Genomic DNA, 57,180 nt, shown 5'->3' with positions numbered 1-57,180 from the left:
TTGGGCCGCTGGATATACTAGAATGGACACGACGAAAATGAAGAAGCCAGTGAGGAGAGCGCCATGGAACGAGAGACCACCTGCTGTTTTACGGGCCACCGGCCCGACAAGCTGCCCTGGCGGGACGACGAGTGGGACCCCCGCTGCGTGGCGCTGAAGGAGCGGCTGGCAGCCGCCCTGGAGGACGCCTATAACAAGGGCATGCGCCACTTCATCTGCGGCATGGCCCGGGGGGCGGACTTCTATTTCTGCGAGGCGGTCCTGGCCCTGCGGGAGCGGCGGCCCGGGGTCACCGTGGAGGCCGCCCTGCCCTGCGAGGAGCAGGCCGCCCACTGGAAGGAGCGGGACCGGAACCGGTATTTCAGGCTGGTTGCCCAGTGCGACTATGAGACCATGGTCCAGCACCACTACGACAGGGGCTGCATGCTGCGGCGGGACCGGTACATGGTGGACCGGTCGTCCATGATCATTGCGGTATACGGCGGCGTGCTGGGCGGCACCATGTACACCCTGTCCTACGCCATGAAAAAGGGACTTGAAGTGAATATTCTGGACGTGGAGATATGACAAAGCGGAGCACCGGAGAGAATTCCGGTGCTCCGCTGCGTGTTTTACGCCTTCATGTGGTCCTCCAGCCAGGCGAGCACGTCCTGGTAGACCTGGTCCCGGTTGGTCTCGTTGAGCATCTCGTGGCGTCCGCCGGGGTAGAGCTTCATGGTCACGTCCCGGACGCCTGCGTCCTGGAAGAAGCCGTACACCTTCCGCACGCCCTCGCCCATGGCGCCCACCGGGTCCTGGTCGCCGGAGAAGAGGTAGATGGGGGTTTCCGGGTCCATCCGGGCCAGGTTGTTCTGGTCGGCGATGAACTGGAGGCCCTCCATCATGTCCCGGCTCATGCCGGCCGTGGGCAGGAAGGAGCACAGGGGGTCGGCCACGTAGGCGTCCACTACGTTGTTGTCTCGGGAGATCCAGTCCGCGCCGGTGCGGTTGGGGGCGAACTTCCGGTTGTACATCCCAATGGACAGGTCGTTGAAGAACTTGCAGGGCACGCGGTACCCCCGGATGGCGCCGAACATGGCCAGCACCGCCTTGCCGAAGGACACGGTGGCGGCGGACTCCTGGCCTGTGCCCGAGAGGATGCAGCCGTCCAGGGTGCCGGGCCAGCGGATCAGGTAGGTGCGGGCCACAAAGGAGCCCATGGAGTGGCCCATCAGGAAGTAGGGCAGGCCGCTGTACCGCTCGCCGGTGAGCACCCGCAGCAGGCGCACATCGTCGGTGATGTGGGCCCAGCCGTCCTTTTCCGCCAGGAAACCGTACTCCTCGGGACCGGTGGCGGTGCCGCCGTGGCCCAGGTGGTCGTTGCCCACCACCACAAAGCCGTGGTCGGCCAGAAAACGGGCAAAGCCGTCGTACCGCAGAATATATTCCGAAATACCGTGGACCAGCTGGACCACCGCCCTGGGGCCGCCGTTTTCCGGCGTCCACTCGGCGGCGTGGACCTGGTGGATGCCGTCGCTGGAGGGGTAGGTAAATTCACGCAGATTCGCCATGGAAAATCCACTCCTTTTGTGTTAAAATAAGAACAACCCTGTGTATCCCGCCGGAGGAACGGCGGGCGGGAGAGAAATGTGGTCCTGATACCAGTCTATCCTGAACGGGAACGTTCGTCAATATACAACCCCGGCGCTCTGTCCGGACGGGGCACCTGGATGCAGAAAGGAAGCCTGAAACATGAGTGCAGCAGAACGGTTTCTCCGCTACGTAGCCTATGATACCCAGTCTGATGAGAACAGTACCACCGTACCCTCCACGGAGAAACAGAAAATTCTGGGCGCGGCCCTGGCCGCCGAGCTGTCCCAGATGGGGCTCCAGAACGCCCATATGGACGATTACGGCTATGTGTACGCCTGGCTGCCCGCCAGCCCCGGCTGTGAGGGTGTGCCCTGCGTGGGCCTCATCGCCCACATGGACACCTCGCCCGACGCCTCCGGCGCCGGCGTGAAGCCCCGGATCGTGGCCTATGAGGGGGGCGACCTGGTCCTCAACGAGGAGAAGGGCATCGTCATGCGGGAGGCGGAGTTTGAGAGCCTGGCCCGCTACAGGGGACAGAACCTGATCGTCACCGACGGCACCACCCTGCTGGGCGCCGACGACAAGGCGGGCGTGGCGGAGATCTTTACCGCTGTGGAGTACCTGGCGGCCCACCCTGAGGTGCGGCACGGCCGCATCGCCGTGGGCATCACCCCCGACGAGGAGGTGGGCCATGGGGCCGACCACTTCGACGTGGAGGGCTTCGGCGCCGCCGTGGCCTACACCGTGGACGGCGGCGAGCTGGGCGAGATCGAGTATGAGAACTTCAACGCCGCCAACGCCGGGGTCTATATCCACGGCGTGAACATCCACCCCGGCTCGGCCAAGAACAAGATGAAGAATGCCCTGCTGATGGCCATCGAGTTCATGAACATGATGCCGCCCGCCGAGACCCCGGCCCACACCGAGGGCTACGAGGGCTTCTACCACCTCCACGCCATGAAGGGCGACGAGACCGAGTCCGAGCTCCACTTCATCATCCGGGACCATGACCGGGAGAAGTTCGAGGAGCGGAAGCAGTACCTGGGCCGTGTGGCCGCCTATCTCAACGGCAAGTACGGCGAGGGTACCGTGGAGCTCTATCTGAAGGACTCCTATTACAACATGAAGGAGCAGATCGAGCCCCATATGTACCTCATCCTCCGGGCCCGGGCGGCCATGGAGAAGGCGGGGGTCACGCCCCAGGTGGTGCCCATCCGGGGCGGCACCGACGGCGCCCGGCTGAGCTATATGGGCCTGCCCTGTCCCAACCTGTCCACCGGCGGCGTCAACTTCCACGGCGTCCACGAGTATATCCCCGTGGAGAGCCTGGAGAAGATGGTGGAGGTGCTCATCAACCTGGTGACGGTGGAGGAGTAAGAATACAACAGCGCAAAGATAAAGAGGCCGGACCCCACAGGGGTCCGGCCTCTTGCTTTTTGTCTGGGCATCAGCCCTTGAGGGAGCTGGTGTAGAGAATATCGCCGTTGGCGTCGTAAGCGGTGACCTGGATGATGGTGGCGCTGCGCAGGCCGGGCTCAGTGGGGGAGCCCACATAGCCGGTCAGGTCGGGATCGCCGGGATAGGTGTAATCCTTGACCACATAGCAGGTCTTGCCGTCCAGCTGGGCGATGTCGTTGCCGGCGGCGTCCTTGGTCAGCTCGCCCAGGCCGTCATAGGCGGCGTCCACGAACTGGTAGTTGTAGAGGGCAAGGCTGTCCAGGTCGGCGGCGTCCACGGTCTGGCTGGCGAAGAACTTCCAGGTGCCGCCCTCCGCGCCCTGGGCGGTGTAGAAGTGGGTGTACAGGCCGATGCGCACCTCATAGCTGGCCACCTTCTCGTCCTGAGAGGGAGTCACCACCAGCTTGCCGGTATCCTCCTCGATGGAGATGGCCAGGTTGTCGTCCTTCACGTCCACGTAGAGCTGGCCGCCGGTGACGGTGAAGCCGGCCTTGGCGGCGTCCTCAAACGCGGTCTTGTCGGTCTCGGACACAGCGGTGAAGTACTTGGCCACCAGGGTGCCCCGCACCGTGCCGGTGAGGGTGTTGTCGCCCTTGTACTCATAGGTGCGGGCAGCGGCGTTGGAGCCGTTGGCGGTCACGATGGAGGCGCGGGGGCAGCTCAGCTCGCCGGAGACGGTGCAGCCGTCCAGCACGATCTTGGTGTTGCAGGTCTCGGCGCCGTACTTGGGCAGCTGCCAGCCGATGAAGCAGGCGTTGTAGCCGTCGCCGGACAGGGAGGCGGCCATCTCACAGCCGGTCAGGGTGAGGGTAGAGTTGACCAGGGCCTCGTTCATCACAAAGGGAGCGTTGTTGCTGTCGATGCTGTGGGAGCCCTCGATGCGCACATTGGTGATCTTGATGTCAGCGGAGGTGCCCTCGGCGTTGTAGATCAGGGGCACCAGGTCGGCGGACCAGGGCTTGCTGTCCAGATTGGTGAGATCATAGGTCAGATTCCGGATCTCAGTGGTGCCGCGGACGGTGCGGAACACGCCGTACAGGGCGGTGCCGGCGCTGGAGGAGGAGATCTTGTGGCTGCCGCCGTCGAACACGATGTTCTGCACCAGCTCCACGCCGGAGTCCACGCTGTCCTTCAGGTCCAGGTCGTTGTTCAGAACGTAGTAGACCAGGTGCTGACTGTCGCTGCCGCTGACCAGCTTGCTCAGCTGAGCGGCAGTGGCGACCTGGTAGGGGGCCTCAGCGGTGCCGTAGCCGCCGGCAAAGAGCTGACTCCAGTAGTACTTGCCGCCGTTCTGGACACAGGCGTAGCCCTCGGGGGCGTTGACGGTGACGCCGCCGTTGTCGCTGTAGACCCCGGCGGTCTCGCCGAAGGTGGAGGTGGCGTCAAAGGTGAGCACGGTGGCGTGATCCGGCACGTTCATGTCGATGTTCACGCCGCCCCAGGCGTTGCCGGAGGTGTGCAGGCCGGTGGCGGTGACGGAGGAGCTGTTGACGGTCAGACCGGCGCCAACGCTGCCCTGAAGGGTGACGTTCTCCAGGGTCACGTCCGCCGCGCAGTAGGCCTGCAGGCCGTAGGCCTTGCTGCTGCTGTTCAGAGTCAGGTTCTTGACGGTGACGTCGTCGGACTCGATGCCCAGCAGGTGCTTGTCGCTGTTGGTGGAGCCGGTCCAGCCCTCGGCGGCGGTGATGGTCATGCCGTTGCCGTCAATGGTGACGGGGCGGGAGACGGTGATCTTGCCGGAGGCCTCAAAGGAGGCGCCCAGCTTGATGGTGCTCATACCGCTGGCCAGCATGGCCTTCAGCTCGGCCTCGGTGTTGGCGGTGACCTCCAGGGCCAGGGTCAGGGTGACGGAGGTGTCGTAATTGCCCTTGATGGTCAGCGCGCCGACGGCGCCCTTGCTCTGGAAGTCGCTCACAATGGCGGAGACCAAGGTGTTGCCCTCGCTGTCCTGCCAGTTGGAGCCCTTGAGGGTGCCCTGGGCGTTCCAGGTGTAGGCGGTGCCGTTGTAGACGATGCCGGTGACGGAGGCGCCGTTATCCCGGCGGTACAGGGCGCCCAGGCAGCGGGCAGCGTCGTTCATGGCCACGGTGCCGTCGCCGAACTGGGTCATGGAGAAGATGCCGCTGATGACGGCGGCGTCGCCGTCCAGCTTCACGGAGTAGACGTCGGCGTAAGTATAGCCGTCCTCATACTTGTACTGATAGGCGTTCTGGACGGCGTTCTTCAGGGCCTCCTTGGCCTGAGCGGCGTAGTCCACAGTGCCGCCGGTGGAGCCGCCGCCGGTAGAGCCGCCCGTAGAACCGCCGGTGGAGGGCTTGGTGGTGACGGCGGTGTCGCCGGCCTCCACGGAGCCGTTGCCGGTGGTGACGGACTCGGCGCTGTTGTTCTCCACCTTGGTGCCGGTGGTGGTGACGGTGGTGCCGGTGGCGCCGTTCTGGGCCTCCACATTGCTGACGGTACCGGCGCCCTCCACGGTGGTGTTGGAGCCGGAGGTGATGACGGAGTCGATCTTGGCGCCGCTCTCGGTCTTGATGGCGGTGCCGTCGGCGCTCTCGTCCACGGTCACGGACTCCACCTTGCCGGCCACGGTCAGGGTGGCGTTCTCGGCGGCGGTGGTCACGGTGCTGACGGCGGCGTCCTTGTTCACGGTGACGGTGGCGTCCACGGCGGTCTCGGTGATGCTGACGGTGTCCACCTGGCCGGAGATCTCCACGGCGGCGCCGGCGCCCTCCACGCTGACCGTACCCAGGTCGCCCTCCAGCTTCACGGAGTCGGTGCCCTGGTCCACGATCACCACGGATACTTGGGCGTCGTCCTCCACGGCCACGCGGACCTTGCCCTCCTGGCGGGAGACAATGATCTGGCCGATCTTGGAGTCGCCCTTGATGACGATGGAGTTGGCGCCGCCGCCACGGACCAGCAGGCGGCCGTCCACGGTGACGTTGTTCAGCTCCACGTGGCCCTGGCCCACGCCCTCGGCCACGATCAGGTCGCCGGTGATGTGCATGTCCTTCAGGGTCACGGCGTCGGCGCTGATGACGGCGGAGCCGTCCACATCGCCGGTGTACTCACCGGAGGCGTTGTAGTTGGCGTTGAAGATATTGTCCAGAATGGTGACGACCTCAGCCCGGGTGATGGTGTCGGCGGGGCGGAACAGGCCGTTGCTGCCCTGCATGTAGCCGGCGGCGGCCATGGCGTTGACGGCGCCCACGGCCCAGTCGGGGATGGAGGCCTGGTCCTGGAAGCCGGCGTCGGGGGCGGACTGGGTGTCCAGGTTCAGCACGCGGGCGAACATGACGGCAGTCTCCTGCCGGGTGATGGACGCGCCGGGCTGGACAGTGCCGTCGCCCATGCCCATGATGATGCCGGCGGCGTTGGCGCCCAGGATGGCGTCGGTGTACCAGCTCTGATCCAGGTCGGTGAAGGTGTTCTGAGCCTTGAGCTGGTAGGCCATGACCCGGTCCAGCATCACGGCCATCTCACCGCGGGTGATGCCGCTGTCGGGCATGAGGTTGCCGTTCTGGTCGCCCTTGATAACGCCGTAGTTCTGCCAGGTGTTCAGGGCATCCTGGGCCCAGTGGCCCGCGGTATCGCCGGCGGCAAAGGCGGGAGCGGCCTGAGCCAGCACCAGGGTGCCGGCCAGAAGGGAAGTTGCGAGTTTCTTCTTCAAGTGTAGACAACTCCTTTTTAAAAATGTAGATATTGGCGGGATATGCGGGATATACCGGAAAGCATGGTGTTTCTCTGAAATTCCGTCATCTGGAAAGCTGCTACAGATTATAGCAGGAGAAGGTTACAAGGTCAAGAGGAAAAAACGATATTTATTACTATTTTATTACTATTGCAATAAAAACCGTGTTTCCGTTTGGTATAGCTGTAAAATCCATGAACTGGAAAGGTGTCAAAAAGGTTGCGAGGAGGCGTGGAGCAAGTCTTAACAAAAAGTTCATGGGTATTTCAGTCTGGTTTCAGCTTGGGCTGATATGCTCTGCTCTGCATGAGTACCGTCCCTGTCCGGGACGGCAGAGCAAAGGAGGATATGGCATGATAGAAGTACGCGACCTGGTGAAGCGCTACGGCCGTCACACGGCGGTGGACCACCTCAGCTTCACCGTGGAACAGGGGCAGGTGTACGGGTTCCTGGGTCCCAACGGCGCGGGTAAGTCCACCACCATGAATATCATGACCGGCTATCTGGGCCCCACCGAGGGCGAGGTGCTGGTGGACGGGCACAGCATGACCGATGAGCCGGAAAAGGCCCGGCGTCACATCGGCTATCTGCCCGAGCAGCCGCCCCTGTATGTGGATATGACGGTGACCGAGTACCTGCTCTTTGCCGCCGAGCTGAAAAAAGTCCCCGCCAGAGGCCGGAGCGGCGAGGTAAAGCGGGTCATGGAGCGCACCATGCTCACCGATGTGGCGGGCCGCCTCATCCGCAACCTGTCCAAGGGCTACAAGCAGCGGGTGGGCATCGCCCAGGCTCTGCTGGGCAACCCGGAGATCGTGATCCTGGATGAGCCCACCGTGGGCCTGGACCCCAAGCAGATCATTGAGATCCGGACCCTGATCCGGGACCTGGCCAGGGAGCACACCGTGATCCTCAGCTCCCACATTCTGGCCGAGGTCCAGGCGGTGTGCGACCGGATCCTCATCATCCACCATGGGAAGATGGTGGCCTCGGGCACACCGGAGGAGCTGGAGCGCCAGCTGGCCGGCACCACTGCCCTGGAGGTCACCCTGAAGGCGGACGAGGCCGCGGGCAGGAACCTGCTGCGGGGCGTGTCCGGAGCGGGGGCGGTGTCCTATCGGCCCGGCGCGGCGGAAGGGGAGAGCACCTTCCGGGTGGAGAGCCGCAAGGGAGACCTGCGGGAGAAGATCTTCCAGGCCTGTGCGGCGGAGGGCGTGGCCCTGCTGGGGCTGCGCAGCGCCGGTATGACCCTGGAGGATGTGTTCCTCAAGCTCACCGCCGACGACGGCGTCCCTGCGGAGCCGTCCGCAGCCCGCGGGGAAAAAGAGGAGGATGAGGCGGAATGAAGGCTGTGTACAAACGGGAGCTGCGCTCCTATTTCACCAGCATGACGGGCTATCTCTTTATCGCCGTGGTGGTGTTCTTCATCGGCATCTACTTTATGGCCAACAACCTGTACTACGGCGCCCCCGGCTTTGCCACCACCCTGCTCAACGTGATGGTGGTGCTGCTGGTGGCGGTGCCCGTGCTCACCATGCGCTCCATGGCCGAGGAGCGGCGCAGCCGCACCGACCAGCTGCTGCTCACCGCGCCGGTGTCCGTGACCGGGGTGGTGATGGGCAAGTACCTGGCCATGGTGACCATCCTGGCCATCCCCATGGCCCTCTCCTGCATCTGCCCCCTCATCATCGCCGCCAACGGCACGTCCCAGCTCCTGTCGGACTACGCCTCCATCTTCGCCTTTTTCCTGATGGGGTGCGTGTTCGTGGCGGTGGGCATGTTCATCTCCTCCCTCACCGAGAGCCAGATCATCGCCGCCGTGGGCACCTTCGCCGCCCTGCTGACCCTGTACCTGTGGGACAGCCTGATGCAGTTCCTGCCCGACGCCCTGTCCAATGTGCTGGGGCTGTTCTCCTTCAGCTCCGTGCTGAACAACTTCGCCTATTATAATGTGTTCGACGTGCGGGGCGTGGTGCTCTACCTGACATTGGCCGGGCTCTTTGTCTTTCTGACCGTGCAGGCGCTCCAGAAGCGCCGCTGGAACTGAGGGGGTGACCGCTTTGAAGAAGAACCATCACAAGCTCCGCCAGGGCGGTTACCTGGCGGCTACCACCGCCATCGTGGTGGCCATCGTGATTTTCATCAACCTGATCGTGGGCCAGCTGCCCACCCATCTGCTGGAGTTCGACCTGTCGGACAAACAGCTCTACACCGTCAGTGACACCTCCAAGGAGTTCCTGGCTGGGCTGGACAAGGACGTGGAGATCGTGGTCCTGGCCGAGGAGAGCAGCGTGGATGAGCGCATCTCCAAGTTCCTGGACAACTACGCCGCCCTCTCCGGCCGCATCACCGTCACGGAGGTGGACCCGGTGGCCCACCCCTCCGCCGCCGAGAGCTACAACGCGGCGGTCAACTCCCTGGTGGTCCGCTGCGAGGAGACGGGCAAGGCCAAGGCCATCTCCTTTGACGACATCATCGTCTATGACCAGATGTACTACTTATATGTACGGCCAGAAATATGAGACCGAGTTTGATGCCGAGGGCCAGCTGACCTCCGCCGTGGACTATGTGACCGGCGACAACGACACGGTGATCTACACCATGGAGAACCACGGCGAGACCGCCCTGTCCACCCAGGTCACCGACGCCATCGAGAAGGCCAACCTGACCCTGGACAGCACCAGCCTGCTCCTCACCGGCGCCGTGCCCGAGGACTGCAGCCTGCTCATCAGTTACGGCGCCTCTAAGGACCTGACCGACGACGAGCTGTCCATGATCGAGACCTATCTGGACGGCGGCGGACAGGTGATGTTTGTCCTGGCCCAGACCGAGGAAAAATTGCCCAACTGGGAGGCCCTCATGGCGGAGTACGGCCTGACCCTGGCCGACGGCTACGTGGCCGACACCGCCCGGTACTATCCCCAGCTGGGCAGCGCCTACGCCATCGCGCCGGTGCTCTCCTCCTCCAGCTCCATCACCAGCGGTTTCTCTGACGACGACCTGACCCTGATGCTCAACGTCCGGGGCATGACCGAGCTGGAGACCCTGCCCGACAACGTGACCGTCACCCCCTTCCTGGAGACCTCCTCCTCCGGCGTGGCCGTCACAGAGGACGGCACCCAGACCCAGGGTACCTATCTCCTGGGCGCGGTGAGCGAGAAGACCGACGGGGACGGGAACGCCGCCGGGCGGCTCACCGTCATCTCCTCGGCCTCCCTGGTGGACGAGAGCATCCTGAACACCATCCCCAACGGCGTCAACCTGGACGTGTTCATGAACGCAGTCACCGACGGCTTTGAGGACATCGACAACATCTCCATTGAGCCCAAGAGGCTGGAGACCACCTATAATACCATCCAGAACGCCGGCAGCTGGAGCCTGCTCTTCATCGCCGTCATCCCGGTGATCACCCTGATCGTGGGCCTGGTGTACTGGCTGCGCAGGAGGAAACTGTAATGAACAAGGCGACCAAGCTGATGTATGTGCTGGTGGGCGTGCTGGTGGTGTGCATGGCGGCCTATCTGGGCCTGCGCTGGTGGAACGACACCGCCGAGGACCGGGAGGTGGACGACAGCACCTATCTGGCCCAGCTGGAGGACATCACCGCCCTCACCTGGCAGCGGTCGGGGGAGACCCTGTCCTTTGAGAAGGATGAGGACGGCCAGTGGCACGACGCCTCCGACGCCGACTTCCCCCTGGACCAGAGCTACCTGACCGCCGTGGAGACCACCCTCTCCCAGCTGGCGGCCGTGAAGGTCATCCCGGACCCGGAGGAGGATTCCTCCTACGGGCTGGACGCCCCCGACCTGACCCTCACCGCCGCCACCGCTGACGGGGAGAGCGTGGAGCTCACCGTGGGCAGCGAGGTGGACGGCAACTACTACGCCCGTCCCGCCGGAGACACCCAGGTGTACACCATCGCCGCCGCGCTGATGAACCAGACCGAGTACGGCCTGATGGAGATGATCGATCTGGACACCATCCCCACGGTCACCGAGTCCAGCGTGGAGTCGGTGGAGATCACCTCCGGCGGCGTCACCACCCTGTTTACCAAGGAGACCGTCACCGATACCGATGAGGAGGGCAACGAGACCACCTCCTATGTCTGGAGCCGGGACGGGGAAGCGCTGTACAGTGAGGACAGCAATCTGGAGGACGGCGTGGACGCCCTGGCCGGGCTGTCCTTCACCTCCTGCGCCTACTGGAAGCCCAGCGAGGACACCCTGACCGCCTGCGGCCTGGACGACACCGCCGCCAGGATCACCATAACCTATGAGGGCGGGAGCGTCACCCTGCTGCTGGGCGGCACTGACGAGAACGGCTACTACTACGCCCAGCTGGAGGGCTCCCAGCAGGTGAACCTGATGTACGCCGCCACGCCGGACAGCCTGCTGGGGCTGCTGACCGCCCAGACCCAGGCGGAGGCCGACGCCGCCGCCCAGGCGGGAGCGGCCGAGTCTGAGACGGCGGAGGATACCTCCGGCGAGACGGAGTCTGCGGCTGAGACGACCGACAGCCCTGCGGAGACAGACGGCGGCGCGGAGTGATTTCTATATGATCCCACAGGCGGACGCGATGGTTATCCACTGCGTCCGCCTTTTTGTGGATAATTTCTCCGGGCAGGAGGAAAAAATCCTGGAAAACCGGGGCGAAAAGCGGCGGAAGAGGGCGGCGGGGGTGTTGACAAACGGACAGTTTGTGATACAATATCTAAGCTAAAAGCCATGACGAAGCCAAGCGGGCCACGCCGCGACGAGCGAGAGGGGACGGTGAGAGCCCTCCGCGACACGGACCCGCGCGCCACTTCACCAGCCGCCCGCGACGAGCGGGACGCCTCATCCCCGTTACCGGATGACATGAGATGCTCCGTTTTGGGGCAGATCAGGGTGGTACCGTGGAGTGAATTTGCTCCGCCCCTGACGTGGGGCGGGGCTTTTTTTATGACCGAACAGGGGGTGTATGAATGCTTGACAGCCAGGGATTTGATCTGTGGGCGGACGACTATGACAGGGATGTGGGACTGTCCGACGAATCCGACCGATATCCCTTTGCTGGATATCGGGAGATACTGAACGATATTTACAACCGCATCCTCTCCCGTCGGGGTGACGAGGCCCCCAGAGTGCTGGACCTGGGGTACGGTACAGGGACACTGACTACGCGGCTTTATGGCCGGGGCTGCCGAATCTGGGGACAGGACTTTTCCCCGCACATGATTGCTCAGGCACGGGAAAAGATGCCGGAGGCGGAACTGTATCAGGGCGATCTGAGCAAGGGCCTGGTTGACGCGCTGTCAGCACAGAAATACGACGCGATCGTTGCCACCTACTCCCTACACCATCTGACCGACGGCCAGAAAGCCAATTTCCTGAGAGAACTGCTCCCCCTGCTCAACCCGGGCGGGAGTATCTATATCGGCGATGTGGCCTTTGCCACACAGGAGGAACTGGAGCGGTGCAGGGAGAAGGCCGGAACCGACTGGGACGACGACGAGATCTATTTCGTGGTGGACCGGTTGAAAGAGCAGTTTCCATGGCTCACCTTTACCCGCCATTCCGACTGCGCCGGTCTGATCGAGTTGACACAGATAGATGGCTCGGCGGCCCCACCGCCGCAGAATTGAAAAAATCAGAATTGAAAATAATCAGCAATTCAAATGTGGAGGTAGATTCCCATGAAAAACCCCAAGGCTTACGGCCTTAACGAGCTGCGCGAGATGTTCCTGAAGTTCTTTGAGACAAAGGGCCATCTGCGCCTGCCCAGCTTCTCCCTCATCCCCCAGAACGATGCCAGCCTGCTGCTCATCAACTCCGGCATGGCGCCCATGAAGCCCTTCTTCACCGGCGAGCAGGAGCCCCCCCGCCACCGTGTGACCACCTGCCAGAAGTGCATCCGTACCGGCGACATTGAGAACATCGGCCACACCGCCCGCCACGGCACCTACTTCGAGATGCTGGGCAACTTCTCCTTCGGCGACTACTTCAAAAAGGAGGCCATTCACTGGGCCTGGGAATTCCTGACCAGCCCCGAGTGGGTGGGCCTGGACCCCCAGCGGCTCTATCCCTCCGTGTTCGCCGGCAACGAGACCACCCCCGCCGACGATGAGGCCTTCCGCATCTGGAATGAGGAGATCGGCATCCCCGCCGACCGGATCTTCAAGTTCGGCAAGGAGGACAACTTCTGGGAGCACGGCTCCGGCCCCTGCGGCCCCTGCTCCGAGATCTACTATGACCGCGGTCCCCAGTGGGGCTGTGGCAAGCCCGGCTGCACCGTGGGCTGCGACTGCGACCGGTATATCGAGGTCTGGAACATCGTGTTCTCCCAGTTCAACAACGACGGCGAGGGCCACTATACCGAGCTCAAGCAGAAGAACATCGACACCGGCATGGGCCTGGAGCGTCTGGCCTGCGTGTGCCAGGACGTGGCGTCCCTCTTCGACGTGGACACCGTCATGAACATCACCAACAAAGTCTCCGAGATCACCCACGCCCACTACGGCGAGAGCCAGGCCAAGGACGTGTCCCTGCGCGTCATCACCGACCACATCCGCTCCGCCACCTTCATGATCTGCGACGGCGTGCTGCCCTCCAACGAGGGCCGTGGCTACGTGCTGCGCCGCCTGCTCCGCCGGGCCGCCCGCCACGGCAAGCTGCTGGGCGTCAACGACCCCTTCCTCTATGAGGTGTGCGACACCGTCATCCACGAGAACGAGGGCCACTACCCCGAGCTGCGGGAGCGCCAGGACTATATCACCAAGGTCATCCGTACCGAGGAGGAGAACTTCGCCCGCACCATCGACGGCGGCATGAAGATCTTCAACGACCTGCTCTCCGGCCACAAGGCCAAGGGCGAGACCGTGTTCTCCGGCGCCGACGCCTTCAAGCTGTACGACACCTACGGCTTCCCCATCGACCTGACCATTGAGATGGTCCAGGAGCAGGGCATGACCGTGGACCAGGAGGGCTTCAAGGCCCTCATGGAGGAGCAGAAGGTCCGTGCCCGCAAGGCCCGCGAGGCCCTGGGCGACCTGGGCTGGGCCGGCGTGGAGTTCGGCAAGGACGTGCCCGAGACCCAGTTCGTGGGCTACGATCACACCGCCATCGACGACGCCAAGGTGGTGGCCCTGGTGGTGGAGAATGAGCAGGCCGAGGAGGTCATGCCCGGCGTGGAGGCCATCGTGGTGCTGGACAAGACCCCCTTCTACGCTGAGATGGGCGGCCAGGTGGCCGACCACGGCGTCATCACCGCCGGCTCCGCTGTCTTTACCGTCACCGACGTGCAGAAGAACAAGGGCGGCAAGTATATGCACTACGGCAAGCTGTCCGGCGGCGTCATCAAGCTGGGCGACACCGTGTCCGCCTCCATTGACGTGAAGCGGCGCAAGGCCGTCATGCGGGCCCACACCGCCACCCACCTGCTGGACAAGGCCCTGCGCACCGTGCTGGGCGACCACGTGCAGCAGGCCGGCTCCCTGGTGGAGGAGGACCGGCTCCGCTTTGACTTCACCCACTTCTCCGCCATGACCGCCGAGGAGCTGGGCAAGGTGTCCGCCCTGGTCAATGAGGCCGTGCTGGAGGGCTACAACGTCCACACCGACGTACTGCCCATCGAGGAGGCCAAGAAGAAGGGCGCCATCGCCCTCTTCGGCGAGAAGTACGGCGACACCGTCCGCGTGGTGGACATGGGCGAGGGCTACTCCGTGGAGTTCTGCGGCGGCACCCACCTGGACAACACCGCCAAGGTGGGCGTGTTCCACATTGAGAGCGAGTTCTCCGTGGCCTCCGGCGTGCGCCGCATCGAGGCCACCACCGGCGCCCAGTCCCTGAAGATCATGAACCAGAACCAGGAGAAGCTGTTCGAGGCCGCCGCGGTCCTCAAGACCAAGCCCAGCGAGCTGCGGGAGAAGGCCGAGCAGACCATCGCCGAGCTGCGTGAGCTGCGCCACATGGTGGAGAAGTTCAAGGCCAAGGAGGCCGCCGGCGAGACCGACCGGTTCCTCATGGGCGGCCACGCCGTGGGCGACCTGAAGGTGCTCACCGCCACCCTGCCCAACGCCGACGCGGCCAAGCTGCGCCAGATGGGCGACATGCTCCGGGACAAGCAGCCCAACGTGGTGGCGGTGCTCTCCACCGTCAACGACGGCAAGATCACCTTCCTGGCCGTGTGCGGCAAGGAGGCCGTGAGCAAGGGCGTCAAGGCCGGCGACCTGATCAAGCAGGTGTGCTGCTGCTGCGGCGGCAAGGGCGGCGGCAAGCCGGACAGCGCCATGGGCGGCGGCTCCGACGTGCTGAAGCTGGACGACGCGCTGGCCAAAGTGGACGATTTCGTGGCGGAGAAGCTGGGGCAGTAATCTGACCAGCCAATTGTGCGCGGCGTCGTCCAGCTCCGCCGCAGGTGCGGCGTCTCAAGCGTTTTGACCTGGCGCAGCCGGGACAAAACCTTGATGCCGGGCGGATTCATTCCGCCCGAGCAGATAAAAAGGACGGGGTCCCCGCGCGGCATGGCCGCGTGGGGCGGGACGCCCTGGCCAAGGTGGACGACTTCGTGGCGGAGAAGCTGGGGCAGTAAGCCGCCCGGCGTCTCTGCGCACAGCTCAGTCCGGTGGACCGGAAAGGAGGGGCTGCGTATGCTGCCTCAGGACCCTGTGATTTTGCTCAGCTACCTCAACACCAAGCTGCGGGATGAGTACCCCAGCCTGGAGGCGCTGTGCGACGATCTCCAGGCCGACGCCGGGGAGATCACGGCCAAGCTGGAGGCCATTGGATATACCTATGACCCTCAGCGGAACCAGTTCGTATAAATAAAAAGCGGGGAAGGACCGTCTGCACGCAGATGGTTCTTCCACGTTTTTGTATTTTATGGTACAATATTTTTGGCAGAATAAAGAATCCAAATATTTTAACCGGATATAAGCGCGAGACAACAGGAGGGAAGACATGAAGCGAATCCTGACCATGGTTCTGACACTTGCCATGCTTACCGCCATGGGCGGCTGTACCGGCGACCCGGCCCAGCCTCCGGCGTCTGCGGCGGAGCCCACGGCCTCTGAGCGCGAGCCCGTACCGGCCACGCCCTCCGCCTCTGGGACCGCTGGGCCGGTGGAGTCCCTGCCCGCTGAGAGCGGGCCGCCCGCCTCCACACCGGCCGCTGACCCCATCGCAGAGCAGGTGGCGGCTATGACGCTGGAGGAGAAGGTGGGACAGCTCTTGATCGCCGGATTCTACGGCACGGAAGACGGGGACTATGTGGACAGCCTGATCCAGGACTATCAGGTGGGCGGTCTGATCTTCTTCGGCCGCAACGTGGGCACGGCGGAGGAGCTGGTGGCCCTGGTCAATGACCTGCGGGCCAGAAACGGGGAACACATCCCCCTCTTCTTCTCCCTGGACCAGGAGGGGGGCACCGTGGAGCGCATGCCCGACGAGGTGAGCCCTCTGGAGGACGCCTACACCTACGGCCAGAGCGGCAGCAGCGAAGTGGGCTATTCCCTGGGCCAGGTGCTGGCCCACGAGTGCGCGGCCTTCGGCTTCAACCTGGACTTTGCCCCGTCCCTGGACATCTGGAGCAACCCGGAGAACACGGTCATCGGCACCCGGGCCTTCGGCACCACGGCGGAGGCGGTGGAGGCGGTGGGCCCCTGGGTGGCCTACGGCCTGATGGACGGCGGGGTCATCCCGGTGGTCAAACACTTCCCAGGCCACGGGGACACGGCGGTGGACTCCCACGTGGGCCTGCCCACGGTGTCCAAGACCGTGGACGAGCTGATGGCCTCCGAGCTCATCCCCTTCCGGAGCGCCATTGCGGGCCGGGAAGGGGAGGGGGTGCCCGCCGTTATGGTGGCCCACATCCTCATGGCGGCCATCGACCCGGAGCACCCCGCGTCCCTCTCCCAGGCGGTGGTCACCGGACTGCTGCGGGAGCAGCTGGGCTTTGACGGTGTGGTGTTTACCGACGACCTGACCATGGGTGCCATCACAGAGCACTACGGCCTGGACGAGGCCGCTGTCCTGGCCCTGGAGGCCGGGTGCGATGTGCTGCTGGTGTGCCACAACGAGGGGGATCTGGCCCTGGCCCGGCAGGCGGTACTGGACGCGGTGGCCTCCGGCCGCCTGAGTGAGGAGCGGATCGATCAGAGCGTGTACCGCATCCTCGCCCTGAAGCAGGCCTACGGCCTGACCAACGACCCCGTTGAAATGCCCGATCTCCAGGCCCTCAACCAGGAGATTACCGCTCTGAACCCCTGAGAAAGGCGCGACATTTTCTGCGGAATTTTACCTGTTTTTTACCAGCCCTTGGTTGAGCGGGCCCCAGCCCCTTGATATAATGCAGCACCGTAGGACAAACGAGAGAAAGAAGGAATGTAAGCATGAAAAAGCGTCCCATCCGCATCCTGCCCATGTCTCTGGCGCTGGCAATGTCCCTGTCTCTGGCGGCGCCGGTGTCGGCGGTCTCCCTGACCGACGTGGCGGGCCCCTACGCCCAGAGCATTGAAGCCCTGGCGGAGAAGGGGGTCATCAAGGGCGACGGCACCGGGGCCTACCACCCCGAGGCGCCTCTGACCCGCTCCGCCGCGGCCTCCCTGCTCTATGAGGCCTTCTGTCTGGTGCCCGTGTTCTCCATGGAAGCCGCCGCGCCCGAGGCCAATGAGGACGGCACCATGCCCGAGCCCCTCACCAAGCAGTTCTACTCCACCGAGACTACCGTGGCCACCCTGGACGCGGTGCTCATGCCCGCCGCCCCCGACGCGGTGGGGACCTGGGCTGAGACCGTGGCCAACACCGTACTGGAGGCCCGGCTGATGGACCAGATCGACGGCGAATTCCAGGGTGACAGGACCATGACCCGCTCCGAGTTCGCCCTGGCCGTGATGAAAGCGGTCTACGGCGCGGACAAGGACATGGATTTCCTGGCCCAGGGCAGGGCGGACGGCCTGCTGCCCGAGGGCCTGACCCTGGACGGCACGGTCATCACCCGGGGCGAGGCGGCCCTGCTGCTGGACACCGCCACCCGTGACCTGACCATCATCACCACCATGTCCACCTCCGACATCCACGGCAACATGGTGCCCTACACTCCCTCCGGCTCCAGCATCGAGGTGGGCGGCTCCGCCCGGGCGGCCTGGCTCTTTGACGAGGCCGAGCGCCGCAACCCCAACACCCTGATCCTCGACGGCGGCGACTCCCCCTATAACACCGACCTGGCCAACATCTCCCTGGGCAAGTCCAGCGTGGACGTGATGAACGCCCAGGGCTATGACGCCACCGTGCTGGGCAACCACGACTTTGACTACTCCTTTGACAATCTGCTCTCCCTGGCGGAGCGGGCGGATTACGCCATGCTCTCCGCCAACACCTACTGGAAGGACGGCACCTACCCCGAGCAGTTCGAGCCCTACATCGTCAAGGAGCTGGACGGCGTGAAGGTGGCCATCGTGGGCCTGACCGATGACGGCAGCAAGGCCACCACCCACTACGCCAACACCCAGGACATCGACTTCCACGACCAGTGGGAGGTGGGCAAGGAAGTGGTGGCCAAGGCGGACGCCGAGGCCGACGTGGTCATCCTGCTCTCCCACCTCCACGGCGGCAACAACACCGTACCCACCAGAATTGACGGCATCGACATGGAGATCGGCGGCGGCAACGACATCTTCGGCCGCCCGCTGAACATCGAAGGCACCGTGGTGGTCAACCCCGGCGGCGTGGGCACCTGCGTCAACCAGACCAACCTGAACCTGAAGGACGGTGAGGTCCTGGGCTACACCTTCAACCAGATCATCCTCTCCTCCGATGTGCCCGAGGACGCGGAGGTCAAGGCCATCATCGAGGACTACCAGGCCGACCTGGACGCCCAGATGGAGGTCGTCATTGGCCAGTGCGCCTCTGATATCGCCTGGTCCAGCCCCCTGGTGCGCACCCAGGAGAGCCCCCTGGGCAACCTGGCCGCCGACGCCCTGCGTGACTACTGCGACGCCGACATCGCCATCCAGAACGGCGGCGGCATCCGTGCCGGCCTCACCGCCGGGGACGTGACCGTGGGCGACGTGTTCGCCATGCTGCCCTTTGACAACAAGGTCACCCTGGTGGAAGTCACCGGTCAGACCGTGTGGGACGCCCTGGAGAACGGCGTGGACGGTTATCCCACCACCAACGGCAAGTTCCCCCAGGTCTCCGGCATCAAGTACACCTTTGACGGCTCCAAGCCCGCGGGCGAGCGCATCGTGTCCGTGACGATGGAGGACGGCACCCCCCTGGACCTGGATGCCTGGTACACCCTGGCCTGCAACGACTTCATGTGCGGCGGCGGCGACGGGTACACCATGCTCAACGTGTTCAACCCCGACGACGGCAATGAGCACAACGGCGAGACCGCAGCCCAGGACCTGCCCGGCTGCAAGCTGGTCTACCGCACCAACGACTACTACCGCACCGTGGTCAGCGAGTATATCAAGGCCCAGGGCAATATCGCCCCCGCTCTGGACGGCCGCATCACCATCCTCAACCCCCAGGAGGGCGGCGGCTCTCTGAACTGAGGTAATTTCCAAGTAGAACGAAAAACGGCCCCGGCGGGAGAATTTCTCCCGCCGGGGCCATGTTTATAGAACCATTTCTTGCGGAAAGTGGGATGTTATGGTATCCTGAAGGTGGAGAGAGGTACGCCGTGAACTGGAAAGGAGGCATCCCTATGCCGGAATTTCTGCTCAGCTATGGAACCCTCGGAGGGCCCGCACCTGTGGGACTTGTCCCGGCAGGAGGGAGGTGGCCGGTGTGAGAGGACGCATCTGGAAGGCGGTCCTGGCCCTACTGCTCCTGGGGGCGTGGATTGCCCCCACCGCCGCCGCCAACTCGGCCCAGTCCCACTGGTCGGGCACGGACAGGACAGGAGCCCTGATAGCCGACGAGATATGTCCCCTGGAGGTGCAGGGGGAGAAGCTGACCTTTGAGGTGCAGGAGTTCCCCAGGAACTACTACTCCACCGCGGAGGAATTCCGCTCCTACACCGGCTATGTGACGGCGGAGTACACTTTCTACAACCCGGCGGACTACACCGTCACCGCCACCCTGGTGTTCCCCTTCGGGGCCGTACCCGACTACGGCAATTTCTACGACGACCAGCTGGAGACCTCCAGCTGGGGAGTTGACGTGGACAAATACGACATCACCGTGGACGGCACTGCGGTGGAGAAGCGTCTGCGGCACACCCTGGCGGAGCGGTACGACCAGTTCGACCTGGAGCGGGACATGGCCCTGCTCCACGACGGCTATGCGGACGACCCCTTCTACACGCCGGACCTGACGGTGACGAAATATATCTATCAGGTCTCCGGCGTGGACAGCGAGGCCTACCCCGCCGCCACCGCCGCCTTTCTTTTGAACGCCGACCCGGCCTGCACCCGGGTGCTGCTGATGGAGCAGACCGGGGGCAAGACCCTGGAGGAGGGCGTGCTGGCGGATACCTGGGCGGAAAACGGGGTGAGATATACGGTCTGCTGCTTCGGCGAGCCGGTGGGGGAGCTGGACTGGCGGATGTACGAAAACGGGGCCTGCGAAAAGGAGATTGACGGCGCTGTGGAGCTGGTGGACACCTCCACCATGACCTTCAAGGACCTGGCCCTGGAAAACTGGACCGACGCCTCCGGCGTGCTGGAGCAGGACTGGTACAACGCCTTTGTGGAGGATCTGAATCGGAGTGAGTGGAGCTGCGGCGTCGTCAGCGGCAGCGACATCCACGAGGACCTGTCCCGGGCGCTGATGCGCTGGTACGAGTATGAGATCACTGTGGAGCCGGGGGAGCGGGTGGTCAACACCGTGACCGCGCCCCTCTATCCCTCCATCAACACCAACTACGACCCATCCATCTACACCTACACCTACCTGCTCTCTCCGGCCCGGACCTGGCGGGCCTTCGGGACCCTGGATATCAGGGTGAACACCCCTTATTTCATCACTGAGAGCAGCCTGGAGGGATTTGAGAAGGGGGAGGAAGGCTACACCCTGTCCCTGGACGGCCTGCCGGAGGGAGAGTTAGTCTTTGTGCTCAGCGCGGACGAGCATCCCGCCAAAGCGCTGCCCAACCTGTCCTACCTGGTCTTTTACCTCCCGGTTTTCCTGCTGCTGCTGGCGGTGATCCTGATCCCTGCCGCTGTCATCCTGGTGCGCCGGAGAAGAAGAAGACTGTAAAAGCACAAAAAATCGCCCCGCACCGTAAGTGCGGGGCGATTTTTGCGTCTTACCAGAGGGCAGTGCCCCGGACAAACTTCTTGACCACGTCCCGGTCCTCGGACAGGTAGATGGCCCGCTCCAGCCGGTCCTCCACCGGGAGAGGCAGCACGGGGGCGGTGCGGCTGTCGTCCAGCACCACGGCGTCCAGCTCGTAGCCCGGGTCAAAGGAGCCCACCTTGCCGAAGAAGGCGCCGCCGCCGGCGGTGCCCAGCCAGAAGGCATCAGGGGCGGTGAGGGGGGCCAGGGACTGGTCCTGGAGCCGCCAGCGCAGCTTGGACACCTGGATGGCGTCGGCCATGGCCCGGAAGATGGACAGGGTGGAGCCACCCGCCACGTCGCTGCCCAGGCCCTGGTTGAGGCCCTCGTCCAGGTAGCGGCGCACCGGCGCGATGCCCGAGGCCAGATTGGTGTTGGACTGGGGGCAGTGGGCCACGTACACGCCCCGCTCCTTCATGAGGGCGATCTCCCCGTCGCCGGACAGGACGCAGTGGGCCATGATGCAGTTGTGGTCGCCCCCGAAGAGGCCGAAGCGGTCGTAGGCGTCGCCGTAGAACCTGGACCAGGGGCACAGCTCCTGCACCAGGGCCACCTCGCCCCGATTCTCCGACAGGTGGGACTGTACCGGCACGTCAAATTCCTTCCGCAGCCTGCCCAGCCGCTCCATGAGGCCGTCGGTGCAGGAGGGGGTGAAGCGGGGGGTGATGATGGGACTCACCCGCTCATACCGCCCGGAAGAGGCCTCCAGCCACCGGCGGGTCTCCGCCTCGGCGGCCTCCGGGCTCTCCTCCCGCAGAGTGTCGGGGGAATTGCGGTCCATGTTCACCTTGCCCACCATGGCCACCAGACCGGACGCCTCCAGCAGGTCCATCAGCAGGAGGGTGGCGGGGCCGTGGAGGGTGGCGAAGACACAGGCGCGGGTGTTGGGGCCGTGCTTCATGTCCTCCACAAAGCGGGTATAGGCCTTGCGGGCGTAGTCCAGATCGGCGTACCGGGCCTCCTCAGGGAAGGCGTGCCGGTCCAGCCAGTCCAGCAGCTCCAGGTCCATGCCCAGGCCCCGGAAGGTGTACTGGGGGGCGTGGACGTGGAGGTCCACCAGGCCGGGCACCACCAGGTGGCCGCTCCAGTCCTCCACGGGCAGGTTGGCGTACTCCTCCGGCAGGGTCTCAAACACGCCGGCGGACCGGCCGTCCACACAGACCAGCCATCCGTCCCGGAGGGTATTGAGGTGCTGAGGGTCTCTGCTCCAGCAGAGGTCACCCCTGAGTGCAAAGCTGCGCTGTTTCATATTGTAACCTCCAGTCTGCGCATAGGCGCGCACGAAACGTATAGCCGCCGGGAAGGGCAGAAAAAAGCTGCCGGTCCGCGCGTCTTTCCCGGTATGACCGGGAGACTTATAGCGCGGCTGTTCCGGCAGCCGGTAGAGACGCCCAACCGATTTTGGGCCTATATAAGTGCTCTCTTTAGTTATATCGGGGGGAAACCCCTGAACAAATTCAGTATATGCGCCTTTGCCGCCTTTGTCAAGGGACGGTTGGGGAAAAGGGGCCGGTCAGGAGCAGAAACGGTGCTTGCCGATGACTGTGATGAGGGGCCGGCTCCAGATCCAGGCGCTGGTGGCGGTGTCCGGGTTGAAGTAGTAGATGGCCCCGCCGCTGGGGTCGGCGCCGTTGAGGGCGTCCCGGGCGGCCCGGTAGGCGGAGTCGGCCACCGGCTCGTTGAACTGCCCGTCCACCATGCAGGTGAAGGCGCCCGGCTGGTACACCACCCCGGCGATGGTGTTGGGAAAGGAGGGGTGCTCCACCCGGTTGAGAATGACCGCCCCCACCGCCACCTGGCCGCTGTAGGGCTCGCCCCGTGCCTCCGCCGAGATGACCCGGGCCAGCAGGTCCACGCTGTTGGACTGGCTGGAGGCGGGGGAGTCCCCGCCGGTGGTGGACATGCCCAGGGCCCGGAGGGTGGCCGGACCCACCACCCCGTCCGCGGTGAGGCCGTTCTTCCGCTGGAAGTACTTCACCGCCTCCTCGGTCTTGGGGCCGTAGATGCCGTCGATGGTCCCGGAGAAATAGCCCCAGTTCTTCAGTTTGGTCTGGATGGTGCGCACCGCGTCGCCGGTGGAGCCCTGCCGGTATACGGCGGCCTGGGCCGACTGGAAAAAGGTGATGACCGCGATATTGACCGCAAAGAGCACTGCCAGGGAAAGCACCAGCCTGCGCCGGTTCTGCATGAGAATCCCCCATTTCTTGTTCCGCGTTTGGCTATATTGTACGGCGGAAAAAGACGGGATATGCGGACAGAAGCGGAGGAAATGGTTTCCGAAAAAACGGCGGGAGGGGAATAGTGGAAGAAAAAACGGGCCATACTGGAGATATAAAATTTCAATGTGGAGAGGATGATGGGACATGGTAAAGGGCGTCACCCGCCGGGTGATCGTGGTCAAGTCCCCTGACCGCCGGCTGTTTGAGCAGGCCATCTTTATTGTCAAGGAGGAGGCGTTTGCCGCCCAGGGCGTCACGGCACGGCAGGTGCTGGAGGAGGCCCAGCGGGTGGCGGACGGGTACATCCGCCGCAACACCGGCCCGGGCCGGTGGCTGCGCAGGATTCCCGGCCCGGTCTACGGACTGGCCGGCGCGGCCGCTGCAACACTGGCCTGGGCGCTGGTGCTGTTTTTATAAATTAGAATCGGGGAGGGGCGACACCCCTCCCTTTTTGCTGTCTGAAACGGCGGGAAGGGACAGAGCGTTCAAAAAAATACGCCGTTTTGCTGCCAAATGAAACCAGAGGACGCCTTCGCATAGGGAAAAGAAACCTGCAAATAATAGGGCTGTTTAGAAAAATAAGACCGCAGGAGGAATCCTATTTATGAAGGCCACAGGCATCGTAAGACGCATTGACGACTTGGGCCGGGTCGTGATTCCCAAGGAAATCCGCCGGACCATGCGAATCCGCGAGGGCGACCCCCTGGAGATCTACACCGACAAGGACGGCGGGGTCATCTTTAAGAAATACTCCCTGATGGGCGGGCTGGGGGACTTCGCCGGCCAGATGTGCGAGACGCTGAACAAGACCACCGGCGCCATCGCGGTCATCACCGACCGGGACAGCTGTATCGCCGTGGCGGGCACTCCCCGCCGGGAGCTGGCGGAAAAGCGCATCTCCCAGGACCTGGAGCAGCTGATGGAAGGGCGGCAGATCTACCAGTACCGCCAGGGAGAGACCCCGCTGCTGGTCAGCGAGGAGAACGAGAAATACTTCATCTCCACCGCCGCGCCCATCCTGTCCGAGGGGGACGTGCTGGGCTGCGTGCTCTTCGCCTCCGCCGACCCGGATATGTCCGCCGCCGGAGAGACCGACTACAAACTGGCCCAGACCATCGCCGGCTTCCTGGGACGGCACATGGAGTCCTGAACAGAGTGAAAGGGACATGGAACCCGGAGGGGGCCATGTCCCTTTTTCTGCGGTCTGTACCGGAAAATTTGGTAAAGAAATTGAAAAAAGAATAACCATGCAGAACAGCAAATGCTGACGGGTAAAAAATGAATTCCCTGTTGCAGATATCCGGGAAGTGCGTCTATTCTCATAGAGAGATGTGGAGAGAGGTGTGTCCGATGAGCTGAGCGAGACCCGGAGGGGAACATAGAGGCCCTATCATACACAGGGAGGTTATTGCCATGAGACGATGGATTGCCTGTTTTTTGACTCTGCTGCTCTGCATGGCGGCGCTGCCCGCGTCGGCGGCGGAGGCGTCCGCGCCGTCCCCATGGGCGGAAAATGAAGTGAGTGAGGCCATCTCCGCGGGCCTTGTGCCGGAGGAGCTCCGGACAGACTACCAGCAGGATATCACCCGGGAGGAATTTGCACATCTGGCTGTCCAGCTGTGCATGGTCAAGTTCCGCTATGTGGGCGGCCCGGAGCAGTTTGTGGAGGACTACCGTCTCTATTTCCACGACAGAGAAGGAAACCCCGCCGCCGCCATTTCGGCGGAGTTCTCTGACGCCACGACCTGGGGGACCGCGGCCGCCGCGCTGGGCATTGTCCAGGGGCGGGGAGACGGCACCTTTGACCCGGAGGGGCTCATTACCCGCCAGGAGGCGGCGGCCATGGTGACACGGGCCTATCAGGCCTACTCCGGCCAACCCGAGCTGAATATCATAGGCGGCGGCTCCGCCTATGAGAACGCCCCGGACTGGGCGGCGGAGTCCATCGCCTGGCTGGAGTGGTGGGGATTTATGAAGGGGGACGGCAAGGGGGATTTCATGCTCCAGAGCCACCTGACCCGGGAACAGGCCATTCTGATTTTTAAGCGCCTGTCGGACTGGTATACCCCGACATACGGGCTGGTGCCCTACGAGGAGGAGCTGTCCCGCACCCTGTTCCCCGAGGGGGGCGCCTTCAGCCTGACGGAGATGGTCGAGGAGTCCAACAACGCGGGCGTGCTGGGCATCGAGGCCGACGGCACCCCCTCGTTCTGGATCGTGTACGGAAGCGGCGGCCGGACGCAGCTCTGGCCCATTCTGGAGGAGCTGGTCCCGGGAATGACCGGGGTGGAGGACCTGTCCGTTGTGAACGGAACGGATCTGACGTTCTACGTGAAGGCGGAGGACGGCGCCCGGCTCTTCCGGCTGTCGTTTTCCTGCAAGACCGCCGGGGAGATGCGGGAGGTCCTGACCCCGCAGCCCGCCCTGGACGGCATCGGGGTGACGGGCTTTGACGGGACCCATGTGTTTGCGGCGGCGGAGGACGGCGTGGCCGTCTATGACATGACGGGGCAGAAGATGTTCGACCTTCCGCCGGGGACGATCACCTGGGACGGAGATACCGGCATATTCCGCCATGACAGCGCCGACGGCGTCATGTACTATACGTCGGAGGGACAGCCCTTGGGCCAGACGCCCTGGTTTGCCGCAACCGATTTCCATATCGGCCAGGCCGTGGTTCAGGGGGAGGCGGGCGGATCCGTCTCCGTCATTGACAGCAGCGGAAAGGTTCTCAGCACCCTGGACAGCTTCGGCGGAACCATCGCGGATCCCACCTATGACGGCGGCTACGGCGGAGATTATGTGCTGCTGGATAAGGATGGCCGCCACTACCTGCTCAACACCACCGACGGGAGCCTGTTCGGCGGGGAGTATTTGGATGTGGGGCCTTTTGAAGGAACCTACATACCGGTGAAGACGGAGGAGGGCTGGGGATTTCTCGACCAGTTTTTCCAGATTGCCGTCTCATGCCAGTATCTGAAGGTATATCCGTTCCGCAATATGATGGCGGTGGTGCAGCAGCGCGACGGGACGTTTTCCAGCGTGGATACGCATGGCCGTGACGGGACCCTGGGCTCCAGCTGGACGTTCCTCTCCGGACTCAACGGTCAGGGCCGCACCCTTGGCATCCGTCCCGATGAAGAGGGGATACCCCAGACGATGCTCGTATCGGAATTCCAGCTTCCCGTGCCCTTGCCGGGGGATATCACGGAGTATGTGCTGTACGGCGCGACTGCGGTGCGCACAGCGGACGGAAAAATCACCCTCTTTGGCATGAGCGGAACAGAGACGCTCGCAAGGCTGGACCTGGAGGGCGTCTGGGGCACAGCGGATGGTGACATCGTGCTGCTGAAGTCGGACGGACGGTATTACCTCTACGACCCGTTTGGATAAAAGAAAACAGCGGCTGGATTCCAAAATGGGAATCCAGCCGCTTTGCGCCGCCTTCAGCCTGCCTGGTCTGCCGCGATGAGCTTGTATGCGGCCTTCCGCGCCCGGCTCAATGCCATGCGGACGCTGTCGGGCTTTATGCTGAGCTCTTTCCCGAGTTCGGCCGGGGTCTTTTCCAGAATATAATACCCCTCAAGCAGGTATTTGCTCCGGTCATCCAGGCGATCCCACACGCGGGACAGGGCGGAAAAGTCCGCCTTCTCCAGAATGACGCGCTCCACCTCGTGCACAGCGCCCCAGCTGAGGTCGGAATCCGGAATCTCATCAAAGGAGCTGTCAGGGCCGTGCCGCGCCTGTTTCCGCATGTAATCAAGGGCGGTGTTTCTGGACGCGGTGACCACATAGCTGATGCGCTGGACGTCCGTCCGGCTCTTCAGCAGCGGGATTTTGTCAATCAGCTTTACAAGGGCGGACTGCATGACGTCTTCCGCCGCCCAGTCGTCCCGGACGATGCGCTTGATTGTGCTGTACATAAGCCGCTGATAGCTCATGTACAGGTTCTCCATAAACGCGCGGTCGTCCTCATCTTCGATGGCAAGAATACAAATTGGGATCACGGTATCTCCTTCTTTCTGTGCGGAATCCGGCACCGTATTTTTGAGGAAAAGGCGTGTGCTCTGGGCGGATAAGGCGGGAGGGGCGGTTCTTCTAAAAGACCATAAAGTATGATATGCTGAGCTTGAGGCGGCAAAATGAATGATACAAAGTATCTGCACATCTGTGCGGAGGGAGGGGATGTCCCATGACGCGGCATGAAGCGCTGTATGAGAGATACCAGGACGCTCTGTTTGCGCTCCTGATGGAGGAAGTGTCTGTTGCGGAGGGCAGAAAAGCGCTGGAAGAAAACGAACGATTGAATCAGGACGGGCAGGCGGAAGTTCCGCCTGAAATTTCCGCCCGGTGCATGGACTGCATCAGAAGGGCGCTCAGGAGGAAAAAGGCTGTAACAGCCAGAAGAGCGGCCCTTCGGCTGTCACGGGGGATTGCGGCGGTCCTTCTGGCGGTGATACTCCTCTTTACCGGAGCCTTCGCGTTTTCGGACTCCTTCCGCTCCGCAGCACTGAATCTGTTCATTGAGTATTTTGGAGACAGAATTGATTTTAACTTTAGGCACTCAGAGGGGACTGGGATGCAGATTCAGGTGGGATGGGTGCCGGAGGGATTTGAGTTGACGGAAAAAACGGAGGATTCCACGCAAATATTCTGTATTTACACCGGAGGAGCCGGTCAGAGGCTGATGCTGGTATGTTACCAGATAAAGGGAAGCTCGTTCAGCTTTGACAGCGAAGATGCGGATGAGGTGACGGATATATCCATCAACGGCAGGGAGGCGCTCCTGATTGTAAAGGGAAATTCAATACAGATTATACAGGTTGGCCCTGATAAGTCGATACTGATCCAGGTTGTTGCAGAAAACGTCGGTAAAAGCGATGTCATCAAATTCGCTGAGTCGGTCACCTATTGAAATCTCACCTGCTTCCTGCGCGCGGCGGTCACAGACTTCTTAGGGTCAGCCCCCCGGCATTGCCGGGGGGCTGATTGGTTTATTCGCCTCTGGGGCGGGCCAGGGGCAGCATGACCTTCACAGTAAAAAATCCATCCTCCACGCTGTACCGGAGAATCCCGTTGCACCGCTCCACCGCCTGGGAGACGATCTTCACGCCGAAGCCGTGGGAGCCCTTGTCCTCCTTGGTGGTGCGCAGGTCGGGGTTTTCCGCCAGCACGTCCCGGCTGACCTTGTTGCGTATCACGCACACCAGATACTCCTGCACGCACTTGATGGTGATCTGGAGCAGGGGGTCCTCCTCCTTCCGGCTGGCCTCGATGGCGTTGTCCAGCAGGTTGAGCAGGATGGTGCACAGGGCGTCCTCGCTGACGGCCAGACTGGTGGGCACCACCACCTCGGTACAGGTGCGGATGTGGTGCTGCCGGGCCTCCCCCAGCTTCCGGTTGAGCAGGTAGTCCATCAGGGCGTTGCCCGTCTCAATCTGATTCAGGGCGGCCAGGTCCTCCCCGGTGACCTTGTCCAGATAGGCGCTCAGCTGGTCGTACTTTCCCTGCTTGAGCAGAGCCTGGATGTAGTAATAGTTGTTCTTCAGCTCGTGGCGCTCCTTCTTCAGCCGCTCCTGAAGGGTGAGGGAGAAGCGGAACCGGGTTAGCTGGGCCTGGGTCTGGGTGAGGGCCTGGTCCAGGTTCCGCAGGTCCTCATAGGACCGGATGATGAGGGAGAGGAAGTAGTAGATCACCGGCAGGTTGGTGATGACCACCGCCGAGATGATCTGAAGGGAGTAGTTCAGCAAAGTGGGGCTGTTGGTGACCAGTACGTAGGCAATCAGCAGGCTCACTGGGAAGTAGAGGGCGATAAAGAGCTGGCTGGGGGCGAAGCGGAGGGAGGTGTCCAGGGGAAATTTGCGGAAGAGCAGGATGAGCAGCACCAGCAGCACGCACAAAATCAGCTCACTGCATATGTCCAGCGTGGCGTAGAGCCGGGCGGGGAGGACGGACTCCCGCTCATAGAGGGGCTCACACACCATTTTGAAGAGCTGGACAAAGGAGACGTAGAACACGATGTAGATGAGCTTGAAGAGAAAGGCCTTGCGGAGCAGAAAGTGGGCCAGTACCAGCTGCACCAGAATATTGCACAGGAAATAGTACCAGTAGGGCTGTACGTAGGGGGTGGTGGACGGCGGAGCGTAGACGGGCAGGGAGGGGAGGTTCATCATGGCGAAGTAGACGGCGGTGGACAGCAGCACATAGAGCCAGCCCCTGAGCCAGCGCCGCTTGGCGCCGCAGAGCATGTAGATGGTACAGGAGAGCAGGGCGAAGTTGACGATGCCGTCCAGGGCCACCAGGCGGTAAAAGCGGTAGAAGGTCATAAACAAAGCGGCATCCCTCCTGTCAGTTGGTGCTGTACTGGAGGAACTGCTGCTTGACCTCCTCCAGCTTGCCCCGGCTGATGGGGATCTCCGCCCCGCTGCTCAGCCGCAGGCTGCTCTTGCCGATGTACCGGATGGCCTCGCAGTTGACCAGAAAGCTGCGGTGGGGCTTGAGGAAGGGCCAGGGGGCCAGCTGCTCCTCCAGGTCCATCAGCTTGCAGCGCAGGACGGTCTCCCCCTGGGCGGTGACGATACGGCAGTCCTTCCGCTGGGCCTCCGCGTACAGCAGGTTGTGCACGTCAAAGGAGTAGATGTCCCCCGACAGAGGCTCCCGGATCTGGAGCATGTGCCGCTCCGACTGCCTGAGGCGGGTCAGCAGGGCGTCGGCCAGGGTGTCCAGCTGCCTGTCGTACTGGCTCTTGCGGACAAAGCGGAAGGGCTGGACCTCAAAGGTCTGAAAGACCAGCTCGTCCTTCTGGGAGAGAAAGACCACCAAAGCCTCGGGGGCCTGGGCCCGGATGCGGCGGCAGACCTCAATGCCGTCCAGCCCGGGCATCTCGATGTCCAGAAAGATCATGTCGTAGTGGTAGTGGGACTGGTACATGGCCAGGAACTGGTCCCCGGAGGGGAACAGGTCGAACCCCACCGACACGTTCCGCGCCTGAAAGGCGGCGGCCAGAGTGTCCCGGAAATAGGCCCGGATGACGTCGTCGTCCTCCACGATGGCGGCCTGATACATATGATCCCCTCCTTTTTCTCCAGTATAGCACAGGGAGCGCGGGGACTGTCAACGGCAGGGAAGGGCGTTTGTGCATTTCGTACCCTATTCGGCCATTTCGTACCGATTTTCAAAAACAGAGGAAAAGCGTGCTAAAGTAGGGGACGAAAAGGAGCGTGCCCGTGCCCGGGCGGCTCCCGCAGACATGAAGGAGGAACGGAAATGGAACAGAAAAAGAAGGGCAGAACCGTCGGCGCGGTGCTGCTGGCCATCCTGCTGGTCCTGGCCGTTGTGGTCAACGTGGTCCTCACCGGCCCGCTGTACACGGTCATGAACATGTACTTCGGCAAGGGTGACGCCATCATCGAGGACAGCGAGAGCAGCGCGAACATTGACGGCAATTACTACACGTCCGACTACGCCAGCGCCGAGGAGCTGCTGTCCGCCAGCGAGGAGCTGGCCGAGCGCATCGAGGGCGAGGGCATCGTGCTGCTGAAGAACGACAACAGCGCCCTGCCTCTCTCTGACGGCGAGCGGGCGGTGTCCCTGTTCGGCCGCACCAGCGTGGACCCCATCTACACCGGCGCGGGCAGCGCGGCCACCGAGAGCAGCCCGGTGAACTACAAGACCGCCCTGGAGGAGGCCGGCTTCTCGGTCAACCCCGACCTCTATGACTTCTACGCCAACCACGCCATCTCCACCACGGTCAACAAGGTGACCATGCCCACCGGCATGGGCGACATGCCCGTGGAGTACACCGGCCGCGGCTTCATCTCTTCCATGGGCTCGGCCATGTTCATCAACGATATCATTGCCGAGGTGCCCGTCCAGGACTACCCCGACAGCCTGAAGGACTCCTTCACCTCCTACAACGGCGCGGCCATCGTGTTCATCGGCCGGGTTGGCGGCGAGGGCTGCGACCTGCCCACCGACATGAGCGACTACGCCCCCCGGGAGGAGGACAAGGACAAGACCTACCTGGAGCTGAGCAGCATCGAGGAGGAGATGCTCGCCTACGTCAAGGAGCAGAAGGACGCAGGCGTGTTCAGTAAGATCATCGTGGTGTGCAACACCGCCAACGCCCTGGAGCTGGGCTTCCTGGAGGACGAGGCCTACGGCATCGACGCCGCCCTGTGGGTGGGCTGCATCGGCGACCAGGGCGCCCGCGCCCTGGCCGACGTGCTCACCGGTGAGGTGATCCCCTCCGGCCGGACCGTGGACACCTATGTGTACGACCTGACCAAGGACCCCTCTTTCCAGAACTTCCAGGAGCTCTACTACACCAACGTGGACGGCACCATCGGCGGCTATGAGTCCGGCTCCTTCATCGAGTATGAAGAGGGCATCTACGTGGGCTACCGCTACTACGAGACCGCCGCCGCCGAGGCCCTGGCGGGCAACTACCCCGGCTTTGACTACGCCGCCGCCGTCCAGTACCCCTTCGGCTACGGCCTGTCCTACACAGACTTCACCATGGAGTACGACGGCGCCCCCACCTATGCCGACGACACCTTCACCTTCAACGTGAAGGTGACCAACACCGGCGACACCTACTCCGGCCGCCAGGTGGTGCAGATCTACGCCGAGGCCCCCTACACCTACGGCGGCGTGGAGAAGTCCAAGGTGGTGCTGGTGGCCTTCGGCAAGACCGACGAGCTGGAGCCCGGCGCCTCCCAGACCCTGACCCTCACCGTGCCCGCCGAGGCCCTGGCCTCCTATGACTACAAGGGCGAGGGCTGCTATGTGCTGGACGAGGGCGACTACACCTTCTACCTCAGCGACAACGCCCACAGCTGGGCTGAGCTGACCCAGGGCGACGGCAGCCGCATCTTTACCCAGCGCCTGGAGAAGGTGGTCTACAACCAGGACAACAAGCGCCCCTCCGACCAGGTGGCCGCGGTCAACCAGTTTGACCAGGTGTCCGACGTGTTCACCGACACCCCCGAGGAGGGCGCGCCCCTGAACATGACCCGTGCCGACTTTGCCGGCACCTTCCCCACCTTCCCCACCGCCGCCGACATGGAGGCTGACGAGGCCACCAAGACCGACCTGGAGACCATGTTCGACGAGAAGACCGACCCCACCCTGGGCAATGTGGAGGGCAGCATTGTCTACACCGATGAGATGCCCGCCACCGGCGCCTCCAACGGCCTGACCCTCATCGACCTGCGGGGCAAGGACTATGACGATCCCAGCTGGGACCTGCTGCTGGACGAGCTGAACATGAGCGAGGTGGCCAACATGCTGGCCAACGCCGGCTACAACACCGCCGAGATGCTCTCCATCGGCAAGCCCGCCACCCTGGACTACGACGGCCCCATGGGCTGGTCCACCTGGGTGAGCGCCGCCGGCGGCGACGCCGTGTGCCTGGGCTTCCCCGCTCAGGAGGTGCTGGCCGCCACCTGGAGCCAGGATCTGGCCTATGAGATGGGCAAGATGGTGGGCGAGCAGGGCCTGTACAACGGCTTCAACGGCTGGTACGCCCCCGCCATGAACACCCACCGCTCCGCCTTCGCCGGCCGCAACTACGAGTACTACTCCGAGGACGGCCTCCTGTCCGGCAAGATGGCCGCCAGCGAGGTGTCCGGCGCCATGGAGAAGGGCGTGTACTGCTACCTGAAGCACTTCGCCCTCAACGACAAGGAGGACGGCCGCAACGGCATGGCCACCTTTGCCAACGAGCAGGCCATCCGCGAGATCTACATGAAGCCCTTTGAGCTGTGCGTCAAGGAGGCCTCCGCCACCATCAACTACACCGGCGAGGACGGCCAGATGACCAGCCGGGAGATCAAGGCCGCCACCGCCATCATGAGCGCCTACAACTGCATCGGCACCCAGTGGTCCGGCGGCAACTACGGCATGATGACCCAGGTGCTCCGCAACGAGTGGGGCTTCGAGGGCGCCGTGATCTCCGACTACTACGGCGGCAACGCCTACATGGACCCCGATGAGGGCGTGCGGGCCGGCAACGACCTGATGCTCAACACCTTTGCCGACGGCTCCCTGTCCGACACCTCCTCCGCCACCGGCGTGACCGCCATGCGCAACGCCGCCCACAATGTGCTCTACATGGTGGTCAACAGCAACGCCATGCAGGGCATCACCTCCGGCGTGACCATCCGTTACGCCCTGGCCGGCTGGCAGAAGGCCCTCATCGCCGGCGACGTGGTGGTGGCCGTCATCGTGGTGGCAGGCGCTGCCCTGCTGCTGCGGAAGAAGAAGACCGCAAAGGCCTGATTTCCGACAAAATCCTACCTCCCCATAAAGACGAGAAGGGCACAGCCAACGCTGTGCCCTTCTCGTTTTCTGCTTGGGGAAAGCCTGCGTTTGTTATTTCACATCCGGCAGATAGTCCAGCGGGTCCACATAGGCCCCGTCCTTGAGCATCTCCAGATGCAGATGGGAGGCGGTGAGGCTCTCGGACTTGGCGGTGCTGCCCACCGAGCCGATGATGTCCCCGGTGGTGACCACGTCGCCCACCTCCACGGTGGGCAGCTCGGCCAGGTTGGAGTACACGCTCACCATGCCGTTGCCGTGGTCAATGGTGACCGTTGTGCCCATAAAGTAGTCCTGCTCAATGGCGGTGACCGTGCCGCCTGCGGCGGCCTTCACCTGGATGCCCAGGTCGGCGGCGATGTCCACTCCCTCATGGGTCCGCCAGTCGCCCATGGTGGGGCTGAAGACCTGCTGGTCGGGGGAGAAGGCGTTGAGCACCGCGCCCTTTACCGGCCAGGTGTACACGGAGGAGGTGACCACCTCAGAGGGCTTGGGGCTGGACGAAGGGGCGGCGCTGGCGCTGGGGGCGGGCGTGGCCGAGGGAGTGGGGGTGGACGAGGCGGTGGCCGGAATGGTCGGCTTCACCGCGTCCACGGTGGGAGAGGGGGAGACGCTGGGACTGGGGGTGACGGTGACCTGCGCGGTCCCGCCCACCGGGGCGGCGGGGTCGTCCCCGCCCAGGGTGGAGAAGAGGTAATAGCCCGAGATTCCAATTGCGGCGACGCAGAGGAACAGGACTATGTAAAAGCCCTTCCCCGCCATGAAGTCGCTGAAGCGGTCGGTCCATGGTTTTTTCATTATGACGCTCCTATCCTAAGATTTGAGGGGGCCGGAGCTCCCTTCGCGTCCTATTGTGGACAGGGATGAGGAAAGATATACATGAAAATACAAAAAAAGTAAATGAAGAGTAGTAAGATAGAGCGGGCGGAATGTAAACAAACTTGAAATTTTCCAGGCCCGGAATTGACATATGACAACCTGTCAGGTATCATGACGGAGAGATTACCATGTGCGGAGGGATGAGATGCCGAGCACGACGTTTTTCAACCTGCCGGCGGAGAAGCGGGAGAAGCTGCTCTCCGCCGCCCGGGCGGAATTTGCCCGGGTGCCCTATGCGGAGGCCTCCATCAACAAGATGATCCAGGCCGCGGACATCCCCAGGGGCAGCTTTTACATGTACTTCCGGGACAAGGAGGAGCTGTTCCTCTATCTGGCGGGGGAGTACGGCAAGCGGCTCACCGCCCTGATGGAGGAGCTGCTGGAGAGGCGGCAGGGGGATATTTTTGCCGCCTTCCTGGACCTGTTCGACCGGGTCCAGGCGGAGTACCGGGACCCGGAGAGGAGCGAGGGCTGCCGCCACGTCATCAGCATCGTGCGCAACAACAGCGGCGCACAGCTCTCCTCCCTGCTGGGGATGGAGGGCTGCCTGCCCCCGCCGGGGCGTCTAGTGGAGTGGGTGGACCCCAGGCTGCTGGACCTGCGCAGCGCCGACGACCTGGATAGCATGTTCCACATCCTGATGGGCGTCACCGGCCAGGCGATGCTCCGGGGCATCCAGGCGGAGGACCCGTCGGCGGTGCGGGACGCCTACCGGCGCACGCTGGACATCTTAAAACGAGGCATGGCGCGCAAACCGTCTGAGCCGCAGCATGAGTAAAAGGAGAATCAGCATGGAAAGCACGGAAATCAAGTCAGCGTCCCCAAAGGCCCCGACGGCTCCCGCCAGGCCGGAGTTCAAGATCCCAAAGCCCAAGAAAAAGCGCAGATGGATCAAGGTGCTCATCGTACTGGTGATTCTGGCCGCGCTGGTGTTCTGGTTCCTGGTGCGGCCCATTTTGAGCGCCTCCAGCCAGATCGAGAACATGCTCTACCAGACCGGCACGGCGGAGTACCGGGATCTGACCGTCTCGGTGTCGGGTACCGGCACCGTGGAGCCCGCCGACTCCTACCAGGTCACCGCCCTGGTGAAGGGGGAGATCCTGGACGCCCCCTTTGAGGAGGGCGACCAGGTGGAGAAGGGGGACGTGCTCTATCAGATCGACTCCTCCGACGTGCAGAATTCCATCGAGCGGGCGGAGATCACGGTGGAGCAGGCCCGGCTGAGCTACCAGAACGCCTTGGACAGCAAGGAGGACGCCGCAGAGAACACCGACGTGAAGGCCAGCGACACCGGTGTGATTCAGAAACTGTACTATGGGGCGGGGGATACGGTGACCGCCGGCACGCCCATCGCGGACATTCTGGACCGGGACACCATGAAGCTGACCATCCCCTTCCACTCCGCCGACGCGGCGGCCTTCTACGTGGGCGAGAGCGCCACGGTGTACGTGGACGGCACCGCCGAGACCCTCCAGGGCACGGTGGAGTCCATCTCCCCCGTGGACCAGGCGGGCACGGGGGGCACCCTGGTCCGGGAGATCACCATCACCGTCTCCAACCCGGGGGCCCTGTCCGACCAGAACACCGGCACCGCCTCGGTGGGCGGGGCGGACTGCGCGGGCACCGGCGCCTTTGACTACGCCGCTCAGTCCACCGTCACCGCCAGGACCAGCGGCACTCTGGCGTCCCTCACCGTCTCCGAGGGGGACCGGGTGACCAAGGACCAGATCATCGGCGCCTTTGAGGCCACCGATATGGACAGCCAGATCAAAAACGCGGAACTCAGCCTCCGCTCCGCCGAGCTGAGCCTCCAGAGCACCAAGGACCAGCTGGAGAACTACACCATCACCTCTCCCATCTCGGGCACGGTGATCGAGAAGAACTACAAGGCCGGAGATAACCTGGACACCACCACCGCGGCGGCGGGCTATCTGGCGGTCATCTACGACATGTCCAGCCTCAGCTTCACCATGAATATCGACGAGCTGTATATCGGCCAGATCGAGGTGGGCCAGGAGGTGCGCATCACCGCCGACGCCCTGGAGGACCAGGAGTTCACCGGCCACGTGAGCAAGATCAACATCAACGGCACCACCATGAACGGCGTCACCACCTACCCGGTCACCGTGGCGATCGACGACCCCGGCGACCTGCTGCCCGGCATGAACGTGTCCGCCGAGATTCTGGTGGAGCACGCCGAGCACGTGCTCTGCGTGCCGGTGGAGATGGTGGGCCGGGGCGACGTGGTGCAGGTGCTGCCCGCCGACGCCTATGACAAGGACGGCAACCCGGACTACGCCCGCCTGGTGGAGACCCCGGTGGAGCTGGGCCGCAACGACGACCAGTACATCGAGATCCTCTCCGGCCTGAGCGAGGGGGATACGGTGGTGTACAAGATGGAGCAGACCAACCTGATCGAGCAGCTCATGACGGGCGCGGCCCAGTCCGGCGGAGCTCAGGCCGGTGGGGCGGCCACCTCTGGGACGGAGACCGAGCCATGATCAAATTTACCGATGTCTATAAGATCTACCCCATGGGGGACACGGCGGTCCACGCCCTGGACGGGGTGTCCTTTGAGATCGACGAGGGGGAGTTCGTGGCCATTGTGGGCCAGTCCGGCTCGGGCAAGTCCACGGCCATGAACATCATCGGCTGCCTGGACGTGCCCACCAGCGGCACCTATGAGCTGGCGGGGGTGGACGTGTCCACCATGGACGACGACCAGCAGGCCGTCATCCGCAACAAGATGCTGGGCTTCATCTTCCAGCAGTACAACCTGATCCCCACCCTCGATGTGCTGGAGAACGTGGAGCTGCCCCTGCTCTACGGCGGCATGTCGTCCTCGGAGCGCCGGGAAAGGGCCATGAAGGCCCTGGATATGGTGGGCCTGAGCAGCAAGTACAAGAACCGGCCCAACCAGCTCTCAGGCGGCCAGCAGCAGCGGGTGTCCATCGCCCGGGCCCTGGCGGGCAACCCGGGGGTCATCCTGGCCGACGAGCCCACCGGCGCCCTGGACTCCCGGACGGGCCGGGAGGTGCTCTCCTTCCTCCAGCAGCTCAACGCCGCAGGGCACACCATCGTGCTCATCACCCACGACAACTCCATCGCCATCCGGGCCCAGCGGATCATTCGCCTCCAGGACGGGCGCATCATCTACGACGGGGACGCCCACGACCCCCGGGCCGTGGTCCAGCCCACCGAGAGCGGCGGGGAGGAGCCCGCGGGCTTCGGAGAGGAGGGGGAGGCATGAGCTTTTCCCAGTCCTTCCGTCTGGCGGTCAAGAGCCTGGCCACCAGCAAAATGCGGGCCCTGCTCACCATGCTGGGCATCATCATCGGCGTGGCCGCCGTCATCATCATCATCTCCCTGGGCGACGGCATGAACGACATGATCAACTCGGAGTTTGAGAAGATGGGCACCAACCTGCTCCAGGTCCAGATCATGGGCCGGGGCACCGCACAGAACATTGACGAAGAGGCGATATACGCCCTGGAGGACGAGAACCCGGACTGCATTGCCGCCATGAGCCCCAGCGTCAGCTCCATGGCCACGGTGAAGCAGGGCTCCGACACTCTGAGCACCACCCTCACCGGCGTGGGGGAGGAGTACATCACCGTCAAGAGCCTGGAGCTGAGCCAGGGCCGGTTCATCCAGTACATCGACACTGCGCGGATGCAGGATGTGTGCGTCATCGGCTCCTATGTCAACGAGGAGAGCTTCAACGGCGCCGGCCTGGGGGAGAAGCTGTACATCAACGGCAATGAGTACACCGTGGTGGGCGTGCTGGCCGAGCAGGCGGACAACACCTCCTACGGCGGCGACAACGCCGTCTACATCCCCTACACCAACGCCACCCGGCTCAACGGCAACGCGGTCATCAGCCAGTACCTGTTCACCGCTACCAGCGAGGACACCAACGCCCGGGCCAAGGCGGTGATTGAGAGTAAACTGGAGCAGTTCTACGGCGACGACGACTCCTATATGGTCATCTCCATGAGCGAGATGATGAACATGCTGGGCAACATCCAGGGCACGGTCATGACCGTCCTGGTGGCCATTGCCGCCATCTCCCTGCTGGTGGGCGGCATCGGCATCATGAACATCATGCTGGTGTCGGTGACCGAGCGCACCCGGGAGATCGGCATCCGCAAGTCCCTGGGTGCCAAGGGCAAGGACATCCGCAGGCAGTTCATTATCGAGGCGGGCACCACCTCCATTCTGGGCGGCATCATCGGCATCGTGCTGGGCGTGGTGCTGGCCACAGTGGCGGGCAATATCGTGGGCATCACCGCCAAGGCCTCCCTGTCCGCCATTGTGATCTCCGCCGGCGTGTCCCTGGCGGTGGGCGTGATCTTCGGCTATCTGCCCGCCAACAAGGCCGCCAAGCTCAACCCCATTGACGCCCTGCGCTACGAGTAAAGGAGCATACAAAGATGAAGAAACGGATCATTTGCGCGCTGCTGGCCGCAGTCCTTGTGCTGGGCCTGGCCGCGCCCGCCTTTGCCGCCCAGGCCCAGGTCTCCCTGGAGGAGGCCGCCCAGGTCCTCGCCGCCCTGGACATCATGACCGGAGACGAGAACGGCGACCTCCACCTGGACCAGCCCGTCACCCGGGCGGAATTCACCAAGCTGACTGTGGCTGCGTCCTCCTGGGCGAGCAGCGTGGGCCCCGCCGCCAGCATCTCCCCCTACCCCGACGTGCCAAAGACCAGCTGGGCGGCCCCCTATATCCAGGTGGCCCAGGAGAAGGGCATGGTGCGGGGCTATCTGGACGGCACCTTCCGCCCCGACAGCCAGATCCAGCTGGTGGAGGGGGTGTCCATGGTGCTCTCCCTGCTGGGGTACACCAATGAGGACTTCTCCGGCGCCTGGGGCTCGGGCCAGATGGCTATGTACCAGTCCCTGGAGCTGAACCGTGGGGTCACCGCCGGAAAGAACGACCCCATGACCCGTCAGGACGCCCTGTGGCTGTTCTACAACCTGCTCACCGCCCCCACCAAGACCGGTCAGGTGTACCTGACCACCCTGGGCCACAGCCTGACCGCCTCCGGCGAGATCGACCGGGTGGCTCTGGTCAACTCGGCCATGGAGGGCCCCCTGGTGGCCGAGGGGGACTGGCAGGCGTCCCTGCCCTTTGCCCTGACCACCGCCACGGTGTACCGGGACGGCAAGGCCGCCCAGCCCGCCGACATCCAGACCCTGGACGTGGTGTACTACTCCAAGCCCATGCACACCGTCTGGGCCTGGTCGGGCAAGGCCACCGGCACCATCCAGCAGATCAATACCACATCCAACCCCACCGCCGCGACGGTAAACGGCCAGACCTATGCCGTTGAGACCGCCTCTGCGGCCTACGACCTGTCCGACCTGGGTACCTTCCGGGTGGGGGACAGCGTCACCCTGCTGCTGGGCCGCTCCGGCGGCGTGGCGGCGGTCCGCACGCCCGGTGAGAGCAGCGCCACGGTGTGCGGCGTGGTGACCGCCATCGGCACCGCCTCCTACCAGGACGCCGGCGGCCACACCTACACCGCCGACACCATCACCCTCACCGCCACCGACGGCGGCACCTACCGCTACCGGTACGACAACGCGGACAAGACCTTTGACCCCGGCGACCTGGTCCAGGTCACCGGCGGTACCCAGGTCAGCAAGCTGTCCTCCGCCTCCCTCACTGGCAAGGTGAGCGCCGACGGGAATTCCATCGGCAGCTGCGCTCTGGCGGCCGACGCGGAGATCCTGGACACCTACGGCGACACCCAGACCCTGCGGGTCTACCCCAGCCGCCTGGCCGGGGTGGAACTGAGCGGCAATATGGTGCGCTGGTACTCCACCAACGCCCAGGGCCAGATCGACCGGCTGATCCTCAACGACGTCACCGGCGACCTCCACCAATACGGCGTCCTCACCGACGTGACCGAGCAGTCCATGGGCATGCTCATCATGAGTAGCTATGTCTACGATATCGCCGGGGTACCCGGGGTGTATACCAGCCAGACCGCCATCTGGAACCTGGAGAAGGGGCCCTGCCAGGTGCGGACCGACGGCAAGACGGTGGAGCGGATCTACAACCTGACCGGCGTGGCGCTGACGGCAGTGGACGGCAGGACCGCCATGGCGGGCACCCGGACCTGGACCATCTCGGACAGCGTGGCGGTCTACGAGTACCGGGACGAGAACTACTACCGCTCCGATCTGGGCCGGGTCACCGGCGGGGGCTACGACCTGACGGGCTGGTACGACAAGGACCAGACCCAGGGCGGATGTATCCGGGTCATTATCGCGGAGGCGGAATAACACGGAGATAACAGCAGAGCAGGAGCCCTGGACCGAGCGGTCCAGGGCTCCTGTTTTGGTTGGGGCTGGAATGGAAGGTGACGCCGCACCCGAAAGGCGCACAAAAATGTCCCGCTCCATTGGGCGTTCTGACAAATCGAAAGGGCAGGCGGGAAGGTGCGTTGTCCTTTGGGGCGAGATGTGCTATACTAATCCAGTTATGTGTTCTCAACAGAAATGACACGTTTGATTTTAGATGTAACAGAGAGGATGGGAGGGCGCGGCGCAGCGGCGCGCCGGGCCGGGACGATGAAGAAGATCGGATTTGACAACAAGAAGTACCTGGAAATGCAGTCCGCCCACATCCGGGAGCGGATCAGCAAGTTCGGCAACAAGCTGTACCTGGAGTTCGGCGGCAAGCTCTTTGACGACTATCACGCCTCCCGGGTGCTGCCCGGCTTTGCGCCGGACAGCAAGATCCGGATGCTCAAGGAGCTGCGGGACTCCGCCGAGATCGTCATCGCCATCTGCGCCAACGACATCGAGAAGAACAAGGTCCGGGGCGATCTGGGCATCACCTACGATGTGGACGTGCTCCGCCTCATCGACGCCTTCCGGGGCGAGGGGCTGATGGTGGGCAGCGTGGTGGTCACCCAGTACGCCGGCCAGGCCGCCGCGGACGCCTTCCGCGCCCGCCTGGAGAGCCTGGGCGTCAAGGTCTACCTCCACTACCCCATCGCCGGCTACCCCCACAACATCGGCCTCATCGTCAGTGACGACGGCTACGGTAAGAACGACTATATCGAGACCAGCCGTCCCCTGGTGGTGGTCACTGCCCCCGGTCCCGGCAGCGGCAAGATGGCCGTGTGCCTGAGCCAGCTCTACCACGAGTACAAGCGGGGCGTCAAGGCGGGGTACGCCAAGTTTGAGACCTTCCCCATCTGGAACCTGCCCCTCCAGCACCCGGTGAACCTGGCCTACGAGGCCGCCACCGCCGACCTGGGGGACGTGAACATGATCGACCCCTTCCACCTGTCCGCCTACGGCGTGACCACCGTGAATTACAACCGGGACGTGGAGATCTTCCCCGTGCTGTCCGCCATGTTTGAGAAGATCACCGGTGCGTGCCCCTACAAGTCCCCCACCGACATGGGCGTGAATATGGCGGGCAACTGCATCGTGGACGACGAGGCCGTCCAGGAGGCCGCCTGTCAGGAGATCGTCCGCCGGTACTACGCCGCCCTGTGCGACCGCAAGCAGAACCAGAACGGGGACGAGACGGTGTACAAGCTGGAGCTGCTCATGCAGCAGGCCAAGATCAGCCCCGCCATCCGTCCCGTCATCGCCGCCGCCCTCCAGGTGGCCGAGGAGACCGGCAACCCCGCCGCCGCCATCGAGCTGCCCGACGGCCAGGTGGTCACCGGCAAGACCACCGGCCTCATGGGCGCCTCCTCCGCCGCCCTGCTCAACGCCCTGAAGCAGCTGGCGGGCATTGAGCACGAGAAGCACCTCATCTCCCCCCAGGCCATCATGCCCATTCAGACTGTGAAGGTCAAACACCTGGGCTCCACCAATCCCCGGCTCCACAGCGACGAGATCCTCATCGCCCTGGCCATCTCCGCCGCCGCCGACCCTCTGGCCGCCGCCGCGCTGGAGCAGCTCTCCGCCCTCCGGGGCTGTGACGCCCACTCCAGCGTCATCCTCTCCCCGGCGGACAGCGTGACCTACAGCAAGCTGGGCATGCACCTGACCTGCGAACCCCAGTACGAGACCAACAAGCTCTACCACCGGTAAGAGAAAACAGACCGCCCCTGTCAGCGTCACGCTGACAGGGGCGGTTTTACGTGTTACGGAATGACCCGAAGAGGCGGACCGTCCAGCACGATGACCCGGTCGGCCAGGTCCAGCACCTCCCGGTCGTGGCTGGCCAGCAGGACGGGGATACCCAGTGCCCGGATGCGGGAGAGGATGCGGCCGATCCGGGGCGGGTCCACGCCGTTGAAGGGCTCGTCCAGCAGGTAGAATTCCCCGCCCAGAGCCAGGGTGCGGGCCAGGGCCAGGCGACGGCACATACCCCCCGAGAGGGAGGAGGGGAAGGACTTCTCCTCGCCGGTCAGCTCGGCCAGCTCCAGCCAGCGCGCAGCCTCATTCCGGCGTCTGGGGGGCAGCACGTCGGTGATGTGCTCCTCCACGGTGCGCCAGGGCAGGAGCCGGTCCTCCTGAAAGAGAACGGCGATGTCCCGGGGCGCGGGGCCGTCCACGGTGCCCGATTCCCCGGACTGGAGCCCGGCAATGACCCGCATGAGGGTGGTCTTGCCGGAGCCGGAGGGGGCGGACAGGGCGGTGATGCCCTCCAGAGGCAGGGCAAGGGAGAAGTGGTCCAGCACCGTCTTGTCCCCGAAGCGGACGGTGGCGCCGGTGATGCGCAGCTCCTTCATGCGCCCCGCCCCCTTTCCATGCGGCGGAACAGAGTTCCGAACATTTTGTCCAGCAGAAAGCTGAGGGCCAGCACGGTGATGGTCCAGGCGAAAAGGGAGGGGGTCTCCAGGTAGAGCTTGGAGTAGTACACCTGGGAGCCGATGGCCAGCTTGGGCACGCAGAGGACCTCGGCGGCCACCCCCGCCTTCCAGGCCAGGCCCAGGGCGGTGGAGCAGCCGCTGGCAAAGTAGGGCAGCACCGAGGGCAGGTACACCAGCCGCAGGGTCTTCCACCGGCCGAAGCGCCAGGTCCTGGCCCCCTCCAGCAGGAGAGGGTCGGTCTGGGTGATGCCCTTGAACACGTTGCCCCACACCACTGGCAGCACCATCAACCCGGCGCACACGGCGGGCACCAGCCCGGTGGTCACCCACAGCAGGAGCAGGATGATGAAGGAGGCCACCGGCGTGGCCCGGATGACCCCAACGGCGGGGGAGAGCAGCAGCCGTGCCGGGCGGAAGGCGGCGCAGGCGGCGGCCAGCAGGCCCCCCAGCACCGCCCCACCCAGGAAGCCGGAGAAGATGCGTGCCAGGGACAGCGCCGCGCTCTGCCACAGCAGGGGCGTGATCGCCAGCTCCACCAGGGTGCGCAGCACCAGCACCGGCCCGGGCAGCAGGAGGGCCTTGCCCTCTATGATGGCCTGGGCCAGGGCGGCGCCGTCTCCGGACAGCCAGGCGGCGGCGATGGCCTTCCGGCCCACCCACATAGCGGCAAGCTGCCACACCCCCAGCCAGAAGGCCGGGGGCGTGACAGCCCGCAGAATGTCCCGGCCCAGAGAGCGGCCGGGCGTTTTTTGATTGTCAGGGGATGTAATAGAACGCGTCATCGGGGATGTACCCTCCGATCGAGGTGGGATCGGCCTGCCACAGCACGTCGAAGTAGCCCTGGATGCCCTCCATCATATCCTTGCCGGTGATGCACACCATGTTGGCCTGGGGGATGGCGGCCTTGGCGATGGCGGCCTTGGGGGTGATGCCGTACTGGGTGATGAGCTCGGCGGCGGCGTCCGGGTTGCTGGTCACGTAGTCGATGGAGGCGGCGTACTCCTCCAGGAAGGTGTTCAGCAGGTCGGGGTTCTCCTCGGCCCAGTCGGCCTGGACCACCAGGCAGCCCATGGTGAGCACGCTGTTGTCGGTGGTCACATTGTCCCACTCCTCGGTCAGGTCCAGGGCCTGGCGGACGTTCTCGCCCTGCATCAGTACGCTGGTGGCGGCGGGCACGGGCAGCATGCACAGGCTCATGGAGCCGTCCACCATGCCGGTGGTGATCTCCTCGCTGGGGACCCACTCAATGGTCACGTCCTCGCCGGGGGTGAGGCCGTTCTGCTCCAGCAGGTAGTTGAGCACGTACTCCGGGTTGGAACCCTTGGTGTTGGCGGGGGCATAGATGGTCTTGCCCGCCAGGTCGGCCATGGACTGGACGCTCTCGCCGTTCTCCAGGATGTAGAGCACGCCCAGGGTGTTGAGGGCCACCATCTTGATGCCCGCGTTCTTGTTGTAGATGGTGGCGGCCAGGTTGGTGGAGATGGCGGCGATGGTCAGGTCGCCGTTGATGATCTTGCCGCTGATCTCGTCGGGGCTGGCGGCGATGGTCACGTCATAGTCCAGGGCGGTGGTGCCGGCGTCGTTGTCGGCCAGGAGCTTGGCCGCGCCCATGCCGGTGGGGCCGCTGAGGACGGCCAGGGACACCTGGGGCCGCTCAGTGGTCTGGCTGGGGCTGGGGGTCACCTCAGGAGAGGTAGAGGGGGTGACCTCCACGGTCTCAGAGGGCGAGGGGGAGAGGGAAGGGGAGGGAGAGCCGGAGGCCTGGGTGTTCTGAGGCCCACAGCCCGCCAGGGCCAGCACAAGGGCCAGCGCCAGGGTCAGTGCGAGACATTTCTTCTTCATGGGGGCATATCCTTTCTCATTGAAATAATGATGGTTCACGGTGTTGGTTCCAGCAGTTCCGGGTTCAGTACCCGGATGGCCCGGCCTTCCCGCCGGATGGCGCCCCGGTCCTCCAGGGCGTCCAGCGCCCGGTACAGGGAGGCGCGGCTCACATTGAGTCGCCCGGCTAGGCCGGTAATAGAACAATCCAAGGGCACCAAATCATCCTGCACCTGGGTGCGGAGGAAACAGGAGAGCCGCTCTTCCGCCGTTCCGGCCACCAGACTGTTGATTTTCTGCTCCAGAAAGCGGATGCGGCCGGACAGGTAGCGGATGTACTGCCGGGCCAGGGCGGGGGAGGCGGCCATCAGCTCCTCCACCAGCTCCTGGGGCAGAAGCAGCATGCGGCAGGGGGAGCGGGCGGTGAGCTGGGCGGCGTAGTCCGTGCGGTCGTTGAAGAGGGCGGCGGCGCCGAACAGGTCCCCAGGCCCCAGTACGCTGACGATCAGCTCCCCCTTGCGCACCTCCACTTTGCCGGAGAGCACCGCCCCCAGGCTGCGGGAAAAGGCGTGGGGGGTGTAGATGGTCTCCCCACGGGCTGCCTCCGCCAGGGTGGACCGCCGGTCGGCAGCCGCCCGGAGGGCCAGGGTCTCAGGCAGTCCCTGGAAGAGCGGCGTGCGGGCCAGCAGAGCCAGATCCGACCGCTCCAGCTCCGCCATAGATGCCACCTCCAAAAACTGTCTCATTTGATACAGTTTTCAGAATACCGTGTTTTGCTGGAAAAGTCAAGCATCTTTCGGCGCGGAAGGGGGACGGGATGCATAGAATGGGGCAGAGAATGGAGGTAATGCAGATGGCAGAATGCAGATGCCGGGCCCGGCAGGGCGGCCAGGGTCGGTCCGCGGCCCGGCCCGTGAGCTCCTGGGAAGACCTGGAGAAGATGCCCATGAACCGTTACATCAACCCCAACACCGTCTTTGTCCGCCCTCAGGGGAGCTGTCGGGACGGCGAGGCGGAGCGGGCGCTGCTGGAACAGCTGGTGGAGCAGTCGGTGCGCCAGAACCAGTCGCTGGTGGACCTGCTGGGGGCGGTCAACGCCCTGACGGCGGCGCTGCTGGCCAAGCTGTGACAGCCGGGGCGGAAGATTAAAATAATATAAAGTTCAACAACTTTTTCTTGCCCCCGCCCGTCTTATCCAGTATAATACCGTTTGTTGACATAACGCGAAAGAAAGCGGGCGTGATCATACCCCATGGCAGGAGTACGGAAGAAAAGGAAGAAACGACGGCGGGGCTCACCGCTGGGCAGGGCGCTGTGGATGTTTTACGCCGCAGTGGTGGTACTCTCCGCGGTGATCGTGACCACCTACGCGCTGTTTCAGTTTTTGGTCCCCGCGCCCACAGTGGAGACCCCTCCGGCGCCCACCGGTGATGTGACGGCGGAAAACCCCACTGACAACCCGGACACACCGGATATTGACGAGAGCACGGTCACGCCCAGCCAGCAGACACTGGAGCGGAAGGATCAGTTCTACACCTTCCTCCTGGCCGCCAGCGACCAGGTCAGCGGCAACTCGGACACCATCATGGTGGCGTCCTACGACGTGCCCAACCAGAAGGTGGCCCTGGTGTCCATCCCCCGTGATACCCTGGTCAACGGCAAGTACGGCAGCCACAAATACTACAAGATCAACTCCGCCTACTCCTACGGCGGCATTGACGAGCTGCGGGCCGTGGTGGCCGACATGCTGGGCATCCCCATCGACTTCTACGTGACCGTAGACCTGAAGGCCTTTGTGGAGGTGGTGGACGCGGTGGGCGGCGTGGACTTCTATGTCCCTGTGGACATGAACTACGACGCGGACGACCAGAATCTCCACATCCACTACGACAAGGGCATGCACTACGACCTCACCGGCCAGCAGGTGCTGGAGATCGCACGCTGCCGGAAGAACTCCGACGGACCGGGCACCTATCCCAACAATGTCTACGACGTGTACGCCGGCAGCGGCACCAACCGGGAGCAGACCCAGCGGGAGCTGATGGTGGCCATCGCCCGGAAACTGATCTCCTGGAACAGCATCCCCAAGATCACCCAGTTCACAGAGATCGTGGGGCAGAACGTAAAGACCAACATGTCGGCCAGCGACCTGGCCTTCTTCGCCACCCGGGGCATCTATGTGGACCTGGACAGCAGCGTCACCACCACCGTGTTCCCCGGCAACGGCGAGGTGAACTACAAGGGCTGGAGCTGGTGCTGGCAGTACTACCCCGAGGAGTGCCTGGAGATCATCAATAACTATCTCAACCCCTACACCACTGACATCACTATGGACATGACCAACATGTTCCAGGTCAAGTGACAGAAAAAGCGCGTCTGCCCTGCGGCAGACGCGCTTTTCGTATGTTCTCAGGTGTGTTCCGCGAAGTATTCCCGGGTCTGGTCTGCGTTGTGCATGACCTCGGCCCGCAGGGCCTCCAGGCTGGGGAACTTCCGCTCCCCGCGGAGGTGGCGGTAGAACTCCATACGGATGGTCTGGCCGTACAGATCTCCGTCAAAGTCCAGAATGTAGCCCTCCACGTTGACGGCGCCGTGGGCGTCCACCGTGGGGCGGACGCCGATGTTGGTCACCGCAGGGCGGCTGCTGCCGTCCTCGAACCACACCTTGGTGGCGTACACGCCATGGGCGGGAACCAGTACGCCGGGGGCAAAGCGGAGGTTCACCGTGGGGAAGCCCAGAGTGGTGCCCAGCTTTTTCCCGTGGGACACCGTGTCAGTCAGGGTGTGGGGGTGGCCAAGGAAGTAGTTGGCCCGCTCCATCTCCCCCTGGGCCAGCAGGGTGCGGATGTAGGTAGAGGAGATGGTGATGCCGTCCAGCTCCACCTTGGGGATGATGTCGCATCCCAGGCCCAGCTCGGCACAGATGGCCTTCAGCCGCTCCGGGTTGCCCTCCCCCTTGTAGCCGAAGTGGAAGTCGTGGCCCGCCACTAGGTGGACGGCGCCGTTCTCCCGGACGAGGAAGTCGGTGACAAAGTCACACCAGGGCATGTGCATCATCCGGTCGTCAAAATGGGCCACAATGACCTCCTGGATGCCGTAGTACCGGCGCATCAGCTCCGCCCGGTCCAGGGGGGAGCTGATGAGGGGCATGGGACTGCCGATGATCAGGTTTTCCGGATGGGTGTCAAAGGTGACGGCGGCGGGGATGGCCCCCAGTTCCTGGGCCACCTGGGCCACCCGGCTCAGCAGTGCGCCGTGGCCCCGGTGTACGCCGTCGAAAAAGCCCAGGGCGATGACCCGTTTTTTCTGCTCCATTGTTTACACCTCGAAAAAGCTCTTGATGGTGGTGAGACGGCCGCCGCTGACCTGGCCCAGGGCCAGGAAAGCGCCGCTCTCACCGTAGACCCGGTACTGGCCGTCGGCGGCCTGTGGGACGGACACCGCCGTGCCGTTGCGCACCTTTTTCTCCGGCCCGGCTTTCAGAATGAGTATGGGCCTTCCGGCAAAATAGGCGTCCACCGGCAGCAGCAGGCTCTGGGGGTCCTCTGCGGAGAGCAGGGCGTCCAGGGTGACGGCCTGGTCCAGGGAGAACCCGGCGGCCTCGGTGCGGCGGAGAGAGTACATACACCCGCCGCAGCCCAGAGCCTGGCCGATGTCGTGGCAGAGGGTGCGGACATAGGTGCCCTTGGAGCACTTGACCCGCAGCAGATAGTCGGCGGGGCCGGTCTGTTCCACCACGTCCAGAGCGTAGATGGTCACGGGGCGGGGCTCCCGCTCCACCTCCTGGCCCTTCCGGGCCAGCTCGTAGAGCTTCTTGCCGTCCCGCTTGATGGCGGAGTACATGGGGGGGATCTGGAGGATATCCCCCCGGAAGGGGGCTAGGGCGGCCTCCAGGGCGGAGCGGTCAACGGCCACGGGCCTCTCCTCCAGCACGGTGCCAGAGGTGTCCTGGGTGTTGGTCACAACGCCCAGCCGCAGCCCGGCCACGTACTCCTTGCCGCCCTCGGCGGCGAACTCCACCGCCCGGGTGGCCCGGCCCACAAAGACGGGCAGCACACCAGTGGCCATGGGGTCCAGGGTGCCCGCATGGCCCACCCGGCGCTCATGGAGCACGCCCCGGATCTTGGCGCACACATCCATACTGGTCCATCCGGCGGGCTTGTCAATCACGATAATTCCATTTGCCATACTCAGCCCTCCGTAAACTCGCGGCGCAGCCCAGCGCAGCGGGTGCGGCGCGAAAAGGAGGAGCCGCCCGCCGGGATAAGCGCCGCTGCTTCAGCGGCGGCGCGTTCCACAAGGGCGTGGTCCGACGCGGTCCATCCGGCGGGCTTGTCAATCACAATGATTCCGTTCGGCATTCCGGCCTCCTCAGCCCTGCTGGATCTGGTGGATGGCGTCCAGAATGGCGGTCTTGGCGTCGGAGACGGAGCCCATCACCGAGCATCCGGCGGCAGCGGCGTGTCCGCCGCCGCCCAGCAGGGCACATACCGCCGAGGCGTTGAGCCCTGCGGCCGTGCGGACGGAGAGCTTGCACTCTCCGGGCCGCAGCTCCCGGATAGTGACGGCGGTCTCCACCCCCTCCACCTGTCCGGCAAAGGCGGCGATGTCCTCGGCGTCCTCCTCGTGGGCGTCCAGGGCCCTCATCATCTCCAGGGTGACGGCGGCGATGGCGATGGTGCCGTTGTCGAAGAGCTCCATGCCCTCGGTGATCATGCTCTCCAGCCGCAGGCGCTTGAAGCTCTTGGTGCGGAAGTGGCGCTTATTGACGCTGCGGTAGTCGATGCCGGTGTCCATCAGGGCGGCGGCCACCCGGTGAGTGCCGGAGGTGGTGTTGCTGTAGAGGAAGCAGCCCGTGTCGGTGGACACGGCCAGGTACAGGGCCAGGGCGGCGGCAGGGGACACAGGCCCCCACTGGCGGATGATATCATAGATGAGCTCGCCGCAGGCGGCCCGGCCCGGGTCCACGCAGTTCTCCCTGCCGAAGCCCTCGTTGGAGGGGTGGTGGTCGATGGCCAGGTCCACGCCCTTGTCCAGCCAGCAGCGGGCATTTTCAGGGAACAGCCCCCGGCCCGCGATGTCCACGCTGACTACAAAGGCGGGGGAGAACCCGTCAGGGGCCAGATAGCCCTCCAGATAGGGGGTAAAGAGGCTGGTGGCATCGGCGTTGGGCAGGAGCCAGGCAGTCTTGCCCAGCTCCCGCAGGGCGGCGCACAGGCCCACGCCGCAGCCGATGGTGTCGCCGTCGGGCCGGCGGTGGGTGAGAATGAGAATATCGTCCTGACGCCGCAGCAGTTCAGCGGCTTCCGTATAGGTCATGGGACTTCACTCCTCGCTGTCCAGATTAATGTGGGCGTTGGCGGGATTGGCTGGCTTGACCACCTCGGGGTCCCGCAGCATGCTCAGAATGTGAGCGCCCTGGGCCATGGAGTCGTCTTTCTCAAAGATCAGCTCCGGGGTGTACCGCAGGGAGAGGGCGGCGCCCAGCTCCCGGCGGAGGTAGCCTGCGGCGGATTTGAGGCCCTTGACCACCTCATTGACGTCGCTCTTGTCCAGCACGCTGACGTGGACCTTGGCATACCGCAGGTCGGTGGTGGTGTCCACCGCCGTGATAGAGACCAGCCCGTGGACTCTGGGGTCCTTCACCGTGCGGATGAGGCCGGAGAGCTCACGCTGGATTTCTTCGTTGATGCGTCCGATTCGATTGCTCGACATGATCGGATCTCCTTTCATAAGTGAGCGGGGAGGCGCCCGAAAGGGCCTCCGCGCTATATTGCAATGATCAGGCAGGTCTGCTGGTGTTCCTCCAGCTGCTCCAGCGTGTCCTGCGCCAAAGCGGACAGAGGGCCGGAGAAACGGCGTATCCTGTGCACCCCGCCGCCCACCCAGAGGTGCCACAGCTCCACAGTCTCACCGCGGGCGCAGTTTTTTGACAGATAGGCCCGCAGCTGTGCGGCGTCCTCCTGGGTGGGGTACAGGTTCAGCTCATACCGGCAGGGCTGCATGTCCAGCGCCAGGCAATCCACCGCCTGGCGGTAGTATTCATGATCCTGCACGGAGAAGCCGTCCTCCTCCACTGTGACAGTCATACCGCCCGCCTTCACGGTGCGGAGGCGGCTGATGCCGGAGTCGTAGAGGGGCAGGGAATGGGAGGCGGCTAGGAGATATACACAGCTCATGGGGACCTCCAGGGGAGACAAATAAGCAAAGCAGGGCGGGCGAAAACGCCCGCCCTGCTTTTGGGGTCTTGTAGAATGAGAAAAATGAGGGGTTACACCTCAATCTGTTCCATCAGGTAGGCTTCGATGACGTCGCCCTGCTTGATGTCCTGGAACTTCTCGAAGGTAATACCGCACTCGTAGCCCTGGGCGACCTCCTTCACGCTGTCCTTGAAGCGCTGGAGGGAGGCGATAGAGCCGTCGTAGATGACGATGTTGTCCCGCAGGAGACGCATCTGAGCGCCGCGCTGCATCTTGCCGTTGGTGACATAGCAGCCGGCCACCATACCCACGCCGGTGATACGGAACACCTCGCGGACCTCGGCCTGACCCAGGAAGACCTCCTTGAACTTGGGGGCCAGCATGCCCTTCATGGCGGTCTCGATCTCCTCGATGCAGTCATAAATCACGCGGTACATCCGCATATCCACCTTGTTGCGGGCGGCGGTCTCCTTGGCGTTGTTGTCGGGGCGGACGTTGAAGCCCACGATGATGGCGTTGGAGGTGGTGGCCAGCATGACGTCGCTCTCGCTGATGGCGCCCACGGCGCAGTGGATGACCCGCACCCGGACCTCGTCGTTGGACAGCTTCTCCAGGGAGGACTTCACCGCCTCTGCGGAGCCCTGGACGTCGGCCTTGACGATGACGTTCAGATCCTTGATCTCGCCCTGCTGGATCTGGCTGAACAGATCGTCCAGGCTGACCTTCTGCTTCACGCCGCCGGAGGCAGCCATCTTCTGGTCGTGCTTGCGCTGCTCCACCAGCTCGCGGGCCATGCGCTCGTCGGCCACGGCGTGGAAGTCGTCGCCGGCGCCGGGCACCTCGCTCATACCGATGATCTCAACAGGCACGGAGGGACCGGCCTCGGTGACCTTCTCGCCCCGGGCGTTGGTCATGGCGCGGACACGGCCCACAGCGGTGCCGGCGATGATGATGTCGCCCTGGTGGAGGGTGCCGTTCTGCACCAGCAGGGTGGCCACGGGGCCGCGGCCCTTGTCCAGCCGGGCCTCGATGACGGCGCCGTGGGCGGAGCGGTTGGGGTTGGCCTTCAGCTCCTGCATCTCGGCGGTCAGGTTGACCATCTCCAGCAGGTTGTCGATGCCCTCGCCGGTCTTGGCGGAGATGGGGCAGATGATGGTCTCGCCGCCCCACTCCTCGGGCACCAGCTCGTACTTGGTGAGCTGCTCCTTGATGCGCTCGGGGTTGGCGGTGGGCTTATCCATCTTGTTGATGGCCACGATGATGGGGATATTGGCGGCCTTGGCGTGGTTGATGGACTCCACGGTCTGGGGCATGATGCCGTCGTCGGCGGCCACCACCAGGATGGCCACGTCGGTGATCATGGCGCCGCGGGCACGCATGGCGGTGAAGGCCTCGTGGCCGGGGGTGTCCAGGAAGGTGATGGGCTTGCCCTGGACGTCCACCTGATAGGCGCCGATGTGCTGGGTGATGCCGCCGGCCTCGCCGGCCGCCACGTGGGCGTTGCGGATATAGTCCAGCAGGGAGGTCTTGCCGTGGTCGACGTGGCCCATGACCACCACCACGGGGGCGCGGGGCACCAGGTCCTCCGCCTTGTCCTCGGCGGTGTCGATGAGCTTCTCCTCGATGGTGACGATGACTTCCTTCTCCACCTTGCAGCCCATCTCTTCCGCGATGATGGCGGCGGTGTCGAAGTCGATGATGTCGCTCAGGGAGGCCATGACGCCGTTCTTGATCAGGCACTTGACCACCTCGGCGCCGGTCTTCTTCATCCGGCTGGCCAGCTCGCCCACGCCGATCTCGTCGGGGATCTTGACCACGGTGGGGTGCTTCTTGGCGATCTCGGCCTGGAGCCGGCGCATCTTCTCCTGCTCCTCAGCCCGGCGCTTGTTGCCCTGGAAGCTGTTGTTCCGGCGCTGGTTGCGGCCCTGGAACTTCTGCTTGCCGCCGCCCTGCTGCTGGCGCTCGGAGGTGAAGGACTCCAGGCGCTCGTCGTACTTCTCCAGGTTCACGTTGCCGCTCTTGCGGGTGTCCACCACCTTCTTCTCGGGCACGCGGGTGGTGGGACGGCGGTCCTGGGTCTGTTGCTGGGGCTGGGCCTGCTGCTGAGGCCGCTGCTGGTTCTGGTTCTGATTCTGGTTCTGCTGGGCAGCGGGCCGCTGGGCCTGCTGCTGGGGAGCCTGCGCCTTGGGAGCGTCCTTGGGCTGCTTGGCGCCCTGCTGGTTCTGGGCGGGGGCGGCCTTGGGGGCCTCCGCCTTCTTGGGCTCGTGGTACACATCGGCATAAATGCTCTCGATGCTGTCCACCTGGTGGTGCTGGGTCAGATACTCAAAGATGATGGACAGCTCTCTGTCCTCCAGCACCTGCATATGGTTCTTGGGCGTGGTCGCGTACTTGGTGAGGATATCGGCGATATCCTTGGAGTTCATTTTGAAGTCCTTGGCGACCTCGTGCACACGGTATTTGTTCAGCAAATGAGCCACCTCCATTGTGGAGCCTGCACCAATAGGAAAACGCAGGCAGGGTTCCCTGCGCTTTCTTATTGGAACAAGCTCTCTGCTCGAAACGGATACGTTCTCTATGGGAAACCGCCGCAGCGGCGGGAAAACCTTGTTCATGCCTTGGGCTTGGGGCCCCGGTGGAGTCCGCCCTTGACCTGCAGTTTACCCTTGGGCACCTTGGGCCGCCCGGAGGGGGCGGGGGAGGAGCGCAGGGGGGGGTTGGACGGGGCGGGCGGGGCTTTCTGCTCTTTTGGGGGCGCGGCCCAGGGCTTGCGCTTGCCCTCACGGAGATTTTTCTCGTGCTGGCGCTGCTCCTTCTGCCGCTGGAGGGCCTTCTGGGCCTTGGTGTCCAGGGCGGCGGACAGCTCGCCGTACCGGGCCTGGTCCAGCAGGGCCAGCTTGGCGGCCAGGGAAGAGGCAAAGCCGATGTCGGTGACGGCCACCAGGGCGCAGGAACTGCGGCCCACGGTGCCGCCCAGCTCCGCCTTGGAGAAGGGCAGCTCCGTCCAGGGGACGGCGCCCGCCTCGGCGAAATGGGCGCAGCGGCGGCGGGTGTTGTCGGCGGCGTCGGCGGCCACCAGAAGCAGCTTGGCGTGGTGGGCGCGGGCGGCCGCGCCCACCGGCTCCTCGCCCACCTCCAGCCGTCCTGCCTTCTTGCACAGGCCGATGAGAGAGAGAATGGCGTTAGACATCGGGGGCCTCCTTCATCTGCGCCTCCAGGGCGTCCCATACCTCGTCGGGCAGGGGGGCGGAGAAGGCGCGCTCCAGCGCCTTGGCCTTTCGGGCCTTTTTCAGGCACTCGGGGTTGGGGCAGACGTAAGCGCCCCGGCCAGGCTTTTTGCCCTTGAAGTCCAGGGAGACCTCGCCCTCGGGGGAGCGGACCACACGGATCAGCTCCTTCTTGGGCTTCATCTCCCGGCAGCCCAGGCACTGGCGCAGGGGAATTTTTTTGGGCATGGGACAAGCGCCCCCTTTCCACGGGAAAATCAGAAAATCAAATTACACGTCCAGAGGCTCGTCGGCGGCCTCGGCGGTCTGGGCGGCCTCCACGGGCACGTCGTCCACCACGACCTCGTCGGACTCCTGGTCCTCATCGCCGCCGGGGTTGGAGGCGGGCTTGATGTCGATCTTGAAGCCGGTGAGCTTAGCGGCCAGGCGGGCGTTCTGGCCCTCCTTGCCGATGGCCAGGGACAGCTGGTCGTCAGGCACCACCACGCGGCAGCTCTTGCCGTCGTCCAGGGTGGTGACGCTGATGACGTCGGCGGGGGAGAGGGCGGCGGCCACGTACTCGGCGGGGTCGTCGGAGTACTTGATGATGTCCACCTTCTCGCCCTTGAGCTCCTCCACGATGTTGTTCACGCGCTGGCCCCGGGGACCCACGCAGGCGCCGATGGGGTCCACGTTGGGGTCGGCGGACCAGACGGCCAGCTTGGTGCGGCTGCCCGCCTCGCGGGCGATGGACTTGACCTCCACGGTGCCGTCGTAGATCTCGGGCACCTCCAGCTCGAACAGGCGCTTGACCAGGCCGGGGTGGGTGCGGGAGATGAGGACCTGGGGGCCCTTGGTGGAGCGGCGGACCTCCACCACGTACACCTTCAGCCGGTCACCCTCGTGGATGGTCTCGCCCCGGACCTGCTCGCCCACAGCCAGGAAGGCCTCAGTGACCTCGCTGCCCGAGCCGATGCGCAGGCTGGCGGAGCCGGAGCGGGGGTCGATGCGGGTGACCACGCCGGTGAGCAGCTCGTGCTCCTTGGAGCTGAACTCATCATAAATCATGCCCCGCTCGGCCTCGCGCATACCCTGGATGATGACCTGACGGGCGGTCTGGGCGGCGATACGGCCAAAGTCCTTGGTCTTGACCTCCATACGCACCACGTCGCCCAGCTGGATGTGGGGAAGGCGCATCCGGGCGTCGGCAAGGCTGATCTCGGTGAAGGGGTTGTCCACGGTCTCCACCACGTCCTTCTTGACGAACATGCGGACCTCGCCCTTCTCCTCGTTGGCGTCCACCACGATGTTGTCGCCGGCGCCCTCATGGTCCCGCTTGTAGGCGCTGATCAGGGCCTGGGTGATCTTCTCCAGCATATAGCTCTTGGGGATGCCCTTTTCCTGCTCGATCATGCCGATGGCGGCGAAGAACTCCTTGCCGTCCAGCTCATTGCTCTTCTGAGCCTTTGCATTTCTCTTAGCCATAATCCTTCATCAAACTCCTTATACCATAACGGATTCCCGGCGGGGAATCAAACACGGACGTACAGCCGCACCTGGGCCACGTCCTTCTTGGGGAAGGTCACGGCTCCCTTGGGGAGCTCTACCGTCACATCGCCGTCCTCGTAGCCTTTCAGAATGCCCACATGGTCCTTGCGGCCCTCCACGGGGCGGTAGAGGCGGACCTCCACCTCGGCGCCCAGGAAGGCGTCGAAGTGCTCCGGGTGCCGGAGGACCCGGTCGATGCCTGCGGAGGAGACCTCCAGGGTGTAGCTGCCCTCGATGGGGTCGGCCTCGTCCAGGGCGTCGGACAGGGGCCGGGACACGGCCTCGCAGTCGTCGATGGTTACGCCGCCCTCCTTGTCCAGATAGACCCGGAGAAACCAGGTGCCCGCCTCACGCACATACTCCACATCCCAGATGCTGCAGCCGTTTTCCGCCGCGATGGGCTGGGCCAGCGCCCGGACCAGCTCAGTGACTTTCGCCATAGAGGAGCCTCCTTCGGTATAAAATGTCAGAAAAAACCAAACCGGTTTTTTTCAATAATAAAGAGCGGAGCAAAGCCCCACTCTCACCATACTTCCTCTACTATCATACGCAGTATACCACGGAACGCGTTCCATTGCAAGGCCTTTCCCTGTTTTTTCACAGGATGAGGGCAGGTAAAAATGGACGAAATGGAGGCTGGAAGGAGAAAAAACAGCCGGCCTGCAACATTTTTACGCTTTGCAGCGATATCATTACAGAGAAAGCGGACGGCGGGAGGCCCTGGCAGCGTATTCCGCGTTGACATGAACTGAAATTGTACTTAAAATAATATGCATTGGATAAACCGTAAAATAAAGGATTATTCTACATATATAAAAAGGGAAATGAGGAGAAAAAGGCATGAACCAGGCAGTACATATCTTACAGGAAGTGAAGAAGGCGGTGGTGGGCAAGGACGAGGTGATCGCCCGTGCCCTGCTGGCCATCCTGGCCCGGGGGCACATCCTGCTGGAGGACATCCCCGGCGTGGGCAAGACCACCATGGCCCTGGCCTTCTCCCGTGCGCTGTCCCTGGACTACAACCGGGTGCAGTTCACCCCCGATGTGATGCCCTCCGACATCACCGGTTTCTCCCTCTATAATAAAGAGACGGGGAAGATGGAGTACCAGCCCGGCGCGGCGCTGTGCAACCTGTTTCTGGCCGACGAGCTCAACCGGGCCACCAGCCGCACCCAGTCCGCCCTGCTGGAGGCCATGGAGGAGGGCCAGGTGACGGTGGA

General features: G+C 63.9%; 50 protein-coding genes and 1 riboswitch. Of the genes, 27 read left to right on the top strand and 23 right to left on the bottom strand.

All coding sequences use genetic code 11. The features are described 5' to 3' along the window. The first annotated feature begins 63 nt into the window (after window positions 1–63). Window positions 64–567 (top strand): SLOG family protein, encoded by a 504-nt coding sequence (locus tag Q0K23_RS01550; RefSeq protein WP_294517023.1) that lies wholly within the window; start codon window positions 64–66, stop codon window positions 565–567. A 44-nt stretch (window positions 568–611) separates the two neighbouring features. Here the strand turns inward: Q0K23_RS01550 and Q0K23_RS01545 are convergent, their stop codons facing one another. Continuing rightward, the gene (locus Q0K23_RS01545; protein WP_294517020.1) at window positions 612–1,550 is read right to left on the bottom strand and encodes an alpha/beta hydrolase; all 939 of its coding nucleotides are present in this window, start codon (window positions 1,548–1,550) and stop codon (window positions 612–614) included. A gap of 181 nt (window positions 1,551–1,731) precedes the next feature. On the opposite strand from Q0K23_RS01545, the gene pepT reads away from it, so the two are divergent. Then, a complete protein-coding gene (gene pepT / locus Q0K23_RS01540) occupies window positions 1,732–2,949 on the top strand; it encodes a peptidase T (protein WP_294517018.1) in 1,218 nt (405 codons plus the stop codon). Window positions 2,950–3,019: 70 nt separating this feature from the next. On the opposite strand, the gene Q0K23_RS01535 is transcribed toward pepT, so the two are convergent. After that, window positions 3,020–6,700, bottom strand: coding sequence for an S-layer homology domain-containing protein (locus Q0K23_RS01535; RefSeq protein WP_294517015.1), 3,681 nt, complete (start codon window positions 6,698–6,700; stop codon window positions 3,020–3,022). Window positions 6,701–7,074: 374 nt separating this feature from the next. Between Q0K23_RS01535 and Q0K23_RS01530 the strand changes: the two genes are divergently transcribed. The 11 genes from Q0K23_RS01530 to Q0K23_RS01480 all read left to right on the top strand — a co-directional run bounded on the left by Q0K23_RS01530 (window position 7,075) and on the right by Q0K23_RS01480 (window position 20,898). Beyond that, entirely contained in the window at window positions 7,075–8,064 is a 990-nt protein-coding gene (locus tag Q0K23_RS01530; RefSeq protein ID WP_294517013.1) for an ABC transporter ATP-binding protein, read from the top strand. Continuing rightward, on the top strand, window positions 8,061–8,765 hold the full coding sequence (locus tag Q0K23_RS01525) for an ABC transporter permease (protein ID WP_294517011.1): 705 nt from the start codon (window positions 8,061–8,063) through the stop codon (window positions 8,763–8,765). The genes Q0K23_RS01530 and Q0K23_RS01525 overlap by 4 nt, the downstream gene beginning before the upstream one ends. 13 nt (window positions 8,766–8,778) lie before the next feature. Beyond that, window positions 8,779–9,240: a Gldg family protein gene (locus tag Q0K23_RS01520; RefSeq protein ID WP_294517009.1), complete on the top strand. Its 462-nt coding sequence runs from the start codon at window positions 8,779–8,781 to the stop codon at window positions 9,238–9,240. Further along, window positions 9,221–10,174: a Gldg family protein gene (locus Q0K23_RS01515; RefSeq protein WP_294517007.1), complete on the top strand. Its 954-nt coding sequence runs from the start codon at window positions 9,221–9,223 to the stop codon at window positions 10,172–10,174. Before Q0K23_RS01520 ends, Q0K23_RS01515 begins: the two co-directional genes overlap by 20 nt. Further along, window positions 10,174–11,265: a DUF4340 domain-containing protein gene (locus tag Q0K23_RS01510; protein ID WP_294517005.1), complete on the top strand. Its 1,092-nt coding sequence runs from the start codon at window positions 10,174–10,176 to the stop codon at window positions 11,263–11,265. Before Q0K23_RS01515 ends, Q0K23_RS01510 begins: the two co-directional genes overlap by 1 nt. Window positions 11,266–11,681: 416 nt before the next feature. Further along, window positions 11,682–12,341 (top strand): class I SAM-dependent methyltransferase, encoded by a 660-nt coding sequence (locus Q0K23_RS01505; RefSeq protein WP_294517003.1) that lies wholly within the window; start codon window positions 11,682–11,684, stop codon window positions 12,339–12,341. 51 nt (window positions 12,342–12,392) lie between these two features. Continuing rightward, window positions 12,393–15,068 carry an alanine--tRNA ligase gene (gene alaS, locus Q0K23_RS01500; RefSeq protein ID WP_294517001.1) on the top strand — a complete coding sequence of 892 codons (2,676 nt, stop codon included), beginning with the start codon at window positions 12,393–12,395 and terminating at the stop codon, window positions 15,066–15,068. A 276-nt stretch (window positions 15,069–15,344) separates the two neighbouring features. After that, window positions 15,345–15,518: a DUF4250 domain-containing protein gene (locus Q0K23_RS01495; protein WP_294516999.1), complete on the top strand. Its 174-nt coding sequence runs from the start codon at window positions 15,345–15,347 to the stop codon at window positions 15,516–15,518. A 136-nt stretch (window positions 15,519–15,654) separates the two neighbouring features. Next, complete coding sequence (gene nagZ, locus Q0K23_RS01490) at window positions 15,655–16,962, top strand: beta-N-acetylhexosaminidase (RefSeq protein WP_294516996.1); 1,308 nt, start codon at window positions 15,655–15,657, stop codon at window positions 16,960–16,962. A gap of 122 nt (window positions 16,963–17,084) precedes the next feature. Further along, window positions 17,085–19,250, top strand: coding sequence for a 5'-nucleotidase C-terminal domain-containing protein (locus Q0K23_RS01485; protein ID WP_294516993.1), 2,166 nt, complete (start codon window positions 17,085–17,087; stop codon window positions 19,248–19,250). 235 nt (window positions 19,251–19,485) lie between these two features. Beyond that, window positions 19,486–20,898, top strand: a complete 1,413-nt coding sequence (locus Q0K23_RS01480) for a hypothetical protein (RefSeq protein ID WP_294516991.1) — start codon at window positions 19,486–19,488, stop codon at window positions 20,896–20,898. Window positions 20,899–20,947: 49 nt separating this feature from the next. On the opposite strand, the gene Q0K23_RS01475 is transcribed toward Q0K23_RS01480, so the two are convergent. Beyond that, window positions 20,948–22,225 carry an amidohydrolase family protein gene (locus Q0K23_RS01475; RefSeq protein ID WP_294516989.1) on the bottom strand — a complete coding sequence of 426 codons (1,278 nt, stop codon included), beginning with the start codon at window positions 22,223–22,225 and terminating at the stop codon, window positions 20,948–20,950. An 89-nt stretch (window positions 22,226–22,314) separates the two neighbouring features. Continuing rightward, window positions 22,315–22,411, bottom strand: a riboswitch (purine riboswitch). A 78-nt stretch (window positions 22,412–22,489) separates the two neighbouring features. Next, window positions 22,490–23,164, bottom strand: coding sequence for a spore cortex-lytic enzyme (gene sleB / locus Q0K23_RS01470; RefSeq protein ID WP_294516987.1), 675 nt, complete (start codon window positions 23,162–23,164; stop codon window positions 22,490–22,492). A gap of 175 nt (window positions 23,165–23,339) precedes the next feature. Here sleB and Q0K23_RS01465 point away from each other — a divergent pair, with 175 nt between their 5' ends. The 3 genes from Q0K23_RS01465 (at window position 23,340) to Q0K23_RS01455 (ending at window position 26,588) form a co-directional block, all read left to right on the top strand. Further along, window positions 23,340–23,612 carry a translation initiation factor 2 gene (locus Q0K23_RS01465; RefSeq protein WP_294516984.1) on the top strand — a complete coding sequence of 91 codons (273 nt, stop codon included), beginning with the start codon at window positions 23,340–23,342 and terminating at the stop codon, window positions 23,610–23,612. A 187-nt stretch (window positions 23,613–23,799) separates the two neighbouring features. Beyond that, complete coding sequence (locus Q0K23_RS01460; protein WP_294516981.1) at window positions 23,800–24,345, top strand: stage V sporulation T C-terminal domain-containing protein; 546 nt, start codon at window positions 23,800–23,802, stop codon at window positions 24,343–24,345. A 263-nt stretch (window positions 24,346–24,608) separates the two neighbouring features. Next, the gene (locus Q0K23_RS01455) at window positions 24,609–26,588 is read left to right on the top strand and encodes an S-layer homology domain-containing protein (RefSeq protein WP_294516980.1); all 1,980 of its coding nucleotides are present in this window, start codon (window positions 24,609–24,611) and stop codon (window positions 26,586–26,588) included. Between the two features lie 53 nt (window positions 26,589–26,641). Here Q0K23_RS01455 and Q0K23_RS01450 read toward each other — a convergent pair whose 3' ends face one another. Then, complete coding sequence (locus Q0K23_RS01450) at window positions 26,642–27,202, bottom strand: RNA polymerase sigma factor (RefSeq protein ID WP_294516979.1); 561 nt, start codon at window positions 27,200–27,202, stop codon at window positions 26,642–26,644. Between the two features lie 185 nt (window positions 27,203–27,387). On the opposite strand from Q0K23_RS01450, the gene Q0K23_RS01445 reads away from it, so the two are divergent. Then, complete coding sequence (locus tag Q0K23_RS01445; protein ID WP_294516978.1) at window positions 27,388–28,110, top strand: DUF4367 domain-containing protein; 723 nt, start codon at window positions 27,388–27,390, stop codon at window positions 28,108–28,110. A gap of 79 nt (window positions 28,111–28,189) precedes the next feature. Here Q0K23_RS01445 and Q0K23_RS01440 read toward each other — a convergent pair whose 3' ends face one another. Further along, window positions 28,190–29,521, bottom strand: coding sequence for a sensor histidine kinase (locus Q0K23_RS01440; protein ID WP_294517126.1), 1,332 nt, complete (start codon window positions 29,519–29,521; stop codon window positions 28,190–28,192). A gap of 22 nt (window positions 29,522–29,543) precedes the next feature. Beyond that, window positions 29,544–30,260, bottom strand: a complete 717-nt coding sequence (locus tag Q0K23_RS01435) for a LytTR family DNA-binding domain-containing protein (protein WP_294516977.1) — start codon at window positions 30,258–30,260, stop codon at window positions 29,544–29,546. A 201-nt stretch (window positions 30,261–30,461) separates the two neighbouring features. Between Q0K23_RS01435 and Q0K23_RS01430 the strand changes: the two genes are divergently transcribed. Further along, window positions 30,462–33,476, top strand: a complete 3,015-nt coding sequence (locus tag Q0K23_RS01430) for a glycoside hydrolase family 3 protein (RefSeq protein ID WP_294516976.1) — start codon at window positions 30,462–30,464, stop codon at window positions 33,474–33,476. Between the two features lie 93 nt (window positions 33,477–33,569). Here the strand turns inward: Q0K23_RS01430 and Q0K23_RS01425 are convergent, their stop codons facing one another. After that, complete coding sequence (locus Q0K23_RS01425; protein WP_294516975.1) at window positions 33,570–34,313, bottom strand: M23 family metallopeptidase; 744 nt, start codon at window positions 34,311–34,313, stop codon at window positions 33,570–33,572. Window positions 34,314–34,539: 226 nt separating this feature from the next. Here Q0K23_RS01425 and Q0K23_RS01420 point away from each other — a divergent pair, with 226 nt between their 5' ends. The 6 genes from Q0K23_RS01420 (at window position 34,540) to Q0K23_RS01395 (ending at window position 42,460) form a co-directional block, all read left to right on the top strand. After that, window positions 34,540–35,172, top strand: a complete 633-nt coding sequence (locus tag Q0K23_RS01420) for a TetR/AcrR family transcriptional regulator (RefSeq protein ID WP_294516974.1) — start codon at window positions 34,540–34,542, stop codon at window positions 35,170–35,172. A gap of 13 nt (window positions 35,173–35,185) precedes the next feature. Beyond that, complete coding sequence (locus Q0K23_RS01415; protein ID WP_294516973.1) at window positions 35,186–36,895, top strand: HlyD family efflux transporter periplasmic adaptor subunit; 1,710 nt, start codon at window positions 35,186–35,188, stop codon at window positions 36,893–36,895. Further along, entirely contained in the window at window positions 36,892–37,644 is a 753-nt protein-coding gene (locus Q0K23_RS01410) for an ABC transporter ATP-binding protein (RefSeq protein ID WP_294516972.1), read from the top strand. The genes Q0K23_RS01415 and Q0K23_RS01410 overlap by 4 nt, the downstream gene beginning before the upstream one ends. After that, entirely contained in the window at window positions 37,641–38,813 is a 1,173-nt protein-coding gene (locus Q0K23_RS01405) for an ABC transporter permease (RefSeq protein WP_294516971.1), read from the top strand. The genes Q0K23_RS01410 and Q0K23_RS01405 overlap by 4 nt, the downstream gene beginning before the upstream one ends. Before the next feature lie 14 nt (window positions 38,814–38,827). Beyond that, complete coding sequence (locus tag Q0K23_RS01400) at window positions 38,828–40,687, top strand: S-layer homology domain-containing protein (protein WP_294516969.1); 1,860 nt, start codon at window positions 38,828–38,830, stop codon at window positions 40,685–40,687. A gap of 288 nt (window positions 40,688–40,975) precedes the next feature. Next, a complete protein-coding gene (locus tag Q0K23_RS01395) occupies window positions 40,976–42,460 on the top strand; it encodes a DUF1846 domain-containing protein (protein WP_294516967.1) in 1,485 nt (494 codons plus the stop codon). Window positions 42,461–42,513: 53 nt separating this feature from the next. On the opposite strand, the gene Q0K23_RS01390 is transcribed toward Q0K23_RS01395, so the two are convergent. The 4 genes from Q0K23_RS01390 to Q0K23_RS01375 are packed head-to-tail and all read right to left on the bottom strand — an operon-like array spanning window position 42,514 to window position 45,725. After that, entirely contained in the window at window positions 42,514–43,104 is a 591-nt protein-coding gene (locus Q0K23_RS01390; RefSeq protein ID WP_294516966.1) for an ATP-binding cassette domain-containing protein, read from the bottom strand. Beyond that, the gene (locus tag Q0K23_RS01385; RefSeq protein ID WP_294516962.1) at window positions 43,101–43,967 is read right to left on the bottom strand and encodes an ABC transporter permease; all 867 of its coding nucleotides are present in this window, start codon (window positions 43,965–43,967) and stop codon (window positions 43,101–43,103) included. The genes Q0K23_RS01390 and Q0K23_RS01385 overlap by 4 nt, the downstream gene beginning before the upstream one ends. Further along, window positions 43,942–45,027, bottom strand: a complete 1,086-nt coding sequence (locus tag Q0K23_RS01380) for an ABC transporter substrate-binding protein (protein ID WP_294516961.1) — start codon at window positions 45,025–45,027, stop codon at window positions 43,942–43,944. Before Q0K23_RS01380 ends, Q0K23_RS01385 begins: the two co-directional genes overlap by 26 nt. Before the next feature lie 35 nt (window positions 45,028–45,062). Next, on the bottom strand, window positions 45,063–45,725 hold the full coding sequence (locus Q0K23_RS01375) for a Crp/Fnr family transcriptional regulator (protein WP_294516958.1): 663 nt from the start codon (window positions 45,723–45,725) through the stop codon (window positions 45,063–45,065). Between the two features lie 134 nt (window positions 45,726–45,859). Here Q0K23_RS01375 and Q0K23_RS01370 point away from each other — a divergent pair, with 134 nt between their 5' ends. After that, on the top strand, window positions 45,860–46,135 hold the full coding sequence (locus Q0K23_RS01370; RefSeq protein WP_294516955.1) for a hypothetical protein: 276 nt from the start codon (window positions 45,860–45,862) through the stop codon (window positions 46,133–46,135). Window positions 46,136–46,324: 189 nt separating this feature from the next. After that, window positions 46,325–47,368 carry an LCP family protein gene (locus Q0K23_RS01365; RefSeq protein ID WP_294516953.1) on the top strand — a complete coding sequence of 348 codons (1,044 nt, stop codon included), beginning with the start codon at window positions 46,325–46,327 and terminating at the stop codon, window positions 47,366–47,368. Between the two features lie 47 nt (window positions 47,369–47,415). Here Q0K23_RS01365 and ribF read toward each other — a convergent pair whose 3' ends face one another. The 11 genes from ribF to rimP form a co-directional block, all read right to left on the bottom strand. Beyond that, on the bottom strand, window positions 47,416–48,321 hold the full coding sequence (gene ribF, locus Q0K23_RS01360; protein WP_294516950.1) for a riboflavin biosynthesis protein RibF: 906 nt from the start codon (window positions 48,319–48,321) through the stop codon (window positions 47,416–47,418). A 3-nt stretch (window positions 48,322–48,324) separates the two neighbouring features. Beyond that, window positions 48,325–49,194, bottom strand: a complete 870-nt coding sequence (truB, locus tag Q0K23_RS01355; protein WP_294516947.1) for a tRNA pseudouridine(55) synthase TruB — start codon at window positions 49,192–49,194, stop codon at window positions 48,325–48,327. Window positions 49,195–49,196: 2 nt separating this feature from the next. Continuing rightward, on the bottom strand, window positions 49,197–49,367 hold the full coding sequence (locus tag Q0K23_RS01350) for a hypothetical protein (RefSeq protein ID WP_294516945.1): 171 nt from the start codon (window positions 49,365–49,367) through the stop codon (window positions 49,197–49,199). 10 nt (window positions 49,368–49,377) lie between these two features. After that, window positions 49,378–50,325 (bottom strand): bifunctional oligoribonuclease/PAP phosphatase NrnA, encoded by a 948-nt coding sequence (locus tag Q0K23_RS01345; RefSeq protein WP_294516943.1) that lies wholly within the window; start codon window positions 50,323–50,325, stop codon window positions 49,378–49,380. Between the two features lie 6 nt (window positions 50,326–50,331). Then, complete coding sequence (gene rbfA, locus Q0K23_RS01340) at window positions 50,332–50,721, bottom strand: 30S ribosome-binding factor RbfA (RefSeq protein ID WP_294516940.1); 390 nt, start codon at window positions 50,719–50,721, stop codon at window positions 50,332–50,334. 53 nt (window positions 50,722–50,774) lie between these two features. Then, entirely contained in the window at window positions 50,775–51,185 is a 411-nt protein-coding gene (locus tag Q0K23_RS01335; protein ID WP_294516938.1) for a hypothetical protein, read from the bottom strand. Between the two features lie 92 nt (window positions 51,186–51,277). Beyond that, window positions 51,278–53,692: a translation initiation factor IF-2 gene (gene infB / locus Q0K23_RS01330; RefSeq protein WP_294516936.1), complete on the bottom strand. Its 2,415-nt coding sequence runs from the start codon at window positions 53,690–53,692 to the stop codon at window positions 51,278–51,280. A gap of 125 nt (window positions 53,693–53,817) precedes the next feature. Beyond that, a complete protein-coding gene (locus Q0K23_RS01325; protein ID WP_294516932.1) occupies window positions 53,818–54,396 on the bottom strand; it encodes a ribosomal L7Ae/L30e/S12e/Gadd45 family protein in 579 nt (192 codons plus the stop codon). Beyond that, window positions 54,389–54,661, bottom strand: a complete 273-nt coding sequence (locus Q0K23_RS01320; RefSeq protein WP_294516928.1) for an RNase P modulator RnpM — start codon at window positions 54,659–54,661, stop codon at window positions 54,389–54,391. Before Q0K23_RS01320 ends, Q0K23_RS01325 begins: the two co-directional genes overlap by 8 nt. A gap of 42 nt (window positions 54,662–54,703) precedes the next feature. After that, window positions 54,704–55,897: a transcription termination factor NusA gene (gene nusA / locus Q0K23_RS01315; protein WP_294516926.1), complete on the bottom strand. Its 1,194-nt coding sequence runs from the start codon at window positions 55,895–55,897 to the stop codon at window positions 54,704–54,706. Between the two features lie 47 nt (window positions 55,898–55,944). Continuing rightward, entirely contained in the window at window positions 55,945–56,400 is a 456-nt protein-coding gene (rimP, locus tag Q0K23_RS01310; RefSeq protein ID WP_294516924.1) for a ribosome maturation factor RimP, read from the bottom strand. A 400-nt stretch (window positions 56,401–56,800) separates the two neighbouring features. On the opposite strand from rimP, the gene Q0K23_RS01305 reads away from it, so the two are divergent. Further along, on the top strand, window positions 56,801–57,180 hold a 380-nt coding region (locus Q0K23_RS01305; protein WP_294516921.1), incomplete at its 3' end, for a MoxR family ATPase.

Origin of the sequence: uncultured Pseudoflavonifractor sp. (assembly GCF_944387275.1) — a bacterium.
GTDB lineage: Bacteria > Bacillota > Clostridia > Oscillospirales > Oscillospiraceae > Pseudoflavonifractor > Pseudoflavonifractor intestinihominis.
Note: the sequence above shows the minus strand (reverse complement) of the source record. Positions and strands in the feature narration are given on the sequence as shown.

Excerpts from the sequence above, each read along its gene's own strand:
- Q0K23_RS01415 (WP_294516973.1), top strand. The coding sequence starts at position 35,186 with ATGGAAAGCACGGAAATCAAGTCAGCGTCCCCAAAGGCCCCGACGGCT.
- Q0K23_RS01425 (WP_294516975.1), bottom strand. The coding sequence starts at position 34,313 with ATGAAAAAACCATGGACCGACCGCTTCAGCGACTTCATGGCGGGGAAG.
- Q0K23_RS01440 (WP_294517126.1), bottom strand. The coding sequence starts at position 29,521 with ATGACCTTCTACCGCTTTTACCGCCTGGTGGCCCTGGACGGCATCGTC.
- Q0K23_RS01350 (WP_294516945.1), bottom strand. The coding sequence starts at position 49,367 with ATGCCGAACGGAATCATTGTGATTGACAAGCCCGCCGGATGGACCGCG.
- Q0K23_RS01435 (WP_294516977.1), bottom strand. The coding sequence starts at position 30,260 with ATGTATCAGGCCGCCATCGTGGAGGACGACGACGTCATCCGGGCCTAT.
- rbfA (WP_294516940.1), bottom strand. The coding sequence starts at position 50,721 with ATGTCGAGCAATCGAATCGGACGCATCAACGAAGAAATCCAGCGTGAG.
- Q0K23_RS01530 (WP_294517013.1), top strand. The coding sequence starts at position 7,075 with ATGATAGAAGTACGCGACCTGGTGAAGCGCTACGGCCGTCACACGGCG.
- pepT (WP_294517018.1), top strand. The coding sequence starts at position 1,732 with ATGAGTGCAGCAGAACGGTTTCTCCGCTACGTAGCCTATGATACCCAG.
- Q0K23_RS01365 (WP_294516953.1), top strand. The coding sequence starts at position 46,325 with ATGTTTTACGCCGCAGTGGTGGTACTCTCCGCGGTGATCGTGACCACC.
- Q0K23_RS01335 (WP_294516938.1), bottom strand. The coding sequence starts at position 51,185 with ATGAGCTGTGTATATCTCCTAGCCGCCTCCCATTCCCTGCCCCTCTAC.
- truB (WP_294516947.1), bottom strand. The coding sequence starts at position 49,194 with ATGGCAAATGGAATTATCGTGATTGACAAGCCCGCCGGATGGACCAGT.
- rimP (WP_294516924.1), bottom strand. The coding sequence starts at position 56,400 with ATGGCGAAAGTCACTGAGCTGGTCCGGGCGCTGGCCCAGCCCATCGCG.
- Q0K23_RS01325 (WP_294516932.1), bottom strand. The coding sequence starts at position 54,396 with ATGTCTAACGCCATTCTCTCTCTCATCGGCCTGTGCAAGAAGGCAGGA.
- alaS (WP_294517001.1), top strand. The coding sequence starts at position 12,393 with ATGAAAAACCCCAAGGCTTACGGCCTTAACGAGCTGCGCGAGATGTTC.
- Q0K23_RS01485 (WP_294516993.1), top strand. The coding sequence starts at position 17,085 with ATGAAAAAGCGTCCCATCCGCATCCTGCCCATGTCTCTGGCGCTGGCA.
- Q0K23_RS01455 (WP_294516980.1), top strand. The coding sequence starts at position 24,609 with ATGAGACGATGGATTGCCTGTTTTTTGACTCTGCTGCTCTGCATGGCG.
- Q0K23_RS01525 (WP_294517011.1), top strand. The coding sequence starts at position 8,061 with ATGAAGGCTGTGTACAAACGGGAGCTGCGCTCCTATTTCACCAGCATG.
- Q0K23_RS01345 (WP_294516943.1), bottom strand. The coding sequence starts at position 50,325 with ATGACCTATACGGAAGCCGCTGAACTGCTGCGGCGTCAGGACGATATT.
- Q0K23_RS01380 (WP_294516961.1), bottom strand. The coding sequence starts at position 45,027 with ATGAAGAAGAAATGTCTCGCACTGACCCTGGCGCTGGCCCTTGTGCTG.
- Q0K23_RS01475 (WP_294516989.1), bottom strand. The coding sequence starts at position 22,225 with ATGAAACAGCGCAGCTTTGCACTCAGGGGTGACCTCTGCTGGAGCAGA.
- Q0K23_RS01515 (WP_294517007.1), top strand. The coding sequence starts at position 9,221 with ATGTACGGCCAGAAATATGAGACCGAGTTTGATGCCGAGGGCCAGCTG.
- Q0K23_RS01320 (WP_294516928.1), bottom strand. The coding sequence starts at position 54,661 with ATGCCCAAAAAAATTCCCCTGCGCCAGTGCCTGGGCTGCCGGGAGATG.
- Q0K23_RS01495 (WP_294516999.1), top strand. The coding sequence starts at position 15,345 with ATGCTGCCTCAGGACCCTGTGATTTTGCTCAGCTACCTCAACACCAAG.
- Q0K23_RS01395 (WP_294516967.1), top strand. The coding sequence starts at position 40,976 with ATGAAGAAGATCGGATTTGACAACAAGAAGTACCTGGAAATGCAGTCC.
- Q0K23_RS01510 (WP_294517005.1), top strand. The coding sequence starts at position 10,174 with ATGAACAAGGCGACCAAGCTGATGTATGTGCTGGTGGGCGTGCTGGTG.
- Q0K23_RS01410 (WP_294516972.1), top strand. The coding sequence starts at position 36,892 with ATGATCAAATTTACCGATGTCTATAAGATCTACCCCATGGGGGACACG.
- Q0K23_RS01390 (WP_294516966.1), bottom strand. The coding sequence starts at position 43,104 with ATGAAGGAGCTGCGCATCACCGGCGCCACCGTCCGCTTCGGGGACAAG.
- ribF (WP_294516950.1), bottom strand. The coding sequence starts at position 48,321 with ATGGAGCAGAAAAAACGGGTCATCGCCCTGGGCTTTTTCGACGGCGTA.
- Q0K23_RS01405 (WP_294516971.1), top strand. The coding sequence starts at position 37,641 with ATGAGCTTTTCCCAGTCCTTCCGTCTGGCGGTCAAGAGCCTGGCCACC.
- nagZ (WP_294516996.1), top strand. The coding sequence starts at position 15,655 with ATGAAGCGAATCCTGACCATGGTTCTGACACTTGCCATGCTTACCGCC.
- infB (WP_294516936.1), bottom strand. The coding sequence starts at position 53,692 with ATGGAGGTGGCTCATTTGCTGAACAAATACCGTGTGCACGAGGTCGCC.
- Q0K23_RS01505 (WP_294517003.1), top strand. The coding sequence starts at position 11,682 with ATGCTTGACAGCCAGGGATTTGATCTGTGGGCGGACGACTATGACAGG.
- Q0K23_RS01370 (WP_294516955.1), top strand. The coding sequence starts at position 45,860 with ATGGCAGAATGCAGATGCCGGGCCCGGCAGGGCGGCCAGGGTCGGTCC.
- Q0K23_RS01445 (WP_294516978.1), top strand. The coding sequence starts at position 27,388 with ATGACGCGGCATGAAGCGCTGTATGAGAGATACCAGGACGCTCTGTTT.
- Q0K23_RS01550 (WP_294517023.1), top strand. The coding sequence starts at position 64 with ATGGAACGAGAGACCACCTGCTGTTTTACGGGCCACCGGCCCGACAAG.
- Q0K23_RS01385 (WP_294516962.1), bottom strand. The coding sequence starts at position 43,967 with ATGACGCGTTCTATTACATCCCCTGACAATCAAAAAACGCCCGGCCGC.
- nusA (WP_294516926.1), bottom strand. The coding sequence starts at position 55,897 with ATGGCTAAGAGAAATGCAAAGGCTCAGAAGAGCAATGAGCTGGACGGC.
- Q0K23_RS01430 (WP_294516976.1), top strand. The coding sequence starts at position 30,462 with ATGGAACAGAAAAAGAAGGGCAGAACCGTCGGCGCGGTGCTGCTGGCC.
- Q0K23_RS01465 (WP_294516984.1), top strand. The coding sequence starts at position 23,340 with ATGGTAAAGGGCGTCACCCGCCGGGTGATCGTGGTCAAGTCCCCTGAC.
- Q0K23_RS01460 (WP_294516981.1), top strand. The coding sequence starts at position 23,800 with ATGAAGGCCACAGGCATCGTAAGACGCATTGACGACTTGGGCCGGGTC.
- Q0K23_RS01545 (WP_294517020.1), bottom strand. The coding sequence starts at position 1,550 with ATGGCGAATCTGCGTGAATTTACCTACCCCTCCAGCGACGGCATCCAC.
- Q0K23_RS01420 (WP_294516974.1), top strand. The coding sequence starts at position 34,540 with ATGCCGAGCACGACGTTTTTCAACCTGCCGGCGGAGAAGCGGGAGAAG.
- Q0K23_RS01375 (WP_294516958.1), bottom strand. The coding sequence starts at position 45,725 with ATGGCGGAGCTGGAGCGGTCGGATCTGGCTCTGCTGGCCCGCACGCCG.
- sleB (WP_294516987.1), bottom strand. The coding sequence starts at position 23,164 with ATGCAGAACCGGCGCAGGCTGGTGCTTTCCCTGGCAGTGCTCTTTGCG.
- Q0K23_RS01400 (WP_294516969.1), top strand. The coding sequence starts at position 38,828 with ATGAAGAAACGGATCATTTGCGCGCTGCTGGCCGCAGTCCTTGTGCTG.